Annotated in this window: 62 protein-coding genes (1 of these 62 running past the window's edge); 2 read left to right on the top strand and 60 right to left on the bottom strand. The window is 36.5% G+C overall.

The window, feature by feature from the left end:
- The 51 genes from HNR27_RS16355 to smc form a co-directional block, all read right to left on the bottom strand.
- Positions 1-1329, bottom strand: the 5' portion of a protein-coding gene (locus HNR27_RS16355; protein WP_212919658.1) for a chemotaxis protein CheA. It extends 705 nt beyond the left edge of the window; 1329 of the gene's 2034 nt are visible here — the first part of the coding sequence; it begins with the start codon at positions 1327-1329; the stop codon falls past the left edge of the window.
- 1 nt (position 1330) lies between these two features.
- Entirely contained in the window at positions 1331-2389 is a 1059-nt protein-coding gene (locus HNR27_RS16350; protein ID WP_212919657.1) for a protein-glutamate methylesterase/protein-glutamine glutaminase, read from the bottom strand.
- Between the two features lie 9 nt (positions 2390-2398).
- Complete coding sequence (locus HNR27_RS16345; protein WP_429340530.1) at positions 2399-3274, bottom strand: MinD/ParA family protein; 876 nt, start codon at positions 3272-3274, stop codon at positions 2399-2401.
- Positions 3255-4379, bottom strand: a complete 1125-nt coding sequence (flhF, locus tag HNR27_RS16340) for a flagellar biosynthesis GTPase FlhF (RefSeq protein WP_429340529.1) — start codon at positions 4377-4379, stop codon at positions 3255-3257. Before flhF ends, HNR27_RS16345 begins: the two co-directional genes overlap by 20 nt.
- Positions 4376-6412 carry a flagellar biosynthesis protein FlhA gene (gene flhA, locus HNR27_RS16335; protein ID WP_429340528.1) on the bottom strand — a complete coding sequence of 679 codons (2037 nt, stop codon included), beginning with the start codon at positions 6410-6412 and terminating at the stop codon, positions 4376-4378. Before flhA ends, flhF begins: the two co-directional genes overlap by 4 nt.
- A gap of 19 nt (positions 6413-6431) precedes the next feature.
- On the bottom strand, positions 6432-7511 hold the full coding sequence (flhB, locus tag HNR27_RS16330) for a flagellar biosynthesis protein FlhB (protein WP_212919653.1): 1080 nt from the start codon (positions 7509-7511) through the stop codon (positions 6432-6434).
- 2 nt (positions 7512-7513) lie between these two features.
- Entirely contained in the window at positions 7514-8293 is a 780-nt protein-coding gene (gene fliR / locus HNR27_RS16325; RefSeq protein ID WP_429340527.1) for a flagellar biosynthetic protein FliR, read from the bottom strand.
- 3 nt (positions 8294-8296) lie between these two features.
- Positions 8297-8566, bottom strand: coding sequence for a flagellar biosynthesis protein FliQ (gene fliQ, locus HNR27_RS16320; RefSeq protein WP_212919651.1), 270 nt, complete (start codon positions 8564-8566; stop codon positions 8297-8299).
- A gap of 36 nt (positions 8567-8602) precedes the next feature.
- Positions 8603-9268, bottom strand: coding sequence for a flagellar type III secretion system pore protein FliP (fliP, locus tag HNR27_RS16315; RefSeq protein ID WP_212919650.1), 666 nt, complete (start codon positions 9266-9268; stop codon positions 8603-8605).
- Positions 9261-9926, bottom strand: coding sequence for a flagellar biosynthetic protein FliO (locus HNR27_RS16310; protein WP_429340526.1), 666 nt, complete (start codon positions 9924-9926; stop codon positions 9261-9263). The genes fliP and HNR27_RS16310 overlap by 8 nt, the downstream gene beginning before the upstream one ends.
- A 17-nt stretch (positions 9927-9943) precedes the next feature.
- Positions 9944-10306 (bottom strand): response regulator, encoded by a 363-nt coding sequence (locus HNR27_RS16305; protein ID WP_212919649.1) that lies wholly within the window; start codon positions 10304-10306, stop codon positions 9944-9946.
- Between the two features lie 21 nt (positions 10307-10327).
- Positions 10328-11521, bottom strand: a complete 1194-nt coding sequence (gene fliY, locus HNR27_RS16300; protein ID WP_429340525.1) for a flagellar motor switch phosphatase FliY — start codon at positions 11519-11521, stop codon at positions 10328-10330.
- Positions 11511-12509 (bottom strand): flagellar motor switch protein FliM, encoded by a 999-nt coding sequence (gene fliM / locus HNR27_RS16295; protein ID WP_212919647.1) that lies wholly within the window; start codon positions 12507-12509, stop codon positions 11511-11513. Before fliM ends, fliY begins: the two co-directional genes overlap by 11 nt.
- A gap of 32 nt (positions 12510-12541) precedes the next feature.
- Entirely contained in the window at positions 12542-12961 is a 420-nt protein-coding gene (fliL, locus tag HNR27_RS16290; protein WP_212919646.1) for a flagellar basal body-associated protein FliL, read from the bottom strand.
- On the bottom strand, positions 12954-13172 hold the full coding sequence (locus HNR27_RS16285) for a flagellar FlbD family protein (RefSeq protein WP_212919645.1): 219 nt from the start codon (positions 13170-13172) through the stop codon (positions 12954-12956). The genes fliL and HNR27_RS16285 overlap by 8 nt, the downstream gene beginning before the upstream one ends.
- Before the next feature lie 61 nt (positions 13173-13233).
- Entirely contained in the window at positions 13234-14379 is a 1146-nt protein-coding gene (locus tag HNR27_RS16280) for a flagellar hook-basal body complex protein (RefSeq protein ID WP_429340524.1), read from the bottom strand.
- Positions 14380-14456: 77 nt separating this feature from the next.
- Complete coding sequence (locus HNR27_RS16275; protein ID WP_429340523.1) at positions 14457-14831, bottom strand: TIGR02530 family flagellar biosynthesis protein; 375 nt, start codon at positions 14829-14831, stop codon at positions 14457-14459.
- Positions 14832-14860: 29 nt separating this feature from the next.
- Entirely contained in the window at positions 14861-15367 is a 507-nt protein-coding gene (flgD, locus tag HNR27_RS16270) for a flagellar hook assembly protein FlgD (protein WP_429340544.1), read from the bottom strand.
- A 9-nt stretch (positions 15368-15376) separates the two neighbouring features.
- Complete coding sequence (locus HNR27_RS16265) at positions 15377-16600, bottom strand: flagellar hook-length control protein FliK (protein ID WP_429340522.1); 1224 nt, start codon at positions 16598-16600, stop codon at positions 15377-15379.
- Positions 16601-16630: 30 nt separating this feature from the next.
- Positions 16631-17218, bottom strand: coding sequence for a MotE family protein (locus HNR27_RS16260; protein ID WP_429340521.1), 588 nt, complete (start codon positions 17216-17218; stop codon positions 16631-16633).
- A 9-nt stretch (positions 17219-17227) separates the two neighbouring features.
- The gene (gene fliJ / locus HNR27_RS16255; protein WP_244853325.1) at positions 17228-17674 is read right to left on the bottom strand and encodes a flagellar export protein FliJ; all 447 of its coding nucleotides are present in this window, start codon (positions 17672-17674) and stop codon (positions 17228-17230) included.
- A complete protein-coding gene (gene fliI, locus HNR27_RS16250; protein WP_212919640.1) occupies positions 17674-18993 on the bottom strand; it encodes a flagellar protein export ATPase FliI in 1320 nt (439 codons plus the stop codon). Before fliI ends, fliJ begins: the two co-directional genes overlap by 1 nt.
- Positions 18990-19724, bottom strand: coding sequence for a flagellar assembly protein FliH (gene fliH, locus HNR27_RS16245; RefSeq protein WP_429340520.1), 735 nt, complete (start codon positions 19722-19724; stop codon positions 18990-18992). The genes fliI and fliH overlap by 4 nt, the downstream gene beginning before the upstream one ends.
- Entirely contained in the window at positions 19717-20730 is a 1014-nt protein-coding gene (gene fliG / locus HNR27_RS16240; protein ID WP_212919638.1) for a flagellar motor switch protein FliG, read from the bottom strand. The genes fliH and fliG overlap by 8 nt, the downstream gene beginning before the upstream one ends.
- 12 nt (positions 20731-20742) lie before the next feature.
- Positions 20743-22308 carry a flagellar basal-body MS-ring/collar protein FliF gene (gene fliF, locus HNR27_RS16235; protein WP_429340519.1) on the bottom strand — a complete coding sequence of 522 codons (1566 nt, stop codon included), beginning with the start codon at positions 22306-22308 and terminating at the stop codon, positions 20743-20745.
- A 162-nt stretch (positions 22309-22470) separates the two neighbouring features.
- On the bottom strand, positions 22471-22773 hold the full coding sequence (gene fliE, locus HNR27_RS16230) for a flagellar hook-basal body complex protein FliE (RefSeq protein ID WP_429340518.1): 303 nt from the start codon (positions 22771-22773) through the stop codon (positions 22471-22473).
- Between the two features lie 11 nt (positions 22774-22784).
- Positions 22785-23240 (bottom strand): flagellar basal body rod protein FlgC, encoded by a 456-nt coding sequence (gene flgC / locus HNR27_RS16225; protein ID WP_429340517.1) that lies wholly within the window; start codon positions 23238-23240, stop codon positions 22785-22787.
- 2 nt (positions 23241-23242) lie between these two features.
- A complete protein-coding gene (gene flgB, locus HNR27_RS16220) occupies positions 23243-23638 on the bottom strand; it encodes a flagellar basal body rod protein FlgB (protein WP_429340516.1) in 396 nt (131 codons plus the stop codon).
- Between the two features lie 352 nt (positions 23639-23990).
- Complete coding sequence (gene codY / locus HNR27_RS16215) at positions 23991-24770, bottom strand: GTP-sensing pleiotropic transcriptional regulator CodY (RefSeq protein ID WP_212919633.1); 780 nt, start codon at positions 24768-24770, stop codon at positions 23991-23993.
- A 28-nt stretch (positions 24771-24798) separates the two neighbouring features.
- Positions 24799-26193, bottom strand: coding sequence for an ATP-dependent protease ATPase subunit HslU (gene hslU, locus HNR27_RS16210; RefSeq protein WP_429340515.1), 1395 nt, complete (start codon positions 26191-26193; stop codon positions 24799-24801).
- A gap of 18 nt (positions 26194-26211) precedes the next feature.
- The gene (hslV, locus tag HNR27_RS16205) at positions 26212-26757 is read right to left on the bottom strand and encodes an ATP-dependent protease subunit HslV (protein ID WP_212919631.1); all 546 of its coding nucleotides are present in this window, start codon (positions 26755-26757) and stop codon (positions 26212-26214) included.
- A gap of 17 nt (positions 26758-26774) precedes the next feature.
- Positions 26775-27689 carry a tyrosine recombinase XerC gene (xerC, locus tag HNR27_RS16200; RefSeq protein ID WP_429340514.1) on the bottom strand — a complete coding sequence of 305 codons (915 nt, stop codon included), beginning with the start codon at positions 27687-27689 and terminating at the stop codon, positions 26775-26777.
- Positions 27690-28112: 423 nt separating this feature from the next.
- On the bottom strand, positions 28113-30191 hold the full coding sequence (gene topA, locus HNR27_RS16195) for a type I DNA topoisomerase (RefSeq protein ID WP_429340513.1): 2079 nt from the start codon (positions 30189-30191) through the stop codon (positions 28113-28115).
- Between the two features lie 212 nt (positions 30192-30403).
- Positions 30404-31318, bottom strand: coding sequence for a DNA-processing protein DprA (dprA, locus tag HNR27_RS16190; RefSeq protein ID WP_429340512.1), 915 nt, complete (start codon positions 31316-31318; stop codon positions 30404-30406).
- Positions 31319-31423: 105 nt separating this feature from the next.
- Complete coding sequence (gene sucD / locus HNR27_RS16185) at positions 31424-32326, bottom strand: succinate--CoA ligase subunit alpha (RefSeq protein WP_212919627.1); 903 nt, start codon at positions 32324-32326, stop codon at positions 31424-31426.
- A gap of 55 nt (positions 32327-32381) precedes the next feature.
- Entirely contained in the window at positions 32382-33548 is a 1167-nt protein-coding gene (gene sucC / locus HNR27_RS16180) for an ADP-forming succinate--CoA ligase subunit beta (RefSeq protein WP_429340511.1), read from the bottom strand.
- A gap of 91 nt (positions 33549-33639) precedes the next feature.
- Positions 33640-33921: an EscU/YscU/HrcU family type III secretion system export apparatus switch protein gene (locus HNR27_RS16175; RefSeq protein ID WP_212919625.1), complete on the bottom strand. Its 282-nt coding sequence runs from the start codon at positions 33919-33921 to the stop codon at positions 33640-33642.
- Entirely contained in the window at positions 33918-35645 is a 1728-nt protein-coding gene (locus HNR27_RS16170; protein WP_429340510.1) for a hypothetical protein, read from the bottom strand. The genes HNR27_RS16175 and HNR27_RS16170 overlap by 4 nt, the downstream gene beginning before the upstream one ends.
- A gap of 1 nt (position 35646) precedes the next feature.
- A complete protein-coding gene (rnhB, locus tag HNR27_RS16165; RefSeq protein WP_429340509.1) occupies positions 35647-36420 on the bottom strand; it encodes a ribonuclease HII in 774 nt (257 codons plus the stop codon).
- A gap of 79 nt (positions 36421-36499) precedes the next feature.
- Positions 36500-37354 (bottom strand): ribosome biogenesis GTPase YlqF, encoded by an 855-nt coding sequence (ylqF, locus tag HNR27_RS16160; RefSeq protein WP_429340508.1) that lies wholly within the window; start codon positions 37352-37354, stop codon positions 36500-36502.
- Between the two features lie 7 nt (positions 37355-37361).
- Positions 37362-37910 carry a signal peptidase I gene (gene lepB / locus HNR27_RS16155; RefSeq protein WP_212919621.1) on the bottom strand — a complete coding sequence of 183 codons (549 nt, stop codon included), beginning with the start codon at positions 37908-37910 and terminating at the stop codon, positions 37362-37364.
- Positions 37911-38063: 153 nt separating this feature from the next.
- Entirely contained in the window at positions 38064-38408 is a 345-nt protein-coding gene (gene rplS / locus HNR27_RS16150) for a 50S ribosomal protein L19 (protein ID WP_212919620.1), read from the bottom strand.
- A 184-nt stretch (positions 38409-38592) separates the two neighbouring features.
- The gene (gene trmD / locus HNR27_RS16145) at positions 38593-39327 is read right to left on the bottom strand and encodes a tRNA (guanosine(37)-N1)-methyltransferase TrmD (protein WP_212919619.1); all 735 of its coding nucleotides are present in this window, start codon (positions 39325-39327) and stop codon (positions 38593-38595) included.
- Positions 39327-39842, bottom strand: coding sequence for a ribosome maturation factor RimM (gene rimM / locus HNR27_RS16140; protein WP_212919618.1), 516 nt, complete (start codon positions 39840-39842; stop codon positions 39327-39329). Before rimM ends, trmD begins: the two co-directional genes overlap by 1 nt.
- A 13-nt stretch (positions 39843-39855) precedes the next feature.
- Positions 39856-40245 carry a YlqD family protein gene (locus HNR27_RS16135; RefSeq protein WP_212919617.1) on the bottom strand — a complete coding sequence of 130 codons (390 nt, stop codon included), beginning with the start codon at positions 40243-40245 and terminating at the stop codon, positions 39856-39858.
- Between the two features lie 169 nt (positions 40246-40414).
- A complete protein-coding gene (locus HNR27_RS16130) occupies positions 40415-40642 on the bottom strand; it encodes a KH domain-containing protein (RefSeq protein ID WP_212919616.1) in 228 nt (75 codons plus the stop codon).
- 14 nt (positions 40643-40656) lie between these two features.
- Entirely contained in the window at positions 40657-40929 is a 273-nt protein-coding gene (rpsP, locus tag HNR27_RS16125; RefSeq protein ID WP_212919615.1) for a 30S ribosomal protein S16, read from the bottom strand.
- Between the two features lie 300 nt (positions 40930-41229).
- Entirely contained in the window at positions 41230-42579 is a 1350-nt protein-coding gene (gene ffh / locus HNR27_RS16120) for a signal recognition particle protein (protein WP_212919614.1), read from the bottom strand.
- Between the two features lie 13 nt (positions 42580-42592).
- Positions 42593-42919: a putative DNA-binding protein gene (locus tag HNR27_RS16115; RefSeq protein WP_212919613.1), complete on the bottom strand. Its 327-nt coding sequence runs from the start codon at positions 42917-42919 to the stop codon at positions 42593-42595.
- Positions 42920-43060: 141 nt separating this feature from the next.
- Entirely contained in the window at positions 43061-44065 is a 1005-nt protein-coding gene (gene ftsY / locus HNR27_RS16110) for a signal recognition particle-docking protein FtsY (RefSeq protein WP_429340507.1), read from the bottom strand.
- A 16-nt stretch (positions 44066-44081) separates the two neighbouring features.
- Positions 44082-47648 (bottom strand): chromosome segregation protein SMC, encoded by a 3567-nt coding sequence (gene smc, locus HNR27_RS16105; RefSeq protein WP_429340506.1) that lies wholly within the window; start codon positions 47646-47648, stop codon positions 44082-44084.
- A 194-nt stretch (positions 47649-47842) separates the two neighbouring features.
- Between smc and HNR27_RS16100 the strand changes: the two genes are divergently transcribed.
- Positions 47843-48064: a DUF1128 domain-containing protein gene (locus HNR27_RS16100; RefSeq protein ID WP_429340505.1), complete on the top strand. Its 222-nt coding sequence runs from the start codon at positions 47843-47845 to the stop codon at positions 48062-48064.
- A 74-nt stretch (positions 48065-48138) separates the two neighbouring features.
- On the opposite strand, the gene rnc is transcribed toward HNR27_RS16100, so the two are convergent.
- From rnc to sdaAB, 9 genes are all read right to left on the bottom strand, one after another.
- Positions 48139-48822 carry a ribonuclease III gene (gene rnc / locus HNR27_RS16095; protein WP_429340504.1) on the bottom strand — a complete coding sequence of 228 codons (684 nt, stop codon included), beginning with the start codon at positions 48820-48822 and terminating at the stop codon, positions 48139-48141.
- Between the two features lie 68 nt (positions 48823-48890).
- Positions 48891-49127, bottom strand: coding sequence for an acyl carrier protein (acpP, locus tag HNR27_RS16090; RefSeq protein ID WP_010093481.1), 237 nt, complete (start codon positions 49125-49127; stop codon positions 48891-48893).
- A 33-nt stretch (positions 49128-49160) separates the two neighbouring features.
- The gene (gene fabG, locus HNR27_RS16085; RefSeq protein ID WP_429340503.1) at positions 49161-49901 is read right to left on the bottom strand and encodes a 3-oxoacyl-[acyl-carrier-protein] reductase; all 741 of its coding nucleotides are present in this window, start codon (positions 49899-49901) and stop codon (positions 49161-49163) included.
- Positions 49901-50839: an ACP S-malonyltransferase gene (gene fabD / locus HNR27_RS16080; protein WP_429340502.1), complete on the bottom strand. Its 939-nt coding sequence runs from the start codon at positions 50837-50839 to the stop codon at positions 49901-49903. The genes fabG and fabD overlap by 1 nt, the downstream gene beginning before the upstream one ends.
- Positions 50836-51843, bottom strand: coding sequence for a phosphate acyltransferase PlsX (plsX, locus tag HNR27_RS16075; RefSeq protein ID WP_429340501.1), 1008 nt, complete (start codon positions 51841-51843; stop codon positions 50836-50838). The genes fabD and plsX overlap by 4 nt, the downstream gene beginning before the upstream one ends.
- Positions 51840-52418, bottom strand: a complete 579-nt coding sequence (gene fapR, locus HNR27_RS16070) for a transcription factor FapR (RefSeq protein ID WP_212919605.1) — start codon at positions 52416-52418, stop codon at positions 51840-51842. Before fapR ends, plsX begins: the two co-directional genes overlap by 4 nt.
- 106 nt (positions 52419-52524) lie before the next feature.
- Complete coding sequence (gene recG / locus HNR27_RS16065; protein ID WP_429340500.1) at positions 52525-54558, bottom strand: ATP-dependent DNA helicase RecG; 2034 nt, start codon at positions 54556-54558, stop codon at positions 52525-52527.
- A gap of 15 nt (positions 54559-54573) precedes the next feature.
- A complete protein-coding gene (gene sdaAA, locus HNR27_RS16060; protein ID WP_429340499.1) occupies positions 54574-55449 on the bottom strand; it encodes an L-serine ammonia-lyase, iron-sulfur-dependent, subunit alpha in 876 nt (291 codons plus the stop codon).
- A gap of 11 nt (positions 55450-55460) precedes the next feature.
- Positions 55461-56123, bottom strand: a complete 663-nt coding sequence (gene sdaAB, locus HNR27_RS16055) for an L-serine ammonia-lyase, iron-sulfur-dependent subunit beta (RefSeq protein ID WP_429340498.1) — start codon at positions 56121-56123, stop codon at positions 55461-55463.
- Between the two features lie 147 nt (positions 56124-56270).
- Here sdaAB and HNR27_RS16050 point away from each other — a divergent pair, with 147 nt between their 5' ends.
- Positions 56271-57542, top strand: coding sequence for an NCS2 family permease (locus HNR27_RS16050; protein ID WP_212919601.1), 1272 nt, complete (start codon positions 56271-56273; stop codon positions 57540-57542).
- The last annotated feature ends 129 nt before the right edge of the window (positions 57543-57671 follow it).

The raw sequence follows: 57671 nt of genomic DNA, 5'->3' as shown, positions 1-57671 counted from the left end.
ACTATGATAAGCCTTTAAAGTAATGGTTCCCTTTTCTGGTTTCCCATTCTTTATTCTTTCTTCCTTTGTTTCAATACCATGATCGACCGCATTACGAAGTAAATGGACAATTGGATCACCAATTTCATCTATGACGGTTCTATCCAGTTCTGTATCAGCACCGATAATTTCTAAATCTATATTTTTATGTAAATCTCTCGCAAGCTTTCTAACCATTCTCGGGAATCTACTAAACACATGGTCAATTGGAACCATTCGCATGGTCAAAATAATATTTTGTAGATCACTAGAAACCCTAGCCATTCTCTCCACAGTTTCCTGAAGGTCATTATTCCTTAAATCTGAAGAGATTTGTTCAAGACGTCCTCTATCAATAATAAGCTCCTCGAATAAATTCATTAGGATGTCTAGTTTTTCAATATTCACTCGAATTGTCTTTTGGTGTGCTCCTTTTATTGAATCATGATCTACTGTATTAGATTTTGACTTGTTTTCTTCTGTATTAGTTTCTACTATTTCTAGTATTCCACTAGCTACTTCTTGTTGTGCCATAGATTCACGATATTGGTTTACCGAAAAAGCATTCACAACGACAGAATCGATTTCAGATACCTTCTTAATTTTTTCTTCAATTTCGGTTTCCTCATTTTTACTAACAAGTATTATAGAAAATGTTGATTCAAAGTTTTCCTCTTCCAGATCATTTACGGAAGGCACAGATTTAATTACTTCACCTAATTGTTCAAGAACCTCAAATACCATAAATACGCGAGCACCTTTTAAAAGACAGTCCTCCCTTAATTGGACGGTTACCTCATAATTATGAAAACCTCGTTCATGGGACTCATTTAAGATCGATAGCTCAAACTCATCTAGTTGTGTGAAAACGTTCGATATGGTTTCCTTCTGAACATTGTCATTTGTTAATCCATCGCTTTGAACTGGCATAGTCCCTTTTTCAATTGCTTCTAACTGTTTGGCAATTTCGGTGATATTCAATGAACCTTTACCCCCGCTGGCAATATCCTCTACCATAGCATTGAGACTATCAACTGTATCTACCAATAAGTCAATCATACTTGATTGTACTTGTACCTTGTCATAGCGAATGGCATCAAAAACATTTTCAAGTGTGTGGGTTAAGGTTGCTAAATCAGAAAATCCCATCGTAGCTGACATACCCTTTAACGTATGTGCTGCTCTAAAAATTTCTTCTATAATAGCCTTCTCACCAGGATTTTTCTCCAGCTCTAGTAATTTCTGATAGAGAACCTCAATATGCTCATTACTCTCATCAATAAAAACGTCTAAATACTGTGAAGTATCCATTCTACATCCCTCCGGATTTGTCGGTTAGTGCATGTATCATATTACCCATTTGGTGTAAATGTACGATATGGTTTACAGCATTTGTTTTAACTGCTGCTTTTGGCATCCCATAAATTATGGCTGAATCCTCAGACTCAGCTAAAACAACAATTTCTGGATCTTTTTGTTTTAATGAAATAATGCCTCGTGAACCGTCACTACCCATTCCCGTAAGTATTACGACAATTTTATTGACTTTTTCTATCTCAGCTGCTGATTCCAAGAGGACGTCAACAGACGGTCTATGGCCGAATCTTTCTTCTTCCTGAGTTAGTTCGATTGCAGTGGCAGTACCAACCTTTCTAAGCTTCATATGAAAGCCACCAGGTGCTATATATACTGTTCGATCCGCTACAATTTCACCATGTGATGCTTCCTTTATATGTAAATGTGAAAGGTTATTCAATCTTTCTGCAAGAGATTTAGTAAATCCAGCAGGCATATGCTGTACAATTAATACCGGTGCGGTAAAATCTTCAGGAAGATCTAGTATGACACGCTGTAATGCTCTTGGTCCCCCGGTAGAAGAGCCCACTAATACCATTGACCTCGAATAGCGCTGCTTATTACTTTTAGCTACTGGATCTGGTGATTCGATCTGTGCTTGATTTCTAGTAACATCGACATTTGCTGCTGCAACCACCTTTTTGACAATCTCTTGCTTAATGGTTGCAATATCAAGCGATATTGATCCAGACGGCTTTTGAATAAAGTCGACTGCTCCAGTTGTTATAGCTTGGAGTGTATTTTTAGTGCCTTCCTTTGTTAAACTCGAAAGCATGACTACAGGAATTGGATGTTCCTTCATTATGAATGACAAAGCTGTTAGCCCATCCATAATTGGCATTTCTACATCGAGGGTTACAACATCAGGTGCAAGCAATTTTATTTTTTTAATTCCTTCTTCCCCATTCCTAGCTGTTGCAATTACTTGTATCCGTTTGTCACTATCTAATATATCTGTAATCATCTTGCGCATAAAAGCAGAGTCGTCTATGACAATTACTCGAATGGGAGTCATGTTTTTCACCTACCTATTCTTTAGGAGATTTTTTAGCCTTTCAACAAATGAAGTTGGGTGTACACTTTCTATTTCTAACTCCTTTTGAGAATAATTATTTACTAATTGCTTCATTGCTTTGGCAACTGGTGCCTTTTCATTAGTAAGTACAAATGGGGCTTGTTTCATGACTGCAGAAGGAACTGTTTTATCCTCTGGCAAAATTCCCAAAAGCTTTAATTCAATTCCTAAAAATCGTTCGATTACTGTTTGAAATCGGTTCACCGTACGTAAACCACTCTTTATACTTTCAGCACGGTTTAGGACCATTTGGATTGGTATATTTTTCCCTGATGCCACTAAATGTTTAATCATACTATAAGCATCGGTAATGGAAGTAGGCTCACTCGTAGTAATTACAATACATTCATCAGAAGCAAGTACGAAATCAATACTAGCTTGACTCGCACCGGCACCTAAATCAAAAATAATATAATCAAATTCGTGTACAATAGATTCATATTGCTGAAGGAAATAATCCATCTTTTCCCCACTCATCGAAAAAACATTACTCAAACCGGAGCCACCCGCAATAAAGGATAGATTCATAGGTCCTGATTCCATAATATCCGTAATAGGTAAATTGACTTGCAACATTTCTACTATCGTCTTTTTCGCTTGTAACCCAAGAAGTATTTCTACATTGCCCATTCCAATATCCAAATCAATTAACAGTACTTTTTTTCCCAATTTGCATAGCGAAAGCGAAAAATTAACTGCTATATTTGATTTTCCAACTCCACCCTTTCCACTTACAAAAGATATCGTCTTGGCGTGCTTTGGAGTTTTCATCATCTTTAATTGTCTTCTTAAACTATCAGCTTGATCATGAATCAATAAGATCACCTACTATATACTCACTGATGAGTTCTTCTGTTGGTTTTAAAATGTTATCGGGAACTTCCTGGCCATTTGTGATATAGGCAATCCCAATTTGGTGTGCTAACGGTATGTTCAGTAAACCCCCGTATTGTCTTGTCTCATCAATTTTTGTAAAAATTAATCCATTCAGCTTTATATGTCTAAAGCTATGATAAATATCATTCATATCTTTGGATTTAGCTGTTAAAGAAAGAACTAGAAAATTAATAGCATGATCGTGTCCGTCTATATTTACTGATAGTTCTTTAACAAACTTGTCATCACGATAATTTCTTCCTGCTGTATCAACTAAAATTAGATCGTAGTTCTGAAACTTTGTAATAGCATGATGGTAATCCACCGCGGAGTATGCTACCTCTACCGGTACTTCTAAAATTTTGGCATATGTCTTTAACTGTTCAATAGCTGCAATACGGTATGTATCCATCGTAATGAATGCTACACTCTTTTTGTCTTTAAGCATACTGTTCGCCGCTATTTTCGCTATTGTAGTAGTTTTCCCAACTCCTGTTGGACCAAGAAAATGGATAACCTTAGCATTACTAGGAATACCATCGAATGATAGTCCACGTAACTGTCTTTCTATTTCTAGTTTTAATTCCTGTGCTATTTTAGCAGGGGTCTGAGTAGCCCCTACTTCTGTCAGGTGTTGCTTTACTTTCTTTACAATATTTGTAGCTACCCTCTCATCTACCTCTTGGTCAAGAAGATATTGGTAGACTACTTGATAATCAAGCTCGAACTTATTATTTTGACCATGTGCCTGTTGTTCGAGAATACGTCGCATATTCTTAATCTCTTGCATCATGTCATTATCTATTGATAGGTGTTGCTTCTTATAATTCGACCTATGCTCACTTTTATTTACAGTTGCTTTTATTTGTTTTGATGGAAGTGGTGCCTTATCCAATGCGGCAACTACTTCTATTTTACGTTTCTTAAAGAACCCTAGAAATCCACCTTCTTCTATTTCCTTAGAGCTCAAGATAACTGCATCGGAACCGAGTTCTTTACGAATTTTGCTCATTGCTTCAGGCATTGTTGGTGCTATATATTTTTTTACCTTCATGCTACATTCACCACTCCAACACTTTGGACTTGTACTGACGGTTCTAGTTCGTTATAGGATAAAACAATAACTTGAGGTAAAAATCTATCTAGTAATTGTTTCAAATACATTCGTATTGCAGGAGAACATAATATAATTGCATTTTCTTCTTGAAGGGTTAGTTTTTCTACCTCTTCATTTATTGCCTGTATTATCTTCTGTTGGGTATCTGGATCTAATGCTAAATAATTCCCATGCTCAGTAGTTTGAATACTCTCTGCAATTATTTTTTCTACCTTACCTGATACTGTAACGACACGTAAAGAATTATCCTGACTCGTATACTGTTTTGTTAACTGAATGGATAACGCTTGTCTTACATATTCTCCTAAAAGCTCAGGATCATTGGTTAACTTCCCAAAATCAGCTAATGTTTCAAAAATAATAGGCAGATTTCGTATGGAAACATTTTCCCTGAGTAATTTTGCAAGTACTTTTTGAATATCGCCTATAGATAACGGATCTGGTGTTACCTCTTCTACTAATATTGGATAATTTTCTTTTAAGTGGTCAACCAGTTCTTTCGTTTCCTGTCTACCGAGTAATATATGAGCATGTCGTTTAATTACTTCTGTGATGTGAGTTGAAACAACCGATGGTGGGTCTACAACAGTATATCCGGATAGCTCCGCCTCATCTTTAAACTCCTCACTAATCCATTTAGCAGGGAGACCAAATGCTGGTTCCACTGTTTCTATACCTTCAATTAAATCATTATCCATGTCTGGAGTCATTGCCAAATAATGATCAAGCAGTAGCTCTCCCTTAGCAACTTCATTCCCTTTAACTTTTAAGCGGTATTCATTTGGATTTAGTTGTATGTTATCACGTATTCTTACTACAGGAATTACAATTCCAAGTTCAATGGCTAATTGTCGCCTAATCATAATAACCCGGTCTAATAAATCTCCACCCTGTTTAGCATCTACTAACGGTATGAGAGCATAGCCAAACTCAAATTCAATTGGGTCCATACTTAATAAATTGATAACATTTTCTTGTGTTTTAAGTGCGGTGGTTTCTTCTTGGTCTTCTGCTTCTTCATCCTTAACAAGTGGCTCCTTCTTCTTCTGTAGCATATAGAAAGCTCCAATTGCTAGCAGACCAGAAATTGTCGTCGTTAAAAAGAAGTTAATAGGTGTTAAACCAAGCAAAAATATTGTTCCAGCGGCTATAAATAGTAATCTTGGATATTGCAATAATTGTGCACTCACATCGGTACCAAGATTATCTCCTGTAGCAGAACTTCTTGTTACAACAATACCTGTCGCGGTAGAAATTAATAAGGCAGGAATTTGACTAACTAGTCCATCACCAACCGTTAATCGCATATACGTATCGATTGCTTCTGGAAAGGAGAAGCCCATTTGCGTCATTCCAATAATTAATCCGAAAACGATATTAACTAGAACAATGATAATTCCAGCTATTGCATCACCTTTTACGAACTTACTAGCACCATCCATTGAACCGTGAAAATCTGCTTCATTTTCTACCTTTTTACGTCTTTCTCTAGCTTCTTGCTCAGATATTAAACCTGCATTTAAGTCTGCATCAATACTCATCTGCTTACCAGGCATGGCATCTAATGAGAATCTTGCAGCAACTTCAGAAACACGTTCCGAACCTTTGGTAATTACTAAAAAGTTGATAATAACTAAAATAATGAAAACAACAAAACCAACTAAAGGATTATTACCAATTACAAACGAACCAAAGGTATCTACTACTCCACCAGCTTCTGCATTACTTAAAATTGAACGTGTGGTAGAAACGTTCAATGCAAGCCTAAACAAGGTTAATAGTAATAATAGCGTTGGAAAAACAGAAAACTGTAACGGTTCCAGAGTATTCATGGAAACTAGTAAAACAATTAACGCTAGAATGATATTTATTAAAATAAGTACACTAAGTAGCCATCCAGGTAGCGGGATGACTAACATGACAATTACTAATATGACACCTATTAAAACAGATAAGTCACGGGCTTTCATGGATGTCTCTCCTTAATGGTTAAACTTTTTTCTCCATTCTATACACATAAGCTAGTATTTCAGCTACTGCTTGATAGAATTCTTCTGGAATTACTTCACCTATTTCTACCGATGCATAAAGCGATCTAGCAAGAGGCCTGTTTTCCACAGTCATTACATTATTCGCTTTTGCTATTTCCCTAATTTTAAAAGCTATATGATCAACACCCTTCCCTATGACATAGGGTGCACTTGCTTCTGTTTCATCATATTTAATAGCAACAGCAAAATGCGTAGGGTTGGTAATTACAACGTCAGCATTCGGAATTTCACTCATCATTCGACGCATCGCAATTTGACGCTGTTTTTCTTTAATTTTCGATTTAATGAGTGGGTCACCTTCAATATTTTTATATTCATCTTTTATATCCTGCTTTGACATGCGAATATTCTTTTCAAAATCGTAGCGTTGGTATGCATAATCGAAAACTGCTAATACCATCAAGGCAATGATGGCACTAATTCCCATGACAAGAGTTACTTGACCAAAGAATTGTAACGCACTTTCGGCATTTTTAAAAGCTACCATAAGCATGTCATCTTTATACATCCAAATTATTGAAAAGGTAATCGTACCGATAACTGCTATCTTGAAAATAGATTTAAGCAGTTCAACGATTGCACGTAAAGAAAAGATTCGTTTTGCTCCTTGGATTGGATCAATTTTCTTCAAATCAAACTTTAATGGTTCAGTTGTGAATAAAAATCCTATCTGCATTAAATTCGAGGCAAATCCAGCGATAATTGCAATTAAAAAAACTGGACCGACAATCTTTAATAATTCAATGGCCACTTCTGTAAAAATTTGAAAAAGCGTCTTCTCATTTAATTCCCAATGGATATACTCTGTAAAAGAATGTTGATACAAAGCAAGCATATTATCCTTCATAAAGCTTCCAAATATCGCCATAACAATTAATGAAAAAAGTAATAATAATGCTGTATTTACGTCTTGGCTCTTCGCCACTCTTCCCTTTTTTCGTTCGTCATGTTTTCTCTTTGGAGTTGCTTTTTCTGTTTTTTCGCCTGCAAAAAATTGCAAATCCAGTCTTAGTAGCAAGGTTAAGCACCTCCAAATAATTGCATTAACCCACGAATTGTATCAAACATAATATGAAAGAGATTTTTCACTAGGACTACATAAAGACTTATAAAAACAAGTAAAGCAATAAAGCTAACAAGAATTTTGAGTGGTAGTCCTACAACAAATACATTTAATTGCGGTACAGTCCTAGAAACGATACCGAGCGCAATATCCACTAAAAACAAGCATCCAACTATCGGGATTGATATTTGGAAAGCGATTAGAAACATCTTATTAAATGCCTGTATAACAAATTCAACCAAATTTCCATCATGAAACGGGATGTAGGAATCGATTGGAATATATTGATAGCTATTTACTATTCCATCTATTAACAAATGGTGGCCATCGACCGATAATAAAAATAAAAGTGCGATAATATAGAAATATTGACCCGTAATAGGACTCTGTGCCCCAGTTTGAGGGTCCATTACGTTGGCAATTGCAAAGCCCATTTGAAAATCGATGAACCCACCAGCTACTTGAACTGCTGATAGAATGATATAGCCAATAAGTCCTATTAAAACTCCAACTAATATTTCTTTCAAAAGTAAAAAGAAATACATTTCATTGATGCTTATCCCAGTAGCATCAACTGTATAAAACATAATAAAAGCTAAAAAGAAACTAATCCCTATTCGAAATGGTAGTGGGATTGAGCGATAAGAGAATAAAGGCATCGTAACAAAAAATCCTAAAACACGAACTAATATTAATAGAAAGATTGGGAAATTGTTGATACTAATTAATTCAATCATGGCTTACCCTACAAATCGATTTAAATTTTGAAATATATCTAATGTAAATTCAACCATATTCGTAAGCATCCATGGTCCGAAAACTACTAGTCCCACTAAAACAGCAACGATTTTAGGTATAAAAGCAAGGGTTTGTTCCTGAATCTGTGTAGTTGCTTGAAAAATTGAAACAAGTAAACCAACTGCTAGCGCTAATATAAGCAGTGGTCCAGTCACTAATAAAACCGTATAAATACCTTTTTCTGCAATGTTTAATACAAATTCACTGCTCATTACAAATACCCCTTCCTTAATATTACTGTCTAATCACTAAAATCCTGACAACAAGGAATTGGTAATTAAGTACCAGCCATCTACCATGACGAATAATAAAATTTTAAACGGTAGTGAAATCATTACAGGTGGCAACATCATCATACCCATGGACATCAGAATACTAGCTACAGCCATATCAATAATTAAAAATGGTATAAATATCATAAATCCCATTTGAAATGCTGTCTTTAGTTCACTTATTGCAAATGCTGGAACTAATGCAGTAATTGGTACATCTTGTATGCTTTCTGGTTTCTCAATTTGTGCATAGCTTAGGAATAATTCCAGATCCTTTTGTCTTGTATGCTTTGCCATAAAATTTTTAATTGGCTCACTTGCACGGTCATATGCTTCATCGAGTGTTATTTCTTCATTAAATAGCGGCTGTAGGCCCTGCTCATAAACCTCACTAAAAGTAGGAGCCATAATAAAAAATGTCAGAAATAAAGCAAGCCCAATTAACACTTGATTTGGTGGCATTTGTTGTGTAGCAAGTGAAGTACGAACGAATGACAATACAATAATGATTCGTGTAAAGCTAGTCATCAATATTAAAATACCTGGAGCTAATGAAAAGACTGTAAGTAATAATAGTAGCTTTATAGATGTCGAGACGTTAGTCGGATCAGAACTAGAAAACATATCTATAAATTCATTCATGGTAATCTTCCTTCTCGGCATGTTTATTCATTAGCTTTTTACGATTAAGCTTTAATTTCTCTAATTCACTAGAGAACAGTTGCTGAAAGTCCCCGGATGATTCCTTTGATGGCCTTTCTTGCTTTGTCAACTTTTGTTGGAATGAGGTAATTATATTCCCCGGCTTCATCGAACTTTGTTGCTCATAACTGTTCAATATCTCAGCCTTTAATTGTTCATCTTCAATCTCTTCAAGTAATTGAACATCTTCCCCTACGCCGACAAGAAATAGCTTACTTCCTACTCTAACTATTTGAATCGATTTGCTAGGTCCTACAGAGATTCCACCCAAATTCTCTAGAGCCTTCACTTGATTAAGAAGCTTATTCCGTTTATTTAAAAACTTGAGCAGTATGTATATTAAAACAAGAATTAGGAATAGAGCAAAAACCATTTTTACTAAATTAAATACTAGTTCCCCAGTCCCAGTATCCTCTGAGTCATTTTGTTGAGCGTTTTTCGTTTCAGTAGTTTTTCCTTCATTTTGTTTGTCAACAGAGTTGTCATCCTCGCCAAACATATCAATGACCATATTACTATCAGCAAAGATCTCTATAGGGGCACTTAAGAGAATTAATAGAAATCCTGTAAGTATCCCCACCCAAACTTTTTTAATCAATGTAACCCACTCGTTTCTTAATCCAATGCTTTTTGGATTGCTTCAATAACACGGTCAGCCTGGAAAGGTTTTACGATAAAATCTTTTGCACCTGCTTGAATAGCATCAATTACCATTGCTTGCTGACCCATTGCAGAACACATAATAACCTTGGCGTTTGGATTTGCTTCTCTAATTTTCTTCAGAGCAGAAATTCCATCCATTTCTGGCATGGTAATATCCATTGTTACCAGGTCAGGGTTTAGTTCCTTGTATAATTCAACTGCTTGTGCACCATCCTGTGCTTCTCCAACTACCTCAAAACCATTTTTTGTTAAAATGTCCTTTATCATCATACGCATAAAAGCTGCATCATCTACGATTAAGATGCGTTTACCCATGTAATTTTCCTCCTAGTATGATTATTTCAGCTTCATTAAACGATCCGTCTGACTAATAATATCTGTCACACGTACACCAAAGTTCTCATCAATGACTACTACTTCCCCTTGAGCAATTAATTTCTCATTAACAAAAATATCAACAGGTTCACCTGCAAGTTTATCTAATTCAATAATAGAACCAGCAGTTAAATCTAAAATGTCTTTAACAGTACGCCTTGTTCTTCCTAACTCGACCGTAACCTTAAGTGGAATATCTAGAAGCATATCTAAATTCCTTGGTTGACTAACTACAGTCTCTTGTTGTTCAAAGGAAGAAAACTCTGCTTGCTGTATATTAGCATTAGTTTGAATTACATTATTTCCAATAAATTGTGGACTAGTTTTTTGCATCATTGGTTGCATACCTACATTACCATTTCCATTCATTTGATTATTCATTGTCGTGGTCGCAAATGAATTTGTTTCTTCTTGGACTAATGTCGAATGATCGCTTGCCTCTAAGGATACAGCTGCTTCAGAATGTGATTCCTGGTCTTGATTCATTAAATCCTCCACTAATTGTTTGGCAAAATGAACCGGCATTAACTGCATAATATTAGAATCGATTAAATGTCCCACCTTTAGTTGGAAGGAAACTTTTACAAATACATCTTCTTGCATGTTATCAGCTTCAACTGTAAAGTTTGATTCTGTAATGGAAGGTGGAGATATATCAACCCGTTTATCAAACACCGTTGACATACTAGTAGCTGCCGCCCCCATCATCTGATTCATTGCCTCTTGAACAGCGCTTAAATGAATTTCATTTAGCTCTCCAAAAGGTCCCTCACCAGTCCCACCAAGCATAATGTCTGAAATGACTGCTGCATCTGAGGCTTTAATTACGAGAACATTCTTCCCTGAGAAACCTTCCACATAATTCACTTGGACACTTACATGTTCAAACTGAAAGTCCTCTTCAATTTGATTCCGATGTATAATAGATACCTTAGGTGTTGTGATTTCTACTTTTTGATTTAATAGTGTCGAAAGCGTGGTAGCAGAGCTTCCAAATGAAATGTTTCCAATCTCACCTAGTGCATCTATTTCAATAGTTGAAAGATATTCACTACTGTTTAACATGTTGTTGATTATACTTTCAGGCTCATCTTCAGCCCCTACGTTTAAAAGAGCATCGATTTCATCCTGGGAAAGCATTCCGTCACTCATCATTTTCAGGCTCCTCCCTTATTTCTTCCAACACCTGTACAGATAATTTATTTTTATATTTTCCAGGCTGAACGTGGAATTTAGGTTCATCATTAATTTTTAACATCAATGGCTGATCAACGGATTGATTTAAGGTAATCAAATCACCAGTTGATAGCATTAGTAATTCATTCATGTTAATTCTTGTTTCACCAAGAATTGCTTTTGCATCGATAAAGACTTTTTCTATGTTTCTAGCAAGCTTATCAACAGCCTCTGGATCTCGTTTCTTAGTAGCATTTTGCATCCAATATTGTACAGAGAGTCGAGATATAATAGGCTCTAATACAATGTGAGGAATGCAAATATTTATCATACCGCTAACTTCTCCAATTGCTGTATTGAGTGAGACGACTACAACCGTCTCATTTGGTGAAACTAACTGTAAAAACTGTGGATTTATTTCTAAATCCTCTAAAACTGGATCTATATCAATTAAAGAAGACCAAGCTTCCTTTAAACTATGGGTCGCTTTATCAAATAACTGTGTGATAAGTATGGTCTCTATTTCAGTTAAGTTCTCAATCTTATTAATAGAATCTCCTCTACCACCTAGTAGTCTATCAAGCATTCCATAAGCAATATTCGGATTTACTTCCATAATAATTCGTCCATCAAGCGGGGAAACATTATAGAGATTTAAGACGGTTACTTTCGGTATAGATCGAATAAATTCTTCATAGGGAATTTGGTCGACAGAAGCAACCGTAATATTGACATAGGTTCTTAGCTGTGAAGAAAATAACGTTGTTAATAACCTCGCATAATTCTCATGAATTCTCCCGATACTTCGGATTTGGTCTTTTGAAAATCTGAGAGCCCGTTTAAAATCATAAACCCGAACTCTTTTTTCGTTTTCTTCTTTTTTAAGCTCTTCTGCATCCATATCTCCAGTTGTTAATGCGGATAAAAGGGCATCGATTTCATGTTGCGAAAGAACTTCATCTGCCAAAGATACTCACCTCCATATCGGAGTAATATTAATTACTGTAAAATTTTACTTATTGTATAAACGTCTACTACTTTACCTTTTTTCATTACTTTATTTAGTTCGACTTGGAGAATATCCTCTACATCGCTTAATCCGGATTTAAAGGATTCCTCATCCATTTTTGCCAATTCTTTAATTAAAATGTTTTTAACTTGAAAATCACGTTTTTCAATCTCTTTTCTAGCCTTCTTACCATCAGTTACAATTTGAAATTGCACTCGAACAAAACTTCCATCACTAAGGTCGGTTGTAATTTCAGGTGTTTGATAGGAATACTCGACAATTTCGTCAATGGTCTGTTCATTGCCCTTATCTCGCTTTTCCAATACGTTTAAAACTATCACTGCTGCAACTACACCTACTAATATAATGATAACTAGTGATAAAAGCATAGTTTTTACTAATTTACTCACTTGATCTTTCCACCTCGCTTAGTGAATATACAATTCCTATCCGCCTATAATAAGATGTTATCCGTTCAGTAACCTCTTTTTCAGATTCCTTAACAACTATTTTTTTGCCATTAAGTAACGTAATAGTAGTATCTGGATAGGATTGAATTTGTTCTATCATAAAAGCATTTAAGGTAAATTCATCACCATTAAGTCGCTTGAGTTTTATCATGGTATCAGATGATGTCTCATAGAAGGCTTATCCCCCTATGAGACATCATCCTACCTCCCTATTATCGTTTTAAGTTTACTAGTTCTTGTAAAATCTCATCTGATGTAGTAATAATACGAGTGTTCGCTTGGAAACCACGTTGCGCTGTAATCATTTCAGTGAACTCTTCTGATAGGTCAACATTAGACATTTCAAGTGCGCCACTGACAATTGAAGCACCTTCTGATTCAGGGAAAATAAGACCGGTGTAGCCTGCGTTTGTACTATTTAAAAATAGGTTACTACCAGCCTTTTGAAGACCAGCAGGGTTTGAAAAGTTTGCTAGCGCAATTTGCCCAGCAATCCGTGTATTTCCATTTTCATCAACATAATTTACAATTCCATTCGCTTGAATACTAAAGCTTTGAGCGTTTTCTGGAATTTGGATAGTACCTACCTGTCCGGTTGTATTAATGCTGTCTACCGGGATATTAGAGGTAGTGTAGTCTGCAGGTGCATCAAAATCAACCGTGCCAGAGCCTCCTGTTATACTAACAACACTTGTCCCATCAAGCGTAATTGTTGTACCATCTGATGGTAATGTATATGTTCTCGTTGTACCATTATCAGTGACAGTCACTCCTGTTTCAGTAACGACTTCTCCATTGCTATCAACATACTGTACAGTAGTTTCACCATTTACTGTGGTTATAGAAATTTCATTTCCATTAGCGTCTTTAGCATTATATTGAGTTGCATTACTTTCCACCTTGGTAAATCCCATAAGATATAACCCTTGAGGATTAACAATCCTACCATCTTCATCAAGATAAAAATTACCTGCACGAGTATATGCAACATTTGAATTTTGTAAATCACCCGGAACAAGATCGGTAGCAAGTACGAACATGCCATCTCCTTCAAGTGCAAAGTCTAATGGATTATTCGTTGTTTGCCGAAACCCTTGTGTGTGTATATTGTCAATTGAACCTAATTGAGAGCCTAAGCCAACTTGAGCTGGATTAACTCCACCTCGAATTAAATTCCCATTGATGCCAACAGTGGGTGCCTGAGCTCCATGTGTCATCTGGCTCATCATATCTTGAAACGTCACACGGCCTTTTTTAAATCCAGCTGTATTCACGTTTGCGATATTGTTACCAATAACATCTAATTTAGTTTGGAAGTTTTTCATTCCTGAAATACCAGCGTACATTGAACGTAACATATTTTTTCTCCCCTTTTAATTGGTTATATAGCTGTATCAATCAGTTAACAGCTTATGGCTTCCCATAAGGGTCCAGCCTAATCATTTATTAAAATAGTTCCATTAATGTTTGTAAAAATTCTATTGGATGCTTCTTCCAAATTCATAGCTGTCACAACCGTATTATTTCTTGTGCTTACTACCAAGGCAGCATTGTTCATCACAACAAGAGAATCCGTTATTCCCTTTTCTTTTGCCTCAGACACCTTGTCATTAATCAATTGCCATTGTCTGTCGTTTAATTGAATATTTCTTTCTTGAAGTCTTTCATTCGCATGCTTGCTTATTTTAAGTTCCTGCTGTTCCTTGAGAACTGTTTTAAAGTCAAGACCGGATTCCGTTGACTTTGGCTTATTAATGCTAGGTAATTGTAAGGCATGCTGTCTTGGTACCTGATGAATACGATGATCCATAACGCTCACTTCCTTTGTTGTAGACCATATTACTCTTTAGCGGATTCAGAATCCTCAGGAGTTTCAGGAGCTTCAGGATCTTTAGGATCTTCATTAGACTCCCCTTTTGCTTTTACCTCCAGAATGGCATCCGCATATACCCTTTCACCATTTTCCAATTCCAGAACGGCATATCCTTGATGCTGGCTGACTGCTATTACCTTGCTTGTCTTATTTCCTAAACTTTCACCAGTTTCTATATCAAAGCTTTGATAGGTTACTATTTTACCAATCATATGACTATATTGAACTATTGGCGAAATCAATTGGTTTTCTACAAGTGTATTAATAGATTTGGTCATATTCATCATTTGTTCTAAAGAAGAAAACTGAGCCAATTGAGATATAAATTCTCGATCCTCCATTGGATTAGTTGGATCCTGGTTTTGTAATTGGACCATTAAAATTTTCAAAAATTCATCCTTCCCAAGTTCGTTACTTGGAACTCGAGTGTTCGATTGATTCTTTAAATATAATGTGGGATCAATTACCGGCAACTTATTCACCTACACTTTCTCATAAATCAATTCACTTAGACGAGCTTCAAAATCTTCCCCGTTTGAATTCTTTTCTGGATGATCAGATTGGTCAGAATTACTTTGTCCTTGTTCATTAAATGATGGTTGATCATTGTCTTCTTTCGACTGATTCTGTGTTTGTCCACCAGTAACATCTTGTCTTTCAATAATGACTTGTTGTGGTGAAAACATATGTCTTAATTGATGCATATTAGACTCAAGCATTTCTTTTGCAGCTTGAGTTGAAACAACAATTTTAACAGTCATCTCACCATTAATTTCTGTTAAACGAACCATCATCTCACCAAGATTTTCTGGTCTAAGCGCAATTGATAATTGATTTATCCCATTCGGCATCGCTAGAAACTTACTTGTTTTAATTACTTGCTGAAATTGTTCCATTAACTGTTGCTCAACAGTGTGCCCACTTTGATTCGGATTAACATAGATGACATATTGCTCTAACTTATGCATCACTCCATTATTCTGGTAGTTCATCTCTCCAGACACAATAGCTTTATCAGATAACGGTTGATTCTTCAGAGCATTTTCAATCCACTTTACTACATCCTTTGTAGTCACTTGGGCATCACTTTGGAATTGCTGTTTGGACATTAGTTTCGTACGTTTTTGGTAAGCTTGAAGAATATCATGCCATGCTTGATTAACCTTTACATTAGTTCCTTCACCCTCTATTACCTGATCAGTAACTGTATTTGAACTTAGCATTTTTTGCTCAATCATTGACCATTGTTGTAAGAGCTCTAAAATTTTTGGAGCAATTTTCTTAATATCCTCAGAAGCTTGAGCAGTTGATAGTAAGTCTTCAAAGTTTGCTAATATAGCAACTAATTGTTGACCAAGTTTTGCATACTCTTCCTGATTCAATTGTATAGGGCTTTCCACCAAAATGGATTGAAGATAATTCTCTATCTTATCTTCATCAACCTTCATAAATTCCTCTGAATCTAAGTTCAAGCTCTTAAATAAATCTAATAAGCTTAGTTCAGCACTTTCTGATTCAGTTGATGAATTCAGAGGATTTGGGATGCTGTCAGAAAAAATCGGATTATCAGTTCCCATTTTTGCTAACAGAAAGGAAAATAATGCGTCCTCTTGCCCTTCACCCAAAGTATTAACCGCCTTTTGAGATTTAGTTGTAATTTCTCCAGTTAATACTGTTGGTTGCATTAACATTCTCACCGCGTCCATTTCTTCACCTCCTTTCAAGTACTTCCATTCTTAATTTGCATTAATAAAGAATTTAGTAATTTCTGCTGCTACTTCAGGGGACATATTTTCCATAATGGAACCACGATTATCAGTTGACATTTCACTTAATATGACGTAAGCAGTTCCTGGTTCGAGCTGTTCCAATATTAAAGCAGCCTGTTTTCCCTTCATATTCGTAAAGGATTTCGAAATTTGTTTAACGGTTTTTTTATCGTCTTCTTGTCCAGGTTTTTGACGTGTAGCATCAAGATCTCTTTCAAGCTTTGTAATCTGTTGCTTTAATTGCTCAACGGTTCCCTCAAGCTCCTTTTTCTCCTGACTTACCTTTTCTATTTCGGCATCCTTCGCGTCTAGTCTCGATTCTATACTTTCTTGCTGTGCTTTCTCTCTTGCCTCATCATCAGTTGTAATAAACGAAGAAAGAACTGGTATATTATTACCTGTATTCTTTGCCCAGCTTACGACATCTACCCCAGCCACAGCGAACACAACAACCGTTAATGTTATCGCAATTATCACTGGTATCACGATAGCAAAAAGGAACCAGAGAAAAGGATTCATTTTTTCTTTTTCATTTAAAACTTTTTCTTTCGCCATTGTACTCACCTATTTTTTGTGACTAAGATATTGTTGAATAGACAATTCATTCATGAAGGATTCTTCCATTTTATTTCTCATTATTGTCTCTTCGTTGTTACGAACTTCAATAATCTTTTCGAACTTTTTTGTTTCGACATGTGCTTCGGAAAGTTTTTGTTGTTTAAATTCCATTATTGAACGAGCCTGTTGTACTTGTTTCTGTAGCTCATCAATCCGTTTCGTTAAGGTATCTATGTATGTTAGCTGATCTTGAATAAAATCAAGATGCATACTAGAAAGAAGAGCTTCTTCATAGGCTGCCTCAGCTGCTTCTTTTTTTTGTAATAGATTGAAAAGCTTCGTTGCGATATCCTCAAATACATCAACAGCTTTGTAATAATCAATCTGTGCATCTTTTTTCTCTCGTTCTCTAATATCTAGTATTTTTGATAAGACAGCTGTTCCTGCCATCATCAATTACCCCCATTTAGCACATCCTTAAGTTTTTCTACTGTTTCCTCAAATGTTAATTTTTCATAAATGCTTTGCTTTAGAAATGTCATTATTTGAGGATGATATTTAATCGCCTTATCAATTTCATTATCAGAGCCACGTTTGTAAGCACCAATCTGGATAAGATCCTTATTCTCCTCATATTTAGCAAGTAGAGTCCTTACTTCTTGTGCTAATTTCAATTGTTCTTCTGAAACGACCTGATTCATGACCCTGCTAATGGATTTTAACGTGTTAATAGCGGGATATTGCCCTTGCTCCGCTAATTTTCGATCCATTACAAAGTGACCATCCAATATACCTCTTACTGTATCAGCAATTGGTTCATTCATATCATCCCCATCAACCAATACCGTATAAAACGCAGTAATCGTTCCATTCTTGTTCGTGCCTGTTCGTTCAAGAAGCTTTGGCAAAACAGAAAAAACAGAAGGTGTATATCCCTTTGTCGTTGGAGGCTCACCAGTTGCAAGACCAATTTCTCGTTGTGCCATTGCCACACGCGTTACGGAATCCATCATGAGATTAACGTTATAGCCCAAATCACGAAAGTACTCGCTAATTGCCGTTGCGGTATATGCTCCTTTAATTCTCATGAGTGCAGGTTGATCAGATGTTGCTACAACAACTATGGACTTTTCTAACCCCTCAGGACCTAAGTCCTTTTCAATAAATTCATTTACTTCTCTTCCCCGCTCACCAATTAGTGCAATGACATTTATATCAGCTTTACTGTTTCTAGCAATCATGCCAAGTAATGTACTCTTTCCTACACCACTACCAGCAAATAACCCGATTCGCTGTCCTCTACCAACTGTAAGTAGTGAATCTATTGCCTTAACTCCGACTTGTATTGGTTCAGATATAGTTGGTCTAGACATAGGATTTGGTGGTGATTGTTCGGTCAGATAGCTGGTCAAGCCTTTTGGTAAGGGTGAGCCATCAAGTGGAGTTCCTAGAGAATCAACTACTTTACCAATAAGACCTCTACCAACTTTTACAGTTAATGGCTTCCCAGTAGACTCTACTAAGCAGCCTGGTCCAATTTCAGACACCTCGTTATAGGGCATTAATATAATATTTTCATTATTAAATCCTACAACTTCTGCTAGAACAGGCTTTCTGTTGTTTTTAATACTAGAGTGAATATAGCAGACCTCTCCGATGTTTGCTGCGGGGCCGATAGATTCAATCATGATACCAATTACGCGCTGAACCTTTCCGTAGCGTTTGTATAAATCTGCTTCTTCAATTACTGTTTGGTAAATTGATAGCTTCATTCTCCCTGCTCCATTACAAGTTCATATAATACTTGTTTAACTTGACTTAACTGTGTGTCAATGCTTGCATCGATTCTCCCAAATGGATGTTCGATCACACAACTGCCATCTTGAAGGCTTTCATTGACTAAAATTGACAGTTCAGCACTCGAATCAAGAACCCTTTCCAGCTCACTCTTTTGAGCAAGTACATATTCATAATTAGAAGGGCTAAGGTATATAGAAAGAACTCGTTGATCCTTTATGGCTTGAATCGCATCCTTGACAATAGGTAAAAATGATTCTGGCTCCTCGCTAAGCTTTTGTTTCATAATCTTCTCTGCCACTTTAATTGCTAGCATAAGCATTGATTCTTCACTTTTTTCCAAAGTGGCTTCATAGTCCTTTTTAGTTGCTAGAATAATAGAATTAGCTTGTTCGATTAATTGTTTAAATTGGAAAAGACTTTCTGCTTTCCCTTGCTCAAATCCCGCTTGATAACCCGCTTCATTAGCCTGTTCAATTAGAGCTAATTTTTCTTGCTCCCAATTTTCAAGCTGCTCTTCGATTTGTTTCTCTGTCTCTTCAAGAACTTTTAATTGCTGTTGTTGAACTAATTCAAGTTCCTCTTTCGCCCCCTCAAGCTGGGCCAACTTTGATTGAAGTAGCGTATCATCAGCATTATCCTGAATTGGACGCTGAATCGGTTTAAGCTGAATTATACGTTTCGATTGGGGTTCGGAACTAAACAATGATATCGTCTCCTCCACCACGAGCTATTACAATCTCGCCAATGTCCTCTAATCTTCTTATCGAAGCTACGATTCGAGTCTGTGCTTCCTCTACATCACGTAACCTAACAGGACCCATATATTCCATTTCTTCCTTAAAGGTTTCAGCCATGCGTTGTGACATATTTTTGAAAACAATTTCCTTCACTTCTTCACTTGCTACCTTAAGTGCTAGACGTAAATCTTCATTTTCGACTTCACGAATAACTCGTTGTATTGCCCGATTATCCAGAATAACAATATCCTCAAATACAAACATCCGCTTTTTAATTTCATCTGCAAGCTCTGGATCCTGTATTTCCAATGCATCCAAAATAGTTCGCTCTGTGCTTCGGTCAACACCGTTAAGCACTTCTACAACAGCTTGAATACCACCAGTTTGCGTATAGTCTTCTGTAAAGGATGATGAAATATTTCGCTCAAGCACCTCTTCCACCTGACTAATAATTTCTGGTGAAGTTGAATCCATTGTAGCTATTCTCTTAGCGATATCAGCTTGCATTTCCTGAGGTAAGGCAGATAAAATTTGACCTGCTTGTTCAGGGTCTAAATAAGATAAAACTAGTGCAATCGTTTGTGGATGCTCACTCTGAATATAATTCAATACTTGCTGTGGATCAGCTTTTCGAGCAAAATCAAATGGCCTGACCTGTAAAGAGGATGTCAGTCGATTAATGATATTATTTGCTTCCTGTTCACCAAACGCTTTTTCTAAAACTGTTTTAGCATAACCTATACCGCCTTGTGATATATAGTCTTGTGCAAGAGCAATTTGATGAAATTGATCAACTACCTCTTCCTTCATACCTGTATCTACTTTTTTAACAGATGAAATTTCTAGACTGAGCTTCTCAATCTCTTCTTCAGTTAGATGCTTATATACTTGAGCGGAAACATCTGGCCCTAGAGAGATTAAGAGAATAGCTGCTTTTTGTCTACCTGTTAACTTTGTTTGTTGCCTAGCCACTTTACTACCTCCCTAATCTTCCCCAATCCAGCCACGAAGTAATTTCGCAAATTCTTCTGGTTTATCTTTCGCTAGTTTTTCTAATTGTTTCTTACGCTGTATCATGTCATTATCTTCCACTTCAATATCAGGAACTGTTTCCGTTAAAGTATCTATATAATCTTCTTCAATTTCTTCATCTGCTTTTGGCCTTCTAACCATTAGCAGAATAATTAAGATGACAATTACTAGTAGCAAGATCCCACCAACAATGTATAGCCATAGTGGGATTTTAAACCCTGGATCTTTCTGTAAGGCATTACTTCCATTGAATTCTTGGAATACAATCGATGTTTTTTCATCAGGAATAACCTCTCCATCCTGTCCATCAATTGAAGTTGTGATAATCGAATTTAAGATAGAGGTAATTCCTTGTTCTACTGTCATTTGCTGTTGCGCATCTAAGTCATTTTTATTTACAGCAACCTGTATTCCTAAATCACGAACCTTATAAGGTGCCTCTGCTATTTCTTTATGAATACGGTTGAATTCATTATTTACAGTTTCTTTTACATATTCATATTCACCATTATCGCCTTCTTCTCCACCTGGATAATTAGCAATATCCTCATCACCTGCACCAGCTATCCCGCCAGCTGCAGCTCCATTACCAGTATACGTTTCACGTATTGTTTCCACACTAACTGGTAAGCCCTCCATACTTTCGGGGTCGACCGGCTCAATGATTTCTTCCACACGATTTTCTTTTGTGAAATCAACATCTGCTGTCACTGAAACAATCACATTGTTCATTCCTACCATCGTACCAAGCATTTGCTGCAGTCTTCTTTGAATATCACGTTCAATATCCTGCTTGACAGTTTGTTGGTAAGCATAGGCATCTTCATATCCAGAAGCATTTTGTGCGTTTTGGTCATAGTATTCAAAGTATTGATTCATAATACTAATGTTCTCCGGTTCTAAGTTCGGAACCGCCTTAGATACTAATTGGTATAGAGCATTGATTTGATTCCCCTGGAATTTATATCCGGGTGCAGTCTCTATCATAATGGCAGCACTTGTTGGCTGTGTTGACTCACTTACGAAAACTGGTTCCTTCGGCATTGTTATCATTACGGTTGCATCATTAATTCCATCAATGCGTTTAATTAAGTTTGCTAACTCCGTTTGCATCGCATCTAATTTCATTACATTGAATTCATTATCCGTTATACCCCAAGAAGCATTCTTACTAAAAAAGGAATAATCAATATTTCCACTATCAGGAATACCTTGTACCGCTAAGTCAACCAATAAGCTATCTGCTTGCTCATCTGGCACTAAGATTGTTTTCCCAGCATCTTGCAATTCATACGGGATTCCTCTAGCGTCTAATTCTGACTTGATTTGCCCTACCTCTTGCACGGATAGATTTCTATATAATGGTACATAATTAGATTTCGTCGCAAATAATGAAATAACTGCTATTAATACAATAACTGCAATCGAAGAACCAATTATTATTCCCTTTTGACCCTTTGATCGATTTGACCAAAAGGTTTTTGCCTTATCTGTAAATTTCATTATTTTTTCGTTCATGTACTCCCCCGCCAAATTCCAAAACAATAATTGTAGAAACTATGGTTTCCTTAAACATAACTGGTACCATAGTTTTTCATCCATCAAGCCTATAAAATTATTATGTATTTTAAATGTAAACTTTAAATAAATGGTAAATCTTCCGATATATTTATAAGAAGACTACACTTGCATTCGCATAATCTCGTTATATGCATCAATTACTTTGCGTTGAATCTCTACAGTTGCTTCTAATGTAATACTTGCCTTTTGAGCTGTAATCATGACATCGTGTAAGTCATTAATTTGCCCTAATGCTAGTGCCTCTGTCTTCTGATCAGATAGATTCTGTAATTCATTAACATTGTTAATGGCATTCTTAAACACATTTGCAAAGCTTGCTTGCGCCTCACCAGGCGATTTGACCTGTTCTTTTACAGTAGTACCAATTGGTGTATTTGTAATGCTATTAACTCCGAGATTCATAACAATTCTCCTTATCTACCAATTTCTAGCGCCTTCATAAGCATACTTTTACTTGCATTTAGTGCTGTGATATTCGCTTCATATGACCTTGTTGCACTCATTAGATCAACCATTTCTTTTAAGGGATCTACATTTGGCATAAGTACATATCCTTCTTCATTTGCATCAGGATGTGTAGGGTCATAGACTAATTTAAAAGGCTCTTCATCTTCTACAATTCTTGTAACCTTCACACCTGTAGTAGGGCTAGTAGATTTATTTTGTGCTTTCTGAAGAAAAGATTGGAAGCTTTTATCTGTAGGCTCTATATTTACCATTTTTCTTCGATATGGTTCATATTCTCCGTTTTCATTTATTGTTGCCCTGGTCGTATTTGCATTGGCCATATTTGAGGAGATAACATCCATTCTCAAGCGATTGGCGGTTAATGCACTCGCACTAGCATTAAACGCATTAAATATTGACACGATTATCTACCTCCTTTTATCACCGTTTGTAAACTATTAAACTTACCGTTTATACGTTCAATTAAACTTTGATAATAAATTTGATTCTGAGCTAATTCAGCCATTTGCTTGTCAATATCGACATTGTTTCCATTGTGATTGTAGGTAGTATCCTGGTTGACCACAATTTTATATGGTTGATTTGATTCATTACTAAACGGGATATGTTTAGGATGTGTGCGTTTAGCTGTAATAGAATTGGAAATTTCGTTTTGAAGGATATCTTTAAAAACAACGTCCCTTGCTTTATAATTAGGTGTGTCAACATTGGCAATATTGGACGTAATCGCCTGGTTCTTAACTGAAGCATAATTTAATGATTGCTGTAATGTATTAATCGTCCCACCAAACAACTCCATTTATTTCAAACCTCCCTAATAAATTTCTTTTTTTATTATTGACGGTCAAAAAATATAATTTATATACGAATATTGTAATTTATATCCGCTTTAAAGTCCATCAAAATTCGACATTATTTACCCTTTAACACCGAAAACAGTAGCAAATAACTAGGTATTATTAACTATTTGCAAAAACAACAGCAAATATTGGTGTAGAAATTTGTTATACTACCAAGTGATAAAATTTAGTGAAGTAAATTATCTTTCAAAATAAAAAATCCTAGACCTTTTGGTCTAGGATTTTTAGCTTATATAACGTTATATACCAGATAGAAATAAATTACATACTTCCTACTCTCGCTAGTATTATTTATCTAGAGCGTAATCTATCTAATTCTACTAAGAATTTATCATTTAGTACCTTGATATATGTTCCTTTCATACCAAGTGAGCGTGATTCAATAACTCCAGCACTTTCTAATTTTCTTAGTGCGTTTACGATAACGGAGCGTGTGATACCTACTCGGTCAGCAATTTTACTTGCTACTAGAAGCCCTTCATGTCCATTTAATTCTTCAAAAATATGATCAATAGCTTCTAGCTCGCTGTAGGAAAGTGAGCTGATAGCCATTTGCACTACTGCCTTACTTCTAGCTTCCATTTCAATTTCCTCTGTCTTTTCGTGAAGGATTTCCATACCTACAACTGTAGCACCGTATTCAGCAAGCAGTAAGTCATCATTGTTAAAGCTTTCCTTTAATCTACCAATAATTAATGTACCTAAGCGTTCTCCGCCTCCAATTATCGGAACGATAGTCGTAAGACCTGTTTTAAATAATTCACGATTCTCCACTGGGAATACAGTATATTGACTGTCGATGTCTAGGTTAGCTGTAGTTTCATGAATATGAAATAGCCCTTCCGTATATTCCTCTGGAAATTGTCTCTCTTCCAGCATAGATTTCATGCGCTCATTCTCAATTTCCTGGTTAATAGCATAACCTAATAACTTACCTCTTCTGCTAAGAATGAAAACATTTCCTTTGATAACATCTGTTAGAGATGCTGCCATGTCATTAAAGTTTACTGATTTTCCTGTAGCCTTTTGCAACATTGAGTTAATTTTTCTTGCGCGATCTAATAGTTCCATTTTACTGATTTCCTCCATTTAATATATTTTATAAGATAAATTGACTTAAATCTTTATTCTTAACAATTGTGCTTAATTTTTGATCAACGTATTCAGGAGTTATTTCCACAGTCTCCATAGAAACGTCCGGTGCTTCAAACGATAGATCCTCTAATAGCTTCTCTAGTATTGTATGAAGCCTCCTAGCACCAATGTTATCTGTATCTTGGTTGACCTGATAAGCGATTTCAGCAATTCTATTAACAGCTTTGTCGGTAAATACGACATTTATACCTTCCGTTTTTAGCAAAGCTTGATATTGCTTTAATAGAGCGTTTGAAGGTTCGTTTAATATTCGTACAAAATCATCTATGGATAATTTTTCCAATTCTACTCGAATTGGAAACCTTCCTTGTAGCTCTGGTATTAAATCTGATGGTTTTGCCATGTGAAATGCCCCAGCAGCAATAAATAGCATATAATCCGTTTTGACAGGACCATATTTTGTTACAACTGTTGATCCTTCAACTATTGGTAAAATATCTCGTTGCACTCCTTCACGCGAAACATTTGGTGAGTTGTCATGTTTTCCTGCAACTTTATCAATTTCATCAATAAAAATGATTCCAGATTGCTCTGCCCTTTTTATTGCTTCCTGAGAAACTTCCTCCATGTCCACCAACTTCTGTGCCTCTTGCTGGGTTAACACTTTTCTCGCTTCGGAAACAGGTAGCTTACGTTTCTTTTTCTTTTTCGGCATAAATTGCCCTAATGCATCCTGCATATTCATTCCCATTTGTTCCATACCAGACCCCTGTAATAAGTCGAACATGGAAGGGGGAACCTCTTCAATTTCAATTGTTACAATTGTGTCCTCTAACTCCCCTAATGCTAGTTGATGTGCTATTCTACTACGTTTACTTTTAATCTCTTCATCCTTTTCACCGTTCTCATCAGAGTCTTCATGACCTCCTCCTCCAGAAAAAAGCATTTCAAATGGGTTGGTAATAGTGGATTGCTTTTTAACTTTAGGAACAAGCAGTTTTACTAGCTTTTTGTCTGCCTCTTCTTTCGCTTTGTCTTTGACACTTTCCATCTTTTCTTCCTTGACCATCCGCATGGACATTTCCACAAGATCACGAACCATGGATTCGACATCTCGACCCACATATCCAACCTCAGTAAACTTTGTCGCCTCTACCTTCACAAATGGTGCACCAACTAATTTGGCAAGTCTTCTTGCTATTTCTGTTTTACCAACACCAGTAGGACCAATCATTAGAATGTTTTTCGGGACTATTTCATCTCGTAACTTATCGTCTAGTAATGTTCGACGATATCTATTCCGAAGAGCTACCGCTACTGACTTTTTGGCACTGTGCTGACCTATGATATAGTTATCAAGTTGATTCACGATCTGTCTCGGAGTAAAGTTCATTTCCATTTATTTATGGCCTCCTCATTAATCTAGTACCTCTAGAGTAATCTGATCGTTTGTAAACACACAAATTTCACCGGCAATTTTCATTGCTGCAAGCGCAATATCTTTAGCTGACAAATGCTCTGCATAGGATACAAGAGCTCTACCCGCACTTAGTGCATAATTTCCACCTGAACCAATAGCCAATATTCCATCATCCGGCTCGATTACCTCACCGGTTCCAGAAATAAGTAGCATACTTTCTCTGTTCATCACAATTAACATTGCTTCAAGCTTTCTAAGTACTTTATCACTGCGCCACTCTTGTGCTAATTCAACCGCTGCTCTTGTCAGATTGCCATTAAAAGCCTCTAATTTCCCTTCAAATTTTTCGAAGAGGGTAAAAGCGTCTGCGACAGATCCTGCAAAACCTGCAAGCACTTGACCATTATACAATCTTCTTACTTTTTTTGCTTTATGCTTCATGACAACTGAATTGCCTAGTGTTACTTGCCCATCACCACTCATAGCACATTCACCTTTATGCTGAACGGCAAATATCGTGGTAGCATGAATTTCTTGTGCCAATAAAATCACCTCATCCGTTATTCTCGACTTTTAGCTCTCGGATGGCTATTTAAATAAATATTACGTAAATGATCCTTTGTCACATGTGTATAAATTTGTGTAGTAGATAGATTTTCATGTCCGAGTAACTCTTGAACTGTCCGTAAGTCTGCACCTTCATTTAACATATGAGTCGCAAATGTGTGCCTGATCTTATGAGGGTGAACATTTACAGTTAGCGCTGCTTTTTCTACCATTTTATCAAGTACTAAACGAATTCCTCTTGTTGTGATAGAATTCCCTCTAGCGTTTAGAAATAGAGCTTCAGCATTCGTCCCGTTCTTTTCAAGTAGCTGCCTTCTACCATCCTGTATGTATACCTGAAGTGCCTTTTCGGCAAAGGTACCGAATGGAACGTATCGCTCTTTTCTACCCTTCCCTTTAACAAGCAACGTACCAATTGAAAAGTCTATATCTCGAATCCTTAACTGCTGACATTCACTTACACGGATTCCAGTTCCATATAAAATTTCAATTAGAGCTTGATTCCTTTGACCCAAGGGATCTGCTAAGTCATTGACTTCAAATAGTTTTTCTATCTCTTCTTCATATAGGAAGCCCGGAATTGCTTTAGCTGCCTTAGGTAATGTAATTACCATAAAAGGGTTGGAATCTACTATTTCCTCTCGCTCGAGAAACTTATAAAATGTTCGTAAACTAGAAATTTTTCTAGATACCGATTTCCGCGATAACTTTCTATTGTAAAGTGTTGTTAAGAAAAGTCGAACAGTTTGTTGGTCAATATCTTGTAACACAATAATTCCCTCTTGCAATAAAAAAGACAAGAACTCCTGCAAATCATGTTGGTAATATTCTATTGTGTATGGTGAAGCATTTTTTTCTATTTGAAGATATTCTGTAAACAACTGTTGATATTCACCAAAGCGTTCCAAATCCTCACCTCAACTTGACAGCCATTTAAAAATATACCATACACAGAGGCGGAAATGCAATAAATTTAACAAAATTGTAACAAAATTCTGAATTGATTGCAATACCTACCCATTCGTGACTATTTTTGAAGCATTATCTTACATGATAAACCAATTCTAGTATATAATAGTGTCAAGTACATTCGCTTACCAATGCTTTATTATAGCGATTACGAAATAATTAGTCAACGAAGAAGTCTTCATTTTTCGACATAATTCGATACCTTCAAATATTGCGAATTAACTTTATACACATTATTTTTACCAATTATCCAAAAATTATAATCAAAAGCTATATTACTTTCTTTCCCTTGATAATCCAATATCAAACTTTTCCTATGATTATGCTAAATAGAGTCACTCAGAAACCTGAGTGACTCTTTATTACCCTTGACTATTTTCTTTATAATCACAGTTGGTACATACAATTTGCGTTTCTTTCTTCCCGCGTTTTTCAACGAGTAAAGAATCACATTTTGGACATGGCCTTGCAATCGGTTTATCCCAAGAGACAAAGTCACACTCTGGAAATCGATCACAACCATAAAATAATCGTTGTTTTTTGGATTTTCTTTCTACTACATTGCCTTCTTTACATTTTGGACAGGTTACACCTATGTCCTTTAGAATCGGCTTTGTGTTGCGACAATCTGGAAAGTTTGAGCAAGCTAGGAATTTGCCATATCGCCCCATTTTATAAACCATTTCATGACCACAGTTCTCACAAGTGACTCCTGCAGGCTCATCTCTTATCTCAACTTTATCCATTTCCTCTTCTGCTTTTGCTAATCGCTTTTGGAAGCCATTGTAAAAGTCATCAACAATATTAACCCACTCTATCTTTCCCTCTTCTATCGCATCTAAATCATTTTCCATTTTAGCTGTAAAGTCTGCATCAATAATTTCAGGGAAAAACTCTTTTAAGGATTCTATTACAATAATTCCCAGTTCAGTAGGAACAAATCGTTTATTATCTAGTGTGACATAGCCACGACGTTGTATCGTGTCAATTGTTGGTGCGTAAGTAGAAGGTCTTCCAATTCCTAATTCCTCCATCGTTTTTACAAGTCTTGCCTCTGTATAACGTGGAGGTGGCTGTGTAAAATGCTGATTTGGATTAATTTCTTCAGCATTAATTTCCATACCCGCTTCTAAATCAGGTAGCATCCTATTCTCTTCTTTTTGATTATCATCTGATCCCTCTATATAGACTTTCATAAATCCTTTGAATTTGACTGTAGAGCCTGTTGCACGAAATTCTACATTATTATTCAGCATTTTGACAGTCATCGTATCTAGGATTGCTGGTGCCATTTGGCTTGCCAAGAAACGTTCCCAAATCAATTTATATAGACGAAGCTGATCTCTTGAAAGTTTATCTTTTAGCATGCCAGGTTCTCGTAGTATGGAAGTAGGGCGAATGGCTTCGTGTGCATCTTGTGCATTCCCTTTTTGTTTTTCAGCTTTGTTTTCACCGAGATACGATGCGCCATAGGTTTGTTCAATAAACCCTTTCGCTTCCTGTTTTGCAGTTTCCGATATACGTGTTGAGTCAGTACGCATATATGTTATTAAACCAGTAATACCGCCTGCCGATTTCCCTAAATCTATTCCTTCATACAGCTGCTGGGCAATCATCATTGTTTTCTTAGCACGGAAGTTTAGTTTTCTAGCTGCTTCCTGTTGCAAGGATGAGGTTGTAAATGGTTTTGCAGGATTTCGTTTTCTTTCTTTTTTAACCACATTATCAACAGAAAACTTTTTATCCACCATTATATCTAGTATTTTTTTTACATCCTCTTCGGAATTAAGCTCTAATTTCTTACCATCCATTCCGTAAAAGGAGCCCTCAAATGTATCTTTTCCTTTTTTAAAAACCCCTTCAATGGACCAGTACTCTTCTGGGTTAAAATTATTAATTTCATTTTCTCTATCTATTATTAGTTTTAATGCAACAGATTGAACGCGCCCAGCACTTAGTCCTTTTTTCACTTTTTTCCATAATAAAGGACTAATATTATAACCGACTAAACGGTCAAGTACTCTCCTTGCTTGCTGAGCATCAACAAGGTCCGTATCTATCGACCTTGGATTTTTAAATGAATCCTTAATCGCATCCTTCGTAATTTCATTAAATACTACTCGACATTGAGAGTTCTCATCAACATTAAGTGCATGAGCTAAATGCCAAGCAATCGCCTCACCCTCACGATCCGGGTCGGCAGCAAGAAATACTTTTTTCGCTTTTTTCGCAGATTTCTTCAAATCCTTTAAAATATCACCTTTACCTCGAATGGTAATATACTTTATCTTATATCCATCTTCTACATCAACTCCCATTTGACTCTTCGGTAAGTCAATAACATGTCCCATGGAAGCTTTTACTTTATATTTTTTTCCCAAGTATCGTTCAATTGTTTTAGCTTTTGCAGGCGATTCAACAATTACGAGATAGTCAGCCATTCTATTCCTCCTTAACTGAGGTAACGAAAATCTAGTACAAGTAATCCTAAATCCTTCGTGTCCTAAAAAGTGCTATACATCTTAATGTAAGAATAGATAATTAAAATGTCAATATTTTCAGTTTTAACTTTCTATTCAATAATAAACTTCTTCATTAAATCCTCACTAATATTAAATATATACGCTTCATTTGTCAAACATACAATATAACTTTATTTCAAAATTCCTGTAATGTGGTACCAATTATCCTTCAAAATTTCCCAGTCTAAAAATATATCTTCATAGGTTTGGACAAGTTTTGCTCCGTCTTGTATCAATTGCAGACAACCCTTTGATTCTAGAATATAAGGTGGTCCTGGTACGGCATATACCTCCCTGCCTTGATCTAAAGCTTGATCAACTGTTATTAATGTCCCACTTTTTTCGGTTGCTTCGATTACAAGTGTACCAAATGACAACCCACTTATTATACGATTTCTTTCGGGGAAGTGATAAGGCTTTGGTCTAACATTAGGCGGATATTCTGATATAGCTAGTCCATTTTGAGTAATATGCTTGAATAGCATACTATTTTCTTGTGGATATACATGATGAAATCCACTACCTAATACGGCTATTGTTTTCCCTTTATGAAGGAGTGCCAATCTATGGGCATAGCTGTCTATCCCCCTAGCCATTCCACTAACAATGACCCATTTCTGCTGAACTAGTGGCGTTACGATAAATTTCATATTAGGATATGCCAAAGGAGATGGCTTTCTAGTACCAATTACACTTAATAAGGGGGCAGATGTTAATAGGGATAAATTCCCAGCTGCATATAACACGATTGGGGCATCCTTAATAGCTTTTAACATAGGAGGATAGTTATCGTCAAGTATAGTAATAATCGAATATCGTTTTTGATCACGATAAATATCTTGTATTATCTTTTCATTATGTAAATCTTGGTATAGTAATTCAGATTTTTCTTGGTTAGTGGAAAGATATCTACTTAACTGTGAGGAGGATAACTGAAAGACATTTTTAAGGGAAGGATCAATTTGAAGGAGCCTACGGAGTTTTTGGCGTGATATGCCTCGACATCGATGAAGATGTATAAGTCTAATTTTACGATTTATTAGCAAAGCTTCACTTCCTTTCTATATTAAGGAAGGAATCTAAAAGAATTAACTCTTTTAGATTCCTTTTCATTTCGAGAAAAAATATTAGTGAAAATTACCTAAAAGGTATTAGTGAGTTTTACATTTTTCAGCTAATCCTTTTTCCTTAAGAACACGAATCATTGTTTCTCCAATAACCGCTGGTGTTTCAGCAACTTCAATTCCGCATTCATTCATCACACGTATTTTCTCTTCTGCGGTACCTTTACCACCAGAGATAATTGCTCCAGCATGGCCCATTCGTTTTCCTGGAGGTGCTGTTGCTCCACCTATGAAGCCTACTACTGGTTTTGTCATATTTGCTTTAACCCACTCAGCAGCCTCTTCTTCTGCAGTACCTCCAATTTCACCAATCATTACGACTGCATATGTTTCTGGGTCTTCATTAAATGCTTTTAGTACATCAATGAAATTAGTACCGTTTACAGGGTCTCCACCGATTCCTACTGCTGTAGTTTGACCATAGCCAGCTTGAGATAATTGATGAACTGCTTCATATGTTAATGTTCCAGAACGAGATACAACTCCAATATGCCCTTTTGTATGGATATATCCTGGCATAATTCCGATCTTACATTCACCAGGAGTGATGACACCTGGACAGTTTGGTCCTACTAAACGCGTTTTCTTACCTTCCATATAACGCTTTACTTTAACCATATCTAGGACTGGAATATGCTCTGTAATACAAATAACTAGGTCTAGCTCTGCATCTACTGCTTCTAAAATTGCATCTGCGGCAAAAGGAGCAGGAACATATATTACAGATGCAGTTGCACCTGTTGCATCTACCGCTTCCTTCACAGTATTAAATACAGGTACACCTTCAACCTCTGTACCGCCTTTTTTTGGTGTCACACCACCAACTATTTTAGTGCCATACTCAAGCATTTGCTTGGTGTGGAATCTAGCAGTACCACCAGTGATACCTTGGACAATTACTTTTGTATCTTTATTAACATAAACACTCATTTTCGTCCGTCCTTTCCAAAAACTAGTCTATTAATATACAAGATTTATTATCCGATTATGCACCTTTTACTAAAGATACAATTTTTTCTGCACCATCAGCCATAGAATCAGCAGGAATAATATTTAACCCAGATTCGTTTAGAATTTTCTTACCTAGGTCAACATTCGTTCCTTCTAGACGAACAACTAAAGGTAAATTTAATCCTACTTGTTTTGTAGCTTCTACAACACCTTCAGCTATAACATCACACTTCATAATGCCGCCAAAGATATTGACAAAAATACCTTTTACATTTTTATCGGACAAAATGATTTTAAACGCTTCTGTAACCTTTTCAGCAGTTGCACCGCCCCCAACATCTAAAAAGTTAGCCGGTTCGCCGCCATAGAATTTAATAATATCCATTGTTGACATTGCAAGCCCTGCACCATTAACCATACAACCGATATTACCATCTAATGCAACATAGCTAAGGTCATACTTAGATGCTTCGATTTCCTTTTCATCTTCTTCATCATAATCACGATATTCCACTACATCATTTTGACGATATAAAGCGTTATCATCAAAGTTTAATTTTGCATCTAGTGCTAATACTTCTCCATCACCTGTTGTAACAAGTGGGTTGATTTCTGCGATCGAACAATCTTTTTCTACAAATGCTTGATAAAGGCCAGACATGAATTTCACTGCTTTATTAATTAATTCATCTGGAATATTCATATTAAATGCTAGTCTACGAGCTTGATATCCGGATAAACCAACAACAGGGTCAATAACTTCTTTGAAGATTTTTTCAGGTGTCTTCGCTGCCACCTCTTCAATTTCAGTACCACCCTCTTCAGAGCCCATCATGACAACTCGAGAGGTAGCACGATCAAGTACTACACCAATATAATACTCTTTCTTAATATCACAGCCCTCTTCAATTAAAAGACGTTTCACTTCTTTACCTTCAGGGCCAGTTTGATGTGTTACAAGGGTTTTACCAAGAATTTCATTTGCATATGTACGAACTTCATCTAAATTCTTAGCTACCTTAACACCGCCCGCTTTACCGCGGCCACCTGCGTGAATTTGTGCTTTTACTACAGTAACAGAAGTGCCTAATTTCTCCGCTGCCTCTACAGCTTCATCTACTGTATATGCAACATATCCATTAGGAACTTTTACACCATATTTGCGTAAAATTTCTTTCCCTTGATACTCATGAATATTCATTCTTTGTCCTCCCATCAAAATTCACTGCATTTTTATTGTATTAAAAAACAGAAAATTGCACAAGAAAAGAGTAAAAAATATGTCGGAAATACTAGTCTTTCTTAATCCCTTCAAATCGTTGATCAGTTCGATAAATAAAAGCAAAGACTTCAGCCACTGCATGATAAAGCTCTTTAGGGATTTTTTCATTAATATCTAACTCTGCTAGTAATTCGACAAGTGTATGGTCTTCCATAATAGGAATCTGATTTTCTTTCGCTTTCTGAATAATCTCTTCAGCAATTAGTCCCTTCCCTGTTGCCGTCACCTTAGGCGCATAATCTTTTCTCGGGTCATATGATAATGCTACTGCCTTTTGTCTTTTTAGTTTCATATCCGATAATCAACTCCTCGATAGGTTTCATGCTGTTTTTCAGGAATATTATCCTTTTTGTCAGCTAATTGATTATTCGATAATGGTTTATATGTAACGGATGTTAACTGGTAATCAATTTTTGCCAAACCTTCTTTTAATCCAGATTTTAAATGATGGATGGTTTCATCTATTGGATAATCATTTAATATCGTCAAGGATATAGTACGCTTTTGAACGTGCATATCAATCACTGTTTTTTCAATATGACTCAAATCTAAAAAGAACATAATTCTACAAAACTCTTTATTCAACTCTCCATCTTTATTTTTAGTACCCTCAAAGGACAATTCAATATCGGAGCTTAGCCCAAATTTACCCGCTGGAATAACTAATTGCGCTTGTAAAAAATTGTCAGATTCCTGAATAGATTGTAATTGGACACCATTCATAAAATGTAACAACCTTGTAGCCACTTCCTGCGTATTACCATCAGATAGTTGCATTAATTGAGTTACCAAGCCTTTTAATGTATGCTGAGGATTCATTTCCTCCTGGTGAATTACTTTTTCATAATTTAAACCAGATTGAGTTAGAACATTTCTTGTTTGTTCCAAAAATAAATCCTTTAATATTCTAGTATGATGTTCACCTATTTTTGTTTGGTTCTCCTGGTTTGCTAAAATCTCTAGATCAATAATAATATTTCGCAAATCCTTTGGAGTATTAAGGACCTGAAAATCTACTTGTTGTGCAACAGTTCTCATTGTTTGCTGTAAGTCATATGTAAGTTTTCCAAACTGCTCTTCAGGTAATGCCATTCCCTTGGTAACACTTTCATGTAGTAAATTTCCCCATGTTTGTAGAAATAAAGCTGCCTGATCGCGGATTACTGGGGCTTTAGGTAAAATATTCGTTAGCACTTGTAAAATCCTATTATGATTATACTCAGTAACCATAACACTAGCATCCTGTTTATTTGTTTGCTGTAACTGTTGTCCCCAATCTGAATATTGCATGTCACGATTAATGAAACGAATTGCTTTTAAAAAGTTAAATGTTGCTGGGTTATCTGTCAGTCGCTGAACTAATTCTAATTTGTAATTCTCTGAACTCCCTGTATATCGAGCTAACAGTGTCATTAATTGCTGCTTTACTTGGTGATTGAGTTTCTGTTCTTGTTGAAGCGTCTGTTCAAGTAAAAGAAGCTGACTATAAAATTCATTACTTTCCCTTAAAAATAGGGAGAGATAAATATTCGGTGTTATCGGCATCCTATTAGAAAACATTTCTAGTAATACCTGCTGAGCTAATAACCTGTTTCCTGCGCGATCTAATAACAACACTGCTTGCTGTAACTGGTCTTTCTCAAAGGGGATTTTCTGTTGTAATAAAAGCTCAACGAATTCTGCATTGCCTTTTGTTGGTTTTATTCCAAATTGCTGTAAGAGACTTTCAGCGTTACTGAGCTGTGACTGTCTTAGGGCCTCTCCAATTACCTTTAATTGAGGAATTTCTCTTCCCTCCTGAACTTGAAAATGATACTTAGCACCAACCTCCAATGCTGCCTCTAATTGGGCAATCAATAATGTTGTCCCGAGCTGAATCTGAGCTTTATTATTTGGATAAATCGCTACTATTTTCCCTTGTACAATTTGACCAGGTCTTAAAGCTTGACCATCTTGTCTCAGATTTGCAATCACTTTTCCCATTACTTGTTGTATATTCAGCTTAAAACACCTCACTTTATCCTTTTTGACAATCGCGAACAGGTGCAAATGATTGACGATGATATGGTGATATTCCGTACATTTGTAATCCTTCCAAATGAGCTTTTGTACCATAGCCCATATTCGATCGAAAATCATACATCGGATATTGTTTATCAATTTCCTTCATGATACGATCTCGAGTTACTTTTGCCAATATGCTAGCAGCTGCAATTGAAATGCTATTCGCATCACCTTTAATAATAGATTCAGATGAACAATGTAGATTCTCAAGTTGAACAGCATCTATTAATATATGCTCAGCTGGAGGTTGTAATTGACCTATTGCTTTATGCATTGCCATTTTGGTTGCTTCAAGAATATTTAGATTGTCTATTGTTTGATTATCTATTATTGCAATTCCATAGCTTATAGCTTCCTCTTTAATTACAGCAAAGTACTCTTCCCTTTTTTGTTCAGATAATTGCTTAGAATCATTTAAACCTAGTAACTTAAAATCTCTTGGTAGTATCACCGCTGCAGCCACAACAGGTCCAGCAAGTGGGCCTCTTCCCGCTTCATCAACCCCAGCTACTAGATATTTTCCTTTTTCATAGCTAACTCTTTCATATGTACTCATTTCTTGGAAAAGTTGCTCTAACGCTTTCTCTTTCAATAATTGTTTTTCATAGGACGAGACAATCTGTTGAACGCCTTTGCGCTGATCGTTTTTTAACGTCAGAATGTCCGCTTCTTTTAGCTTCCCTGCTTGAAACAATGCCTTTATTTCATTAATAGATTGAGCTTTCATTTTTAATTTCCTTTCCCTTATGTTCTATATCGGCAGAATTAGAAAAAAGAAAAGACATCCATCTAAATTGATGGATGCCTTATTCTTCCGTTACTGGTTTTTCTAGGGTAATATTTCCAAGTTTACCAGTCCTTAAATCACGTAGTACAATTTCAGCAACCTTATCAAAATTAACATTTCCCCCGCTTTCTAAGGCACCTCGAAGCTTACCAATTTGGATAAAAACTTCCAGCATATCATCCTCCGAGACTTCTATTTGGTACCGTTCCAGCAAAAGGCTAGGGTAATTCTCTTGTAAATAGCGAATAACAAAAGCAACGATATCTTGCAATGACAATAATTGGTCTTTAATCGTACCAATAGCAGCTAATCGATAGCCGACGATCTGATCCTCAAATTTAGGCCAAAGGATTCCAGGCGTATCAAGTAATTCAAAATCCTTTTTCACTTTTATCCAAAGCTGCTGTTTCGTGACACCAGGCCTGTCTCCAACCTTAGCAATTTTCTTATTTGCTAGCCGATTAATTAAAGTTGACTTTCCTACATTCGGTATACCCACAATCATAGCCCTAGCTGGTCTAGGTTTAATACCCTTTTTAATCATTTTTTCTAATTTTTGCTGTCCTAATTCTTTTGCGAGCTGAATTACACGACTAATATCAGCCTTATCATTTACGTTTACGGCTAATGCGGGAATACCTCTCTCTTTAAAATAAGCTATCCAATCTTCCGTAATTTTTGCATCTGCTAAATCACGCTTCATGAGTAACATCATTTTTGATTTTTGCTGTAATATTTGCTGGAGCATTGGGTTTTGCGAAGATAGTGGTGCCCTTGCATCGACTAGCTCCATGACAAAGTCAACTAACTTCAGTCTTTCTTCAATTTCCCTTCTTGCTTTTGCCATATGTCCTGGAAACCACTGAATTGTCATATAAAATCTACTCTCCTAACAACTGCATACGATCAAATGGCCAATAAATGACACTCGCCTTCCCAACTATTTGATCAATTGGTATCGGTCCAAGTATTCTACTGTCAGTAGAATTCGTACGGTTATCTCCTAATACAAAGACATGTCCTTCGGGAACGGTTGAATAATTCCCGGTAACTTCTTCTAACGTAAAATCATATGTCATTACTATATTATCATCTTGAAAAAACTTTTCCTTTATAGGTTGTCCATTTATGTATAAAACATTGTCCTTATATGCTACATGATCACCAGGCAGCCCAATAACTCGTTTTATAAAGTCCTTTTGATCATTCGCATGAAAAACAACAATATCAAATCTTTCTGGTTCATCAATACGATAAATAAATTTATTTACTATCATTTGGTCACGATTATGTAGTGTTGGCTGCATAGATGGGCCATCGACAACTATTGGTGTGAAAAGAAATGTTCTAACGAGAAAAGCTAATACAAATGCTATTAATAAGGCTTTAACCCAATCAAACCAATCACTTTTTTCTTTTGTCTTTGCCATTTTCTAGAACCTCCAAAACCTACAATATGGATGACATTATTAATATTATCATTCTTTTATCCCTTATGAAACTGGCTGAAGGATTTTCTTAAGTAAAAAGGAGCTTGAACATGTACCAAGCTCCTTTCTAACTTTTGATTTTGTATTCTTTTCTTATCGACGCTCTTTAATACGCGCTGCTTTTCCGCGTAGGTTACGAAGATAGTAAAGTTTCGCACGACGAACAATACCGCGGCGAGTAACTTCAATTTTATCAACACGAGGTGAATGTACTGGGAAAGTACGTTCTACACCAACACCATAAGAAATTTTTCTTACAGTAAATGTCTCGCTGATTCCACCGTTTTGACGTTTAATAACGACACCTTCGAAAACCTGGATACGTTCACGAGTTCCTTCTACTACCTTAACGTGAACTTTAACAGTATCTCCTGGGCGGAAATCAGGATGATCAGTACGAAGTTGATCTTTTGTGATTTCTTCGATTAATTTTTGCATCCTGCTTCACTCCTTCCAAACCAATGCTCTTATTACACGTTATGTAACAGCGGAACATCGTTTATAAGCACTTAAGCGCACTTAAGCACAATAAATAATATACCATAACAAGAAGTAGACTTCAATCTTTTATTTTTTATTTTTCTACGACGAAGATGTAATGTAAATCCATACGACATCTTCCTTATTTATCGTCCATTATTTCCTTTAGAATCAATCTATCTTCTTCCGAAAGAGGATAATTGTTTAATAAGTCCTTACGACGTTGAAGTGTTCTCTTTAGTGATTCTCTATGTCTCCAAGCATCGATTTTTGCATGGTCCCCTGAAAGTAGCACATCTGGAACCCTCATTCCCCTAAAATCAGCTGGTCTCGTATAGTGAGGATGCTCTAATAAACCAGATGAAAACGAGTCCATCGGAGCTGACTCACTATTGCCTAGTACATCAGGCAACAATCTAACGATACTATCCACTACTACCATTGCACCTAGCTCTCCACCAGTTAATACATAATCTCCAATGGAGATTTCATCAGTAACTAAATGTTCTCGGATACGTTCATCGTACCCCTCATAATGACCACATATAATGATTAAATGCTCTTCTCTCGACAGTTCTTCAGCTTTCTTCTGCGTATATCTCTCACCCTGAGGACACATTAATAAAACTCGAGGTTTAGAGGGCCTTTTTTTCGTAATTGCTTCCATAGCATCAAAAATAGGCTGTGGTGCTAAGACCATCCCAGCTCCACCACCGTATGGATAATCGTCCACTTTATGATGTTTGTTGGTTGTATAATCGCGAAAATTAACCAGTTGGTAGCTAAAGCTATTTTTATCCTGAGCCTTCTTTAGTATGGATGTATTAAACACGCCTTCAATCATTTCTGGAAATAGCGTTAATATATCAATATGCATTACTCTAGCAATCCTTCCATTGGTTCAATTACTACTTTCTTTCCTTCCACATCGATTTCAAGAACAACATCCTCGATGTATGGAATCAGTATATCCTTCCCGCTTTGTCGCTGAACTACCCAAACATCATTGGCACCCGGTGATAGGATTTCTTTTATATGTCCGACTGCTTCACCAGAGGTTGTATACACTTCACAGCCAATTATCTCATGATAGTAATATTCATTTTCTTCTAATTCAGTTAGCTGGGATTCTGTAATTTTTAAAAAAGAGCCTTTAAAATGCTCTACATCGTTAATATTATTTAACCCTTGAAAATGTATTAAATCATATCCCTTGTGTATCCGATGTCCATCGATAATCAGTTCTTCTATCTTTTTCTGATCACTTACCAGGTAAAGCGTATTCCCAATATTAAATCGTTCATCAAAATCACTGATACGCAAAACCTTTACATCGCCACGTATTCCATGTGTATTAATAATCTTTCCTACCGTGTACATTTTTTCATTCATTCTATCTCACCCACTATTTATCAATCCGAATTACAATGTCATCTTTTATAACGATTGCTGTTTGTTCTATTAATTCATTCCAATGCGTACCAACATTCACTTCAACAAGAGCCTCAACTTCACCCTCCACAATTTCACTTCCAATATCGAGCATTTCTAGTTGTTCTATTTTAAAGACGATAAGGTTGATTTTTTCTTTCCGTTTTTTGATTTCTTGCTGAAAACGACTTTGAAGCTGTTGCTTAGAGATACCTTTTTTATTTTGTAATTTTCGCTGTTCAAATAACAGCTGTTGACACTCTTGTTCAAGACGCATTTTTTGATTATTGAATTTTTGTTTTAAAGCTGATTTACTATTTTCAGTAATGACCTGTTTAATGACTACCTTTTTTATGATATTCATTTAAATTCCTCACTCTCAATCATACCTCTAATAGAAAAATTGAAATCTATTCCAGCACTACTAGAACAGAAGTTATTGTGTTTTCGTGAAGTGAAAATTTAAATTGTTTCTCTAGACGGTGTAATCACCTGTAGGAGAATGAGTAAAAAGGGAAAGGTTTCCCTTTCCCTCACATGATATCTAGATAGATTCGTTTATTTGCATCCGTTTTGGCTGCATAAACCACAGTACGAATCGCTTTAGCGATACGGCCATTTTTGCCAATTACCTTACCAACGTCATTCTGATTGACAGTGAGATGATAAACAATTTTAGTTTCCTCTTCTCTTTCTGTCACATTAACATCCTCTGGATAATCAACTAATGGTGTAACAATCGATTCAATTAGGGCTTTCATGATATCACACTACTTTACTTATTAGTTTTTTGTTCGTGGAATTTCTTCATGATGCCTTCTTTAGAAAATAAATTACGTACTGTATCACTTGGCTTAGCACCTTTTGCCATCCAATCAAGTGCTTTTGCTTCATCTATTTTAACTTCAACTGGATCAACTACAGGGTTATAAGTTCCAATTTGCTCAATAGAACGTCCGTCACGAGGAGAACGTGAATCAGCTACAACAATACGATAGAATGGATTTCTTTTAGAACCCATACGTTTTAAACGAATTTTTACTGCCATTACTTGCACCTCCATTATTATGTTCTCACAAGAATTGATTTTAACAGAAAGTTTTTAGTCTGTAAAGTGTTTTTACATTACATCTTGTTTTTTATACTATTTTTAAACATTATCAATAAATGCTGGTTGCTAGATGTCCGTGATCCGAATACACTTCGCTTTCCGCGGGCGGCTGAAGAGACTCCTCGTGCTATCGCATTGCGGGGTCTCACCTAGCCCTATCCTCCCGCAGGAGTCTTCGTGTATTCGGATCACTCTGTGTATCAAAAAAATAAAAATACTTAACTCACCACAATTAATCTAAAACGGGTTAAATGGTAGTTTGAAGCCTTTTCCTTTTTTGCCTTTTTGCATGTTTGTCATTTGTTTCATCATTTTTTTCATTTCATCAAACTGCTTTAATAAACGGTTAACCTGAGAAACCGATGTCCCGGATCCTTTTGCGATTCTTTTTTTACGACTAGCATTCATAATTGACGGATCATTTCGCTCTTGTTTTGTCATAGACTGGATTATTGCCTCCACATGAGCTAATTGTTTTTCGTCTACCTGAACATTTTTAAGTCCCTTCATCTTATTAGCCCCGGGTATCATTGCTAATAAATCATCCAGTGGCCCCATTTTCTTTACTTGACTCATCTGTTCTAGAAAATCGTCAAAAGTAAAGGACATTGTACGCATTTTTTCCTCTAAAGCTTTCGCTTGTTTTTCATCAACTGTTGCTTGAGCTTTTTCAATGAGAGTTAGAACGTCACCCATTCCTAAAATACGTGAAGCCATCCGCTCTGGATGAAATGGTTCTAATTGATCTAACTTCTCACCCATACCTGCAAACTTAATGGACTTACCTGTTACAGCTTTAATTGATAATGCAGCACCACCACGAGTATCCCCGTCAAGCTTAGTTAAAACAACCCCTGTAATATCAAGTAGCTCATTAAAGCTTTCTGCTACATTAACTGCATCCTGTCCTGTCATAGCATCTACAACAAGGAAAATTTCATCTGGTTGAACGGTAGCTTTTATTTGCTCTAGCTCTTCCATTAAATCCGTATCAATATGAAGTCTACCAGCTGTGTCGATTAACACATAATCGTGATGATCTTCCTTCGCCTTCTCCATTGCTTTTTTTGCAATATCGACAGGGTTTGCTTCTGTTCCCATAGAGAAAACAGGCATATCCAACTGTGATCCTAATGTTTCTAACTGCTTGATTGCGGCAGGACGATATACGTCACAGGCAACAAGTAAAGGCGAGCGATTATGTTTTTTCCTAAGCAAATTAGCAAGCTTACCGGTAGTTGTTGTCTTCCCAGCACCTTGAAGTCCTACCATCATAATAACTGTTGGTGGCCTATCACTTACTGCAATTTTACTCTGTTCCCCACCCATAAGCTCTGTTAATTCTTCTTTTACCACTTTAATAACCTGTTGACCTGGAGTAAGACTTTCCATTACCTCTTGGCCAACTGCACGTTCCTTTATTCGGCCAATTAATTCCTTCACTACTTTGAAATTAACATCTGCCTCTAGTAACGCTAACCGAATCTCTCGGGTCATTTCCTTTACATCTTGCTCTGAAACTTTACCTCTTCCTGTGATCTTCTTAATCGTATTTTGCAGGCGGTCGGCTAATCCTTCAAATGCCATAGAAGGTATCCCCCTAATCTAATTCTTTTAATTGATTCATATAGTTTATCAACGATTCGTCACCGATTGCAGTGACTCTTTCGTCTAGCTTTTGAATAATCTTCAATCGCTCCATAAATTTTTCATATAAATGTAGTTTTTCCTCATAGGATTCAAGCATTGCTTCTGTACGCTTAATATTATCATATACTGCTTGTCTGGAAACATTTGCTTCCTCTGATATTTCACCCAATGAGTAGTCCTCTAGATAGTACATTTCCATATAGCTTCGTTGCTTGGGTGTTAATAATGCTTGATAAAAATCTAATAAATAATTTATTCTTGTTGTTTTTTCTAGCATTCCTCTACACCCCTTGTTAAGTGAAAGTCCTTTACAAATTATGATAACGGACGATGACTGGTTTTGCAAGTAGAAGTACTGATAAAACTGGCATCCGAATATAATTGCGGATGCCAAAAAGTAATTGTCATTTTAACGATTTTACTGTTCTAATTCAGCAGCGTCTTCAATCATGTCTGCAAAGAGTCCATATACAAAGGCATTTGCATCAAATGTTTGCAGATCCTCTGATTTTTCACCTAAACCAACAAATTTAACTGGTATGTTTAGCTCGTTTCGTATTGCTAAAACAATACCACCCTTAGCAGTTCCATCTAGTTTAGTTAAGACAATACCTGATACATTCGTAGCTTTAGAGAAGGTTTTTGCCTGAGTTAATGCGTTTTGGCCAGTTGTTGCATCTAGAACTAGTAAGACCTCGTGTGGAGCACCTGGAATTTCTCGTTCAATAACTCGCTTAACTTTTTCCAATTCATTCATCAAGTTAACTTTATTCTGCAATCTTCCAGCAGTGTCACATAGTAACACATCTACATTACGAGATTTAGCTGCCTTAATAGCGTCGAAAATAACTGCTGCTGGATCACTACCTTCATTTTGTTTGATTACTTCGACACCCGCACGCTCGCCCCATACTTCTAGTTGCTCAATAGCACCTGCTCGGAACGTATCCCCGGCAGCTAGCATAACCGTCTTACCTTCACCTTTCAATCGATGTGCAAGCTTTCCAATTGTCGTAGTTTTTCCAACACCATTTACACCGACAACCAATATGACACTTAAACCGTTCTCTAGGAGATGTAACGTTTCAATCGCTTCATTGTCATCTCCATAATAAATATCTACTAGTTTTTCAGAGATTACTTCTCTCACTTCTTTGGTATCTTTAATATTTCGACGCTGTACCTCGAACCTCAGCTCATCTATTAATTCCATTACCGTTGTAACACCAACATCAGCGGAAATTAAAACCTCCTCGAGTTCCTCGAAAAAGTCTTCATCAACTTTTCGATAACGTGCAATTAAATCATTTATTCGACCAGAAAATGATTTCCGCGTTTTCTCCATACCTTCCTTATATTTTGTTGAAACCTCTTCTTGATTATCTTGCTTAAATTTATTTTTAAGTTTTTGTAAAAAACTCATTGCTTAACACTCCTTTCTAAGATCGCATTAACTCTTTCGTTTCTTCTAAACGGACTGAAACTAACCTGGATACCCCTGACTCTTGCATTGTTACACCATATAATACGTCAGCATTTTCCATTGTTCCCTGACGATGTGTGATCACGATAAATTGTGTGTTTTCACTATATTGTTTTACATACTTTGCAAATCGAACAACATTTGCCTCATCTAATGCGGCCTCAACCTCATCAAGAACACAGAAAGGCACTGGTCGAACCCTTAAAATGGCAAAGAGTAATGCAATAGCTGTCAAAGCTCTTTCACCACCTGATAAAAGGCCTAAATTTTGTAGCTTTTTACCAGGAGGCTGTGCAATGATGTCTACTCCTGTTTCCAGTATGTTACTTGGATCTGTTAGTTTTAGCTCTGCATGACCACCACCAAATAATTCTTTAAATACAATCGCAAATTCCTCTTTTATTTGCGAGAAGGTCGAGCTAAATAAATGCTCCATTTCCTCATCCATTTCTTTAATAGCAGAAAAGAGAGTTTGCTTTGCTTGAACTAGGTCATCACGCTGTTCCGATAAGAATGTATAGCGTTCCGAAATTCGTTCATACTCATCAATTGCTCCAAGATTTACATTTCCTAGTCGTTCTATTTTTAGTTTAATTGCTTTTACTTCATTCTTTGCTTCCTCGATATTTTCAACCTTATCATAATCCTGCTTAGCTTTTTCAAAGGTGATAATATATTCCGTTTGAAGTACTGTTAAACGATTTTCAAGCTCTACATCTATTCGATTCGCTTTTACTTCTCTTTTCTGTAGCTTTTCCAATAATGCTTGATGGTTTTTATTTTCTTCCTTCAATTCTCTCTCATCATCCTGAAGTCTTTTCGTACGTTCCATCCTATCAGATCGCAGTTCCTGAATGCTTTCGGTAATTGTTGTTTTTTCATTGCTTTTCTCCATTACCTTCTCGCTGATTTCCTCTTCAGTCTCATGAGATTCGGATAATTGTACTAGCTCGTCAAGTTCATTCTCTAAAGTGCGTTGACGCTGTTTTATTTCATTCAGTTGTTCCTGCAGCTTACTTTGATTTTCCTGTTGGTATTTTACACGCTCTTCTTGCTCTGCAAGCTGTACTTGATACTTATGATAATCCTGCTGTAGTAGATCTTGATTTTCTTTAAATTCAACCTCTTCTTTTGCTAACAGGTCAATTTGAGCGTTTAGCTTTTGTAACTGTTCCTCAATTTGATTTAATTCATCATTTAGTTGACTGTCTCTATCTTCTAAAGTTCTCATATCAAGATGATATTGTTCTTTATCTTGATCATAGATAGAAAGACTATCCTTTAAGGATGCTAGTTTTAATTCTAGTTCTTTATGGGCGGCTCTTGCTTCTTGGAGCTGGAATTGGTCGTCTGATAACGTGTCCTCTAGATTCTGAAGTGCTACCTCCAGTTCTGCTATTTTGTGTTTCTGCACGTGAACCTGCTTCTCAAAATCAACTGCTTTCGCTTCGTAATCTGCTAATTTTTCAGTCAGCTCAGCTAGATCCTTTTCTCTAGTGAACAAGGATTGATTGGTCTTTTTCTGTGCACCACCTGACATGGATCCCCCCGGGTGTACAACATCACCATCTAAGGTAACGACACGATACCTTCTCAAGGTAATTCGCGCAATTTCATTGGCATCCTTTAACGTTTTTGCAATAACCACATGCCCCATTAAATGGTCGACCGACTTTTGAAAAGCACTATTGGTATTTGCAAGTTTCCCAGCTATACCTACATATCCGGGATGTGATTCTATTTGTGACAATACATCACTTGGGATAAATCTTGGCTGTATTGATCCTAATGGTAGAAATGTTGCTCTACCTCCATTTGTTTTTTTCAACCAATTAATTGCTTGTCTTGCTGCCTCATCGTTCTCTACAACGATATGCTGAGCTTGTCCACCAAGAACTGTTTCTATTGCTGTTATGTATTCTTTAGGTACATCGATTAATTCAATAACAGCACCATGAATGGAAGATAGTTTCCCTTCGTCTCGAGCTCTTAAGACAGCTTTAACTCCTTGAAAGAATCCTTGAAAGTCCTCCTTCATCTCTTCTAGCATTTCTTTTTTCGATTTAAGTTTTTCTATCAATTGATAGCCTTGGAATAGCTTTGTCTGTGATTCCTGATATTGTTTACGTCGCTTCTCGATATCCAGTTTTAAATTCCTGATGGACTCATCCTTCTCCCGATAATTAGCCTCAATCGTTTGAAGAGTCTTGGTAGCTTCATCAAGGTTTTTTGTATAAATTTCTCTTTGCTTCAGCAAATCATGGAACTTTTCTTCTTGGATATCTTTTTTGCCAGTAATTTGTTGTAGTTGTTGTGCGATAGACTGCTTTTCATTTCGTTTTGCTGCCTGTTGGTTCAAGAACTCAATATATTCAGATTTTAGATCCTCAATTTGCTCTGCTAAGCTTTCTTTATCTGTGGTCAGTTTTCGCCTTAACTCTTCCACAACATATTTCGTTTTTTGCCTGGTCTCTATTAATGATTGTAATTTAATCTCTTCTTCTTTAAGTTCGGATTCTAAGATGAAAATCCTGCGCTCAGCTTCTTCTTTATCTGCTACAAGCTTTTCTTTATTTTCAGTATAATGCTTTGTTCGTTCATGAAAAACCTGTTTCTTTCCCTCATATTGTTCCAGCTGCTGTGTAGTGATTAGCAGACGTTCCTGTAATTCATTAATTTTATCATCGATTCGATCAATTTCCTGTCTCTCACTAGTAAGAGCTGCTTCCTTCTTCTGAATACCAGTCTTCAATTCGATTTCTGCCATTTTTTCAGATTCTATTTCTTTTAATATAGCTTGCCATTCATCATGCAAGAGTTCAATTTCTGTGATCAGTAAGGAAATTTCATGGTTTTTTAATAACTCTTTTTGGTGTAAATATTCTTTTGCTGTTTCAGCCTGGGCTTTTAAAGGTTCCAATTGACTTTCAATTTCATAAATAATATCTTCTACACGATTTAAATTCTCTTGTGTTTCTGCCAGCTTATATTCCGCTTTTTTCTTTCGCTGTTTATATTTAAGTACGCCTGCCGCTTCCTCAAAAATGGTTCTTCGTTCTTCTGCTTTGGAGCTAAGGATTTCCTCAACTTTACCTTGACTTATGATAGAAAATGCTTCTTTTCCAAGTCCAGAATCTAAGAATAAATCGACAATATCTTTTAACCGACAAGACTGTTTATTAATATAAAACTCACTATCACCAGAACGATAAACTCTTCTTGTTACACTTACCTCATCAAAATCTAGTGGCAATGCATGATCGCTATTATCAAGGACAAGTGTTACTTCGGCAACATTTAGTGGTTTTCTAGTATCACTTCCTTGAAAAATAATATCCTCCATTTTGGATCCACGTAACGATTTTGCTGATTGTTCCCCCAATACCCAGCGCATCGCATCTGTAATATTACTCTTACCACTTCCGTTAGGGCCTACAACCGCTGTAACACCGGGAACAAATTCAACATTTATTCGTTCTGCAAAGGATTTAAACCCAACAGATTCTAATCGCTTTAAATACATAGACATTCTCCTATAGGAAAAAAAATCTTTATTCAGATTTAGTTTCCTTTTCTCTTTTTATACTCGAATTATATAAATTTCTATATTAAACAGTTATAGATTGGCTTTTTAACGCATTTATTTTATCATAATCGTAGACACAAAAGAAGTGTGTCCCTGTTTTTTACTCTATTAAACGTATAAAGAGGTGTATTATGGACTTAGAAAATCCTTCCATGGAAAATTTAACATATATATTGGAAGACATGGCTAAACGATTATCCGTTGTTAATCGTAGCCTATTAAACCCTAATGACTATGATCTTTCAAAATATGAAGATATCAAATTTATGTATGACGTTATTATACAAAAAGGGAGCTTATCTGCTTTCGAAACTCAAGCATTCATTGAGGAATTACGTCATGTTCGAAAATAATTGTAATAAATTAAGAAAGACTGCTGTTCACGATGAACACAGTCTTTCTTCGAATACCTTACGTATTTCTCCATTTATACACCTAATTTATCTAGTGCATCCTTAGCTGCTCGTTGTTCTGCCTCTTTTTTTGTCCTTCCAATTCCCGAACCATATAGCTTTTGATTAATTAAAAGCTCAGCAACGAATTCTTTATTATGAGAAGGCCCTTTTTCTTCTACTATTTGATATTCAATCGTTTGATTTTTGTCTTGTTGAATAATTTCCTGTAGCTTGCTTTTATAATCCATCCCATGCGAAAAAGCACCTGTGTCTATTTTAGGAAATACATGCTTTTCTAGAAAGTCTAACGCAATTTCATATCCTTGATCTAAATAAAGCGCACCCAGAAATGCCTCAAAAACGTCCGCTAGTAATGCAGGTCTGTTTCTTCCTCCAGTCATTTCCTCGCCTTTACCTAAAAGTATGTGACTTCCAAAATCTAGCCCACGTGCAAAAGATGCCAGTGAAGGTTCACAAACGATAGAAGCACGTAGTTTTGTCATTTCTCCTTCAGGCATTGTAGGATATTTTTGATAGAGGTATTGAGAAACCCCAAGCTCTAATACAGCATCTCCTAAAAATTCTAACCGTTCATTATCGGAATAGTTTAACTCACGATGCTCATTCACATAAGATGAATGGGTAAATGCCTGTTGAATTGTTTTGATACGTTTAAATTTAATATTTAACAAGGTCTCTAATTTCTCACGATTCATATAGACCAGTCACCTCTTGTTGTATGGAAAAGTCTCGCATGAACGCGAGACCTCTCTAGCTTCTTATATTATCCCTGTAAATTTTTTATGTAATTTACAGCATCACCAACAGTGTTAATTTTCTCTGCTTCTTCATCAGCAATTTCCATGTCAAATTCATCCTCGAGCTCCATTACAAGCTCAACAACATCTAATGAATCAGCCTCTAAATCATCTTTAAATGAAGCTTCCATCGTTACTTTTGATTCTTCAACATCTAATTTATCAACAATAATTTCTTTTACACGATCAAATACGTCTGCCATACTTCGTTCACCTCCCTTCAAAGGTAATTGTAGTTACATAACCATCCCACCGTCAATATGTATGGTTTGACCCGTAATATAACTTGCATCATCGGATGCTAAAAAGCGAATAACTTTAGCCACATCTTCTGGTTGTCCGAATCTTGCAAGAGGAATTAATTCAAGCATTCCAGATTTTTGTTCATCTGTTAATTCATCGGTCATGTCAGTAGAAATGAACCCTGGAGCGACTGCATTAACGATAATATTACGTGAAGCAAGCTCTTTTGCGGTTGTTTTAGTAAGACCTATAACTCCTGCTTTTGCTGCTACATAATTAGCCTGTCCTGGATTTCCACTTACTCCCACAATGGAAGCAACATTGATAATACGACCTGAACGCTGTTTCATCATTTGTCTTGTTACAGCTTTTGTACAAATGAAAACACCTTTAAGATTTGTATTTATAACTTGGTCAAATTCAGTTTCTTTCATTCTCATTAGTAAGTTGTCGCGAGTAATTCCAGCATTATTAACCAGTATATCAATACTTCCAAAGGTATCTATAGTAGTTTGCATTAATTCTTTCACTTGAGCTTCATTGGCAACATCTGCTTGTACCTTTATTGCTTGAACTCCCAATCCGATGATCTCTTCGACAACTTCTTGTGCCCTAGCTTCATTTCCAGCATAATTTACAACTACATTAGCGCCATTCTTCGCCAATTCTATGGCAATTGCCTTGCCAATCCCTCGTGAACCACCTGTCACGATAGCTGTCTTTTCAGTTAACATTATTCCTCCCCCTTATACCAGGTAATAAAATCTTGTAAGGAAGTTTCATCCTGAATCGTGAAAATAGTTGCTGTCTTATCAATTTTTTTCACTAAGCCGCTTAAGACCTTCCCGTTTCCAACTTCTACAAAAGCATCTACACCTTGAGCGATCATATTACGGACAGATTCCTCAAAACGGACCGGAGAATATAATTGCTTTAATAGTAATTCCTTAATTTCCTGGTGATTCGTTACAGGTTCTGCTGTTACATTAGCAAATACTGGTACATCAGCATCCTGTATTGTAACGCGATTTAAATATGTGGAGAAATCCTCATTAGCTGTCTTCATCAGTCTAGAGTGAAATGGACCACTAACATTTAATGGAAGCACCCGTTTAGCGCCCTTCTCCTTCAAAAGAGCTGTCGCCTTTTCTACTCCTTTTTGCGATCCAGAAATAACAATTTGTCCAGGACAATTTAAATTGGCAATATCAACTACCTCATCTGTAATTGTCCCAATTACTTCTTCGATAGCTTCTACCGTTAACCCCAAAACTGCTGCCATGGTACCTTGTCCCTTTGGAAAAGCACGTTCCATTAGTCTACCTCGTGTTGCGACTAAAGGTAATGCTTCTTCAAGCGAAATTGCGCCAGCTGCTACCAATGCACTATACTCTCCTAAGCTATGACCAACAACCATATTTGGCTCTATATTTGCTTCTTTTAATAAGCTAAATAATGCAATACTTGATAGTAATAATGCTGGTTGTGCATTTTCTGTTTCAGTAAGCTCCTCAGTAGGCCCTTCAAACATTATTTGCTTCAAATCTTTTCCTATTGCTTCATTTGCTCTAACATACATTTCTTGAATACTAGGAAAGGAATCGTGGATCTCCTTCCCCATACCTACGGACTGTGAGCCCTGGCCCGGAAACATAAATGCCATTTTTCTCATTCATTATCCCCCTCATTCGCTTGCATAGCCTCAACAGTATCTTTAATCGTTTCGGTTACATGATTTTCTACCATATTACATGTTTGTTTAATCGCACTGTAGATTGCTCTACGATTAGAAGAACCATGTGCCTTAATTACCGGAGCTGCTAACCCGAATAGTGCTGCCCCACCATACTCTGAGTAATCTAATTTATTTTTTAATCCCTTCAAATCACCTTTTAACATTCCTGCAGCAATCTTCGTTTTAAAAGATGACATAAAGGTTTCTTTGATCATGGAAAATAATGCCGATGCTGTACCTTCAATAGTTTTTAAGGCAACATTACCACTAAAACCATCGGTCACAACGACATCTGCTACACCTTCTAGTAAATCTCTAGCTTCTACATTTCCTATAAAATTAATAGGCGCTTTTTTCATTAACTCAAATGCCTTTTTCGTCAAATCATTTCCTTTACCATCTTCTGTTCCAACATTTAGTAACCCAACTTTAGGGTTATTAATCGAACGTACTTTTTCTGCATATACAGAACCCATGATGGCATATTGCAGTAAATGTGAAGGCTTTGCCTCGACATTTGCCCCTACATCTAACATCAGGAAGCCCTTGCCATCTAATGTAGGAAGAGTTGGTGATAATGCAGGTCGGTCAATGCCTGGAATACGTCCAACAACAAATAAACCCGCACTCATGAGCGCACCAGTATTTCCAGCTGAAATACATGCATCTGCTCTATTCTCCTTTACTTCAACCGCCATTTTAACAAGGGAAGAATTCTTCTTCTTTCTAACAGCCCGAACAGGTTCATCATCACCTGTTATTACTTCATCTGCATGAATAATTTCGATTCGCTCTGCGTTAGTTAAGAATTGCTTAATCTCATCCTCATGTCCAACTAATGTTATATGTAAATTGGGAATTTCCCTTACAGCATCCATCGCACCAAGTACAATCTCTTTCGGTGCATGGTCGCCCCCCATGGCATCTATTGCAATCTTCATTTTGATTCTCCTCTTTTCTCAGTTGACCGATACATATGAAATTCTCCAGTAAAAACCAGTTCACTGTCTACATAACTATCAACTTTAACAACGGTAAGACCTTTTTCATTTACTCCGTGCACAAATGCCTTTGCCACTACTCGCTCACCTTGATGTACCTGCCGTTTAAAATTCAGTTCAGATTTCGTTGTCAGTGCTAATTCGTCATTAATGACTGCAACAGCGAGAGAGTTAGCTTGTGCAAATAAATGATGTCCTCTTGCAATATTATTTCTTGTAAAAACATGTTCCTTACCAATATCTAAAATGGAAATCGCACGTTTATCTAATTCTAAATCAATTATTTCCCCAATAACGTCTTCAAGTGGTAATGACCGGACGGTTTCATTCCATTGGTTCTTAGCGACTGTTTTTATTCGTTCACGCAACTCTGGGATCGCCAATTCCATACGGTCTAATCGAATAGTTTGTATACTGACATCAAACTTTTTCGCTAAATCTTCATCAGTAATGAACGGGGTTTCTTCTATTGTTTCCTGTAAACGCTCTTGCCTCTTTACCTTTGGTAATCTCACTTAAAGCACCATCCATCTATTTTTATTCGTCATGATAATACATGCTACTATTATGACTTGGTACTAATAGTAATATATACGAACAATCATAAATTTGCAAGCGAGATTAGTCCAGCTTCGTATCGAATACCCCTTCATTTTCTAGTAGAATTCGTAAATTATTATAATCCGGGTCCTTGTCCAACAGATCAAATTCAATAATTTCCTGAGCATCATTTCGTGCGATCTCCAGCGCTCGGTAATCATGAATCATATCAGCAACCTTGAAGTCTGGTAATCCACTCTGCTTTGTTCCAAAAAAGTCACCAGGGCCACGTAATTTTAAATCCTGCTCCGAAAGTTCAAATCCATCATTCGTTTCCGTCATAATCCGCATTCTTTCTTTACCTGTATCTCCTTTTGGGTCGGCAATTAAAATACAATAACTTTGTTTATCACCACGCCCCACCCTTCCACGAAGCTGATGAAGCTGTGATAACCCAAATCGTTCGGCATCATAAATTACCATAATAGTGGCATTTGGTACATTGACGCCTACCTCTACTACGGTAGTTGATACTAGGACCTGTATCCGATTAGCTGCAAAATCTTTCATTACTTCTTCCTTTTCATCTGCACGTAACCGCCCATGCATTAATCCAACCCGAACTTGTGGCGGATAAAAATCTACTAATTCTTGATACAAATCAACGGCATTTTGAATGTCAAGTTTATCGGATTCTTCAATAAGTGGACAAATGATGTATGCCTGTTCACCATTATCTACACGTTTTTGAATAAAACCAAGTACCCGATCAAATGTATTTGCCTTGGTCCAGTATGTTTCAATTTCTTTCCTTCTTGCAGGCATTTCATTTATGACTGATACATCCATATCACCAAATGCTGTAATAGCAAGTGTTCTTGGTATTGGTGTTGCCGTCATGAATAATACATCAGGATGAAGGCCCTTATTACTTAAGGCACGTCTTTGTTCTACTCCAAAGCGGTGCTGTTCATCTACGATAACTAACCCTAAATCATCAAAAAACACATCCTCCTGAATTAATGCATGTGTCCCGACAAGAATCTGAACTCGATGCTTCTCCACTTCAGAAAGTATTTCTTTACGCCGTTTTCCTTTGATAGATCCAGTTAACAGTTCAATTCTAGCTCTTTCACCAAAAAGCTTCTGCAATGACTCAAAATGTTGTTCTGCAAGTATTTCCGTTGGAACCATTAACGCCCCCTGCTTATTTGCCGTAATAGCTGCATAAAGGGAAATTGCAGCAACAGCAGTTTTCCCAGAGCCTACATCACCCTGTAGTAACCGATTCATTCGGTATGGCGATTTCATATCCGTTAATATTTGCTGTAATGACTTATGCTGTGCATTCGTTAATGAAAATGGGAATGAATCAATAAAATCTTGAAGTTTCAATGGGTCATAGCTCTGGGAATTTCCAACAGAAGCTTCCCGTCTTCTTTTTCGTAACACCTGCATTTTCAATTGAAAGAGCAATAGCTCCTCATAAGTAAGCCTTCTCCTAGCATGCTTTAAGGAGAGCCGACTTTCTGGAAAATGCATCGTTTTGATAGCAGCTTTGCGGCTCGGAATCTTATAAGCCTGAAGCATATCATCTGGTAATATTTCAATAATTTGATCAGCATATTCGTTAATTGCTTGTTCAATAGCTTTTCTAAGTTTATAACTCGTGACATTTCCTTTTACAGAATATATGGGATGAATCTTTGTTTCTTTCTCTAATGAACCTTTTGCATAATTACTTACCGTAATTTGCAATCGATGTGCATCCCACTTACCAGTTAACGTTACTGTATCCCCTACTTGAATTTGCTTCTTTGCAAAAGCTCTATTGAACATAACTGCCTTTACAGCAATATCTTCTACTTCAATTGTAAAACTAAGTCTTGATTTTTTTCTTCCATAAAAAGAAAGAGAAGGTGCACTTAGAACCCTTCCCTCAATGGTTACCTTATCCTCATGTACTAAATCACTTAGCGGTAATATTTCTAGCACATCATATCTTGAGGGGAAATAAAACAATAAGTCTTCCACTGTATAAATATTTAATGCCTGCAAATCCTCGGCAAATTTTTCCCCAACGCCTTTAATTTCTATTACAGAGTTACGTAACATAAGAAATCACTCTTTCTAAACTGACATACCAAAAATCTTTTCCTTTAAGAATCTACCTGTTGGTGTATCTGCTAAACCGCCTTCACCTGTTTCACGTAAAGAAGATGGCATTTGTTGTCCAATTCGATACATCGCGCCAATTACTTCATCACAAGGAATACGACTCTGAACACCAGCTAATGCCATATCAGCAGAAACTATTGCCAATGCTGACCCACCAGCATTCCGCTTCACACAAGGTACTTCAACAAGACCCGCAACAGGATCACATACGAGGCCAAGCATGTTTTTTAGCGTCATGGCAAACGCATCGGCTGATTGCTGTGGTGTGCCTCCTGCCATTTCTACTATAGCAGCAGAAGCCATTGCACCTGCAGATCCAACCTCGGCTTGGCAGCCACCTGCTGCACCAGAGATGAAAGCGTTATTTGCTACTACTAAACCAAAAGCACCTGCTGTAAACAAATAGCGAATCATTTGTTCACGGGTTGGATTTAATTGTTCTTTTACGGCAAACAATGTACCAGGTACACACCCTGCACTACCAGCTGTAGGAGTAGCGCAAATAACTCCCATTGCTGCATTTACTTCATTTGTACCCATTGCTTTACTAACCGCATCTAACATTAGTTGGCCAGATAATGGTTTTTTTTCTCGCATATATGTTTGAATTTTCACGGCGTCTCCACCTGTTAACCCAGTAACAGACTGGACTCCTTTTAAACTATCTTCAATTGCCTTTTCCATGACCTGGAGGTTTTTTTCCATTTCCACAAAAACTTCATCACGTGTCTTATTTTTAACATCCATTTCCTGCCGTATCATAACCTCTGATATGAGGATATCTTCTTTTTCTGCAATTTCTACCAATTCAGCAACAGTCCGAAACAATCTTATCCCTCCTAGCTAACAATCTTTGAAATTTGTATAATATGATCTGCTTCTTTTAATTCTAGTAATATCGTATCATCAACATTTTGATCGACTTCAATGACCATTAACGCTTCTTTCCCGATATCTTTACGATTTACTTCCATATGTCCAATATTAATCTCATGTTTGGCTAATATTTTCGTTACGGAAGCAATTGCTCCAAAACGGTCATTATGCATAATCAGAATTGCTGGATGATTGCCGGAAAGTCTAAGCTCAAAGCCATTTAATTCGATAATTTCAATCTTTCCTCCACCAATAGAAATACCGACTATTTCCAAGCTTTCTTTATCGTCACCAATAATTAATCGAACAGTATTAGGATGATCTGTCTTCGCACTATCCTCAATAAATTCGATAGCGATTCCCTTCTCATTTGCAGCATCTAACGCTTTACTCATTCGTGTATCGTCTGTTTCATAGCCCAGTAGTCCACCTACAAGAGCAAAATCAGTTCCATGACCTTGATAGGTTTTTGCAAATGATCCATATAAATGAATTTTTGCCCATTTTGGTTCTTTACCAAATAAACGACGAGCTGTTAATCCTATTCTTGCAGCACCTGCAGTATGAGAACTAGAAGGTCCTACCATAACAGGGCCAATAATATCGAATACGGAGTTATATTTCATAAATGCACCGCCTTTATCTCAAATGTGAAGCCTATTGTAAATTATAACAAAAACTATTATAATAATCATTCATGGATTGTAGAAATTTATAGTAAATGTTTCTATAGTCGGGTGGGAGAGGGATATAGTTAGTTTGAGGAGATTTACATGCCTTTATTTTCAAGAAATAATGGGGCATCCTTCAGAAATGAAATAATTGCAGGAGTGATTGGATATTTAACAACGGTTTATATCGTGGTTGTTAATGGGTCTATCCTTAGTGAAGCCGGTATCACGTTACAAGCAGGAATGATTGCTACCATTTTAGCTAGTTTTATAGGGACAGTCCTAATGGGTATTATCGGAAGATTACCGTTAATCCTCATACCAGGTATGGGAATTAATGCACTATTTGCATATTCTATTATTCAAGGAAATGGTTTAACCTTCCAAGAAGGACTCTTAGTAGTACTAATTGCATCGTTAATCTTTTTAGTTACTGCCTTTACGAAACTGGGAACTCTATTAAAAGAAGCAATTCCCGATTCGTTGAAGCATGCGATTAGTGTTGGTTTAGGATTTTTCTTAATCTTAATTGGACTAGAAAAAAGTGGACTGATTCACAATGGAACGAACACAATTATTGCAATTGGTGACTTCGGCTCACCTGCTATTCTTGTGAGTCTAATTACCCTTTTTATCGCGATATTTTTGTTTGTGAAAAATGTTCCTGCTAATTTTCTAATTACGATGGTAATTGGAACTATATTAGCTTCCTTGTTTGGTATTCTAGAGCCTAGAGGAAACACTATTGATATTAGTTCTACTTCTTTACTTTACGTACCATCATTTACCGCTATTAGTGACTTGTCATTTTGGCTTGCAGTTTTTCCTTTAGCAATGATACTGATTTTTGAAAATATGGGACTTATAAATGGACAGGTTACCATGTTAAATCGTGAAGAGTCGTACGGTGCTGGTTACCGTGCAACAGCAATTTCGACTTTAACCTGCGCATTCTTTGGGACATCCCCTACTGTATCCGCAGCGGAAAATGCAGCAGTGATTGCATCAAAAGGGAGGACTGGAATAACAGCTCTAGTTGCAAGTGGATTATTCCTAGCAACCATATTCATTATTCCATGGATCTCGATGATTCCTAATGCAGCGATTAGCCCGATATTAATTATCGTTGGTTTTATCATGGTACAAAATATCCGTCACATACCATTAGATAATTTATCTGAAGCTATACCAGCATTTCTAATTATTGTAATGATTCCATTTACGTACAGCATTGCAGATGGAATGGCATTTGGCTTTATTGCTTATCCTATCGTGAAGATTGCCTTAGGTAAAAAGAAGGATCTGTCAATGGCTATAATCATCATATCTTTCTTATTTATTTGCGATTTTGTATTGAAGATAACTGGAATATAAATAAAAAAAGATTCACCATTTGTCATGGTGAATCTTTTTTATTAATGCTTTTAAAACCACAGGCTCTGCCTGTGTGAAAATAAACCTTCTAGGGATGTAACAAAAGAATCTCCAATCGTATAATAGAGA

The sequence above is a fragment of the Ornithinibacillus bavariensis genome (assembly GCF_050433565.1).
GTDB classification, from domain to species: Bacteria; Bacillota; Bacilli; order Bacillales; family Amphibacillaceae; genus Ornithinibacillus; species Ornithinibacillus bavariensis.
Note: the sequence above shows the minus strand (reverse complement) of the source record. Positions and strands in the feature narration are given on the sequence as shown.

Bases quoted from the DNA above. Each gene is read 5' to 3' on its own strand.
- HNR27_RS16350 (WP_212919657.1), bottom strand. From the start codon at position 2,389: ATGACTCCCATTCGAGTAATTGTCATAGACGACTCTGCTTTTATGCGC.
- flhF (WP_429340529.1), bottom strand. From the start codon at position 4,379: ATGAAGGTAAAAAAATATATAGCACCAACAATGCCTGAAGCAATGAGC.
- flhA (WP_429340528.1), bottom strand. From the start codon at position 6,412: ATGAAAGCCCGTGACTTATCTGTTTTAATAGGTGTCATATTAGTAATT.
- fliR (WP_429340527.1), bottom strand. From the start codon at position 8,293: ATGATTGAATTAATTAGTATCAACAATTTCCCAATCTTTCTATTAATA.
- fliQ (WP_212919651.1), bottom strand. From the start codon at position 8,566: ATGAGCAGTGAATTTGTATTAAACATTGCAGAAAAAGGTATTTATACG.
- fliP (WP_212919650.1), bottom strand. From the start codon at position 9,268: ATGAATGAATTTATAGATATGTTTTCTAGTTCTGATCCGACTAACGTC.
- HNR27_RS16305 (WP_212919649.1), bottom strand. From the start codon at position 10,306: ATGGGTAAACGCATCTTAATCGTAGATGATGCAGCTTTTATGCGTATG.
- fliY (WP_429340525.1), bottom strand. From the start codon at position 11,521: ATGATGAGTGACGGAATGCTTTCCCAGGATGAAATCGATGCTCTTTTA.
- HNR27_RS16285 (WP_212919645.1), bottom strand. From the start codon at position 13,172: ATGATAAAACTCAAGCGACTTAATGGTGATGAATTTACCTTAAATGCT.
- HNR27_RS16280 (WP_429340524.1), bottom strand. From the start codon at position 14,379: ATGTTACGTTCAATGTACGCTGGTATTTCAGGAATGAAAAACTTCCAA.
- HNR27_RS16275 (WP_429340523.1), bottom strand. From the start codon at position 14,831: ATGGATCATCGTATTCATCAGGTACCAAGACAGCATGCCTTACAATTA.
- HNR27_RS16265 (WP_429340522.1), bottom strand. From the start codon at position 16,600: ATGGACGCGGTGAGAATGTTAATGCAACCAACAGTATTAACTGGAGAA.
- HNR27_RS16260 (WP_429340521.1), bottom strand. From the start codon at position 17,218: ATGGCGAAAGAAAAAGTTTTAAATGAAAAAGAAAAAATGAATCCTTTT.
- fliJ (WP_244853325.1), bottom strand. From the start codon at position 17,674: ATGATGGCAGGAACAGCTGTCTTATCAAAAATACTAGATATTAGAGAA.
- fliI (WP_212919640.1), bottom strand. From the start codon at position 18,993: ATGAAGCTATCAATTTACCAAACAGTAATTGAAGAAGCAGATTTATAC.
- fliF (WP_429340519.1), bottom strand. From the start codon at position 22,308: ATGAACGAAAAAATAATGAAATTTACAGATAAGGCAAAAACCTTTTGG.
- fliE (WP_429340518.1), bottom strand. From the start codon at position 22,773: ATGAATCTCGGAGTTAATAGCATTACAAATACACCAATTGGTACTACT.
- flgB (WP_429340516.1), bottom strand. From the start codon at position 23,638: ATGGAGTTGTTTGGTGGGACGATTAATACATTACAGCAATCATTAAAT.
- codY (WP_212919633.1), bottom strand. From the start codon at position 24,770: ATGGAACTATTAGATCGCGCAAGAAAAATTAACTCAATGTTGCAAAAG.
- hslU (WP_429340515.1), bottom strand. From the start codon at position 26,193: ATGGAAATGAACTTTACTCCGAGACAGATCGTGAATCAACTTGATAAC.
- topA (WP_429340513.1), bottom strand. From the start codon at position 30,191: ATGGCTGACTATCTCGTAATTGTTGAATCGCCTGCAAAAGCTAAAACA.
- sucD (WP_212919627.1), bottom strand. From the start codon at position 32,326: ATGAGTGTTTATGTTAATAAAGATACAAAAGTAATTGTCCAAGGTATC.
- sucC (WP_429340511.1), bottom strand. From the start codon at position 33,548: ATGAATATTCATGAGTATCAAGGGAAAGAAATTTTACGCAAATATGGT.
- HNR27_RS16175 (WP_212919625.1), bottom strand. From the start codon at position 33,921: ATGAAACTAAAAAGACAAAAGGCAGTAGCATTATCATATGACCCGAGA.
- rnhB (WP_429340509.1), bottom strand. From the start codon at position 36,420: ATGAAAGCTCAATCTATTAATGAAATAAAGGCATTGTTTCAAGCAGGG.
- ylqF (WP_429340508.1), bottom strand. From the start codon at position 37,354: ATGACAATTCAGTGGTTTCCAGGACATATGGCAAAAGCAAGAAGGGAA.
- lepB (WP_212919621.1), bottom strand. From the start codon at position 37,910: ATGGCAAAGACAAAAGAAAAAAGTGATTGGTTTGATTGGGTTAAAGCC.
- rplS (WP_212919620.1), bottom strand. From the start codon at position 38,408: ATGCAAAAATTAATCGAAGAAATCACAAAAGATCAACTTCGTACTGAT.
- trmD (WP_212919619.1), bottom strand. From the start codon at position 39,327: ATGCATATTGATATATTAACGCTATTTCCAGAAATGATTGAAGGCGTG.
- rimM (WP_212919618.1), bottom strand. From the start codon at position 39,842: ATGAATGAAAAAATGTACACGGTAGGAAAGATTATTAATACACATGGA.
- HNR27_RS16135 (WP_212919617.1), bottom strand. From the start codon at position 40,245: ATGAATATCATAAAAAAGGTAGTCATTAAACAGGTCATTACTGAAAAT.
- HNR27_RS16130 (WP_212919616.1), bottom strand. From the start codon at position 40,642: ATGAAAGCCCTAATTGAATCGATTGTTACACCATTAGTTGATTATCCA.
- rpsP (WP_212919615.1), bottom strand. From the start codon at position 40,929: ATGGCAGTAAAAATTCGTTTAAAACGTATGGGTTCTAAAAGAAATCCA.
- ffh (WP_212919614.1), bottom strand. From the start codon at position 42,579: ATGGCATTTGAAGGATTAGCCGACCGCCTGCAAAATACGATTAAGAAG.
- HNR27_RS16115 (WP_212919613.1), bottom strand. From the start codon at position 42,919: ATGCTAGAAAAAACAACAAGAATAAATTATTTATTAGATTTTTATCAA.
- ftsY (WP_429340507.1), bottom strand. From the start codon at position 44,065: ATGAGTTTTTTACAAAAACTTAAAAATAAATTTAAGCAAGATAATCAA.
- smc (WP_429340506.1), bottom strand. From the start codon at position 47,648: ATGTATTTAAAGCGATTAGAATCTGTTGGGTTTAAATCCTTTGCAGAA.
- HNR27_RS16100 (WP_429340505.1), top strand. From the start codon at position 47,843: ATGGACTTAGAAAATCCTTCCATGGAAAATTTAACATATATATTGGAA.
- rnc (WP_429340504.1), bottom strand. From the start codon at position 48,822: ATGAATCGTGAGAAATTAGAGACCTTGTTAAATATTAAATTTAAACGT.
- acpP (WP_010093481.1), bottom strand. From the start codon at position 49,127: ATGGCAGACGTATTTGATCGTGTAAAAGAAATTATTGTTGATAAATTA.
- fabG (WP_429340503.1), bottom strand. From the start codon at position 49,901: ATGTTAACTGAAAAGACAGCTATCGTGACAGGTGGTTCACGAGGGATT.
- fabD (WP_429340502.1), bottom strand. From the start codon at position 50,839: ATGAGAAAAATGGCATTTATGTTTCCGGGCCAGGGCTCACAGTCCGTA.
- plsX (WP_429340501.1), bottom strand. From the start codon at position 51,843: ATGAAGATTGCAATAGATGCCATGGGGGGCGACCATGCACCGAAAGAG.
- recG (WP_429340500.1), bottom strand. From the start codon at position 54,558: ATGTTACGTAACTCTGTAATAGAAATTAAAGGCGTTGGGGAAAAATTT.
- sdaAB (WP_429340498.1), bottom strand. From the start codon at position 56,123: ATGAAATATAACTCCGTATTCGATATTATTGGCCCTGTTATGGTAGGA.
- HNR27_RS16050 (WP_212919601.1), top strand. From the start codon at position 56,271: ATGCCTTTATTTTCAAGAAATAATGGGGCATCCTTCAGAAATGAAATA.